General features: G+C 51.0%; 65 protein-coding genes (2 of these 65 running past the window's edge). 37 read left to right on the top strand and 28 right to left on the bottom strand.

Annotated features, from left to right (window positions below):
- Together FD25_RS03115 and FD25_RS03120 are read left to right on the top strand one after the other, a co-directional pair.
- On the top strand, positions 1–162 hold the final stretch of the coding sequence (locus FD25_RS03115) for an aldo/keto reductase (RefSeq protein ID WP_057801199.1). 699 nt of this gene lie to the left of the window's left edge; only the last 162 of its 861 coding nucleotides appear in the window; its start codon lies beyond the left edge, outside the window; its stop codon occupies positions 160–162.
- A gap of 59 nt (positions 163–221) precedes the next feature.
- Complete coding sequence (locus tag FD25_RS03120) at positions 222–869, top strand: NAD(P)H-binding protein (protein WP_057801201.1); 648 nt, start codon at positions 222–224, stop codon at positions 867–869.
- A 177-nt stretch (positions 870–1046) separates the two neighbouring features.
- On the opposite strand, the gene FD25_RS03125 is transcribed toward FD25_RS03120, so the two are convergent.
- Positions 1047–1418 carry a MerR family transcriptional regulator gene (locus FD25_RS03125; RefSeq protein WP_057801203.1) on the bottom strand — a complete coding sequence of 124 codons (372 nt, stop codon included), beginning with the start codon at positions 1416–1418 and terminating at the stop codon, positions 1047–1049.
- A gap of 84 nt (positions 1419–1502) precedes the next feature.
- Here FD25_RS03125 and FD25_RS03130 point away from each other — a divergent pair, with 84 nt between their 5' ends.
- Positions 1503–2510: an aldo/keto reductase gene (locus FD25_RS03130; protein ID WP_057801205.1), complete on the top strand. Its 1008-nt coding sequence runs from the start codon at positions 1503–1505 to the stop codon at positions 2508–2510.
- A 29-nt stretch (positions 2511–2539) separates the two neighbouring features.
- Positions 2540–2713, top strand: coding sequence for a hypothetical protein (locus tag FD25_RS14035; RefSeq protein WP_157050048.1), 174 nt, complete (start codon positions 2540–2542; stop codon positions 2711–2713).
- Between the two features lie 190 nt (positions 2714–2903).
- Here the strand turns inward: FD25_RS14035 and FD25_RS03135 are convergent, their stop codons facing one another.
- Together FD25_RS03135 and FD25_RS03140 are read right to left on the bottom strand one after the other, a co-directional pair.
- Positions 2904–3467 (bottom strand): GNAT family N-acetyltransferase, encoded by a 564-nt coding sequence (locus tag FD25_RS03135; protein WP_057801207.1) that lies wholly within the window; start codon positions 3465–3467, stop codon positions 2904–2906.
- Between the two features lie 232 nt (positions 3468–3699).
- Complete coding sequence (locus FD25_RS03140) at positions 3700–4575, bottom strand: oxidoreductase (RefSeq protein WP_057801209.1); 876 nt, start codon at positions 4573–4575, stop codon at positions 3700–3702.
- A gap of 172 nt (positions 4576–4747) precedes the next feature.
- Here FD25_RS03140 and FD25_RS03145 point away from each other — a divergent pair, with 172 nt between their 5' ends.
- Positions 4748–5341, top strand: a complete 594-nt coding sequence (locus FD25_RS03145) for a TetR/AcrR family transcriptional regulator (RefSeq protein ID WP_057801211.1) — start codon at positions 4748–4750, stop codon at positions 5339–5341.
- Positions 5342–5524: 183 nt separating this feature from the next.
- Entirely contained in the window at positions 5525–6895 is a 1371-nt protein-coding gene (locus FD25_RS03150) for a hypothetical protein (RefSeq protein ID WP_057801213.1), read from the top strand.
- 108 nt (positions 6896–7003) lie between these two features.
- Here the strand turns inward: FD25_RS03150 and FD25_RS03155 are convergent, their stop codons facing one another.
- From FD25_RS03155 to FD25_RS03170, 4 genes are all read right to left on the bottom strand, one after another.
- A complete protein-coding gene (locus FD25_RS03155) occupies positions 7004–7477 on the bottom strand; it encodes a hypothetical protein (protein WP_057801215.1) in 474 nt (157 codons plus the stop codon).
- A gap of 335 nt (positions 7478–7812) precedes the next feature.
- Positions 7813–8253, bottom strand: coding sequence for a hypothetical protein (locus FD25_RS03160; RefSeq protein ID WP_057801217.1), 441 nt, complete (start codon positions 8251–8253; stop codon positions 7813–7815).
- Positions 8250–8453 (bottom strand): helix-turn-helix transcriptional regulator, encoded by a 204-nt coding sequence (locus tag FD25_RS03165; protein WP_057801218.1) that lies wholly within the window; start codon positions 8451–8453, stop codon positions 8250–8252. Before FD25_RS03165 ends, FD25_RS03160 begins: the two co-directional genes overlap by 4 nt.
- A 217-nt stretch (positions 8454–8670) precedes the next feature.
- Entirely contained in the window at positions 8671–9687 is a 1017-nt protein-coding gene (locus FD25_RS03170; protein WP_057801220.1) for a LacI family DNA-binding transcriptional regulator, read from the bottom strand.
- 130 nt (positions 9688–9817) lie between these two features.
- On the opposite strand from FD25_RS03170, the gene FD25_RS03175 reads away from it, so the two are divergent.
- The 3 genes from FD25_RS03175 to FD25_RS03185 all read left to right on the top strand — a co-directional run bounded on the left by FD25_RS03175 (position 9818) and on the right by FD25_RS03185 (position 13247).
- Entirely contained in the window at positions 9818–10753 is a 936-nt protein-coding gene (locus tag FD25_RS03175; protein ID WP_057801222.1) for a nucleoside hydrolase, read from the top strand.
- A 65-nt stretch (positions 10754–10818) separates the two neighbouring features.
- Positions 10819–12024, top strand: coding sequence for an MFS transporter (locus tag FD25_RS03180; RefSeq protein WP_057801224.1), 1206 nt, complete (start codon positions 10819–10821; stop codon positions 12022–12024).
- A 35-nt stretch (positions 12025–12059) separates the two neighbouring features.
- Complete coding sequence (locus tag FD25_RS03185; protein WP_057801226.1) at positions 12060–13247, top strand: NupC/NupG family nucleoside CNT transporter; 1188 nt, start codon at positions 12060–12062, stop codon at positions 13245–13247.
- Positions 13248–13356: 109 nt separating this feature from the next.
- Here the strand turns inward: FD25_RS03185 and FD25_RS03190 are convergent, their stop codons facing one another.
- Positions 13357–14523, bottom strand: a complete 1167-nt coding sequence (locus FD25_RS03190) for a DUF2075 domain-containing protein (RefSeq protein WP_057801228.1) — start codon at positions 14521–14523, stop codon at positions 13357–13359.
- A gap of 370 nt (positions 14524–14893) precedes the next feature.
- Between FD25_RS03190 and FD25_RS03195 the strand changes: the two genes are divergently transcribed.
- Positions 14894–16708, top strand: a complete 1815-nt coding sequence (locus tag FD25_RS03195) for a hypothetical protein (protein WP_057801229.1) — start codon at positions 14894–14896, stop codon at positions 16706–16708.
- 72 nt (positions 16709–16780) lie between these two features.
- On the opposite strand, the gene FD25_RS03200 is transcribed toward FD25_RS03195, so the two are convergent.
- Positions 16781–17653 (bottom strand): hypothetical protein, encoded by an 873-nt coding sequence (locus tag FD25_RS03200; RefSeq protein WP_057801231.1) that lies wholly within the window; start codon positions 17651–17653, stop codon positions 16781–16783.
- Positions 17654–17793: 140 nt separating this feature from the next.
- Here FD25_RS03200 and FD25_RS03205 point away from each other — a divergent pair, with 140 nt between their 5' ends.
- Entirely contained in the window at positions 17794–18960 is a 1167-nt protein-coding gene (locus FD25_RS03205; RefSeq protein WP_057801234.1) for an RNA-guided endonuclease TnpB family protein, read from the top strand.
- A 90-nt stretch (positions 18961–19050) separates the two neighbouring features.
- Here the strand turns inward: FD25_RS03205 and FD25_RS03210 are convergent, their stop codons facing one another.
- Together FD25_RS03210 and FD25_RS03215 are read right to left on the bottom strand one after the other, a co-directional pair.
- Positions 19051–19383 (bottom strand): hypothetical protein, encoded by a 333-nt coding sequence (locus FD25_RS03210; protein ID WP_057801241.1) that lies wholly within the window; start codon positions 19381–19383, stop codon positions 19051–19053.
- 194 nt (positions 19384–19577) lie between these two features.
- A complete protein-coding gene (locus FD25_RS03215) occupies positions 19578–20324 on the bottom strand; it encodes an NADPH-dependent oxidoreductase (RefSeq protein ID WP_057801246.1) in 747 nt (248 codons plus the stop codon).
- 113 nt (positions 20325–20437) lie between these two features.
- Here FD25_RS03215 and FD25_RS03220 point away from each other — a divergent pair, with 113 nt between their 5' ends.
- Positions 20438–20986: a GNAT family N-acetyltransferase gene (locus FD25_RS03220; RefSeq protein ID WP_057801248.1), complete on the top strand. Its 549-nt coding sequence runs from the start codon at positions 20438–20440 to the stop codon at positions 20984–20986.
- Between the two features lie 220 nt (positions 20987–21206).
- Positions 21207–21641, top strand: a complete 435-nt coding sequence (locus FD25_RS03225) for a hypothetical protein (RefSeq protein WP_057801254.1) — start codon at positions 21207–21209, stop codon at positions 21639–21641.
- 49 nt (positions 21642–21690) lie between these two features.
- On the opposite strand, the gene FD25_RS03230 is transcribed toward FD25_RS03225, so the two are convergent.
- Positions 21691–22605 carry a DNA/RNA non-specific endonuclease gene (locus tag FD25_RS03230; protein ID WP_146999914.1) on the bottom strand — a complete coding sequence of 305 codons (915 nt, stop codon included), beginning with the start codon at positions 22603–22605 and terminating at the stop codon, positions 21691–21693.
- 209 nt (positions 22606–22814) lie between these two features.
- On the opposite strand from FD25_RS03230, the gene FD25_RS03235 reads away from it, so the two are divergent.
- Entirely contained in the window at positions 22815–23135 is a 321-nt protein-coding gene (locus FD25_RS03235; protein ID WP_057801260.1) for a type II toxin-antitoxin system HicB family antitoxin, read from the top strand.
- A gap of 63 nt (positions 23136–23198) precedes the next feature.
- Here FD25_RS03235 and FD25_RS03240 read toward each other — a convergent pair whose 3' ends face one another.
- Together FD25_RS03240 and FD25_RS03245 are read right to left on the bottom strand one after the other, a co-directional pair.
- Complete coding sequence (locus tag FD25_RS03240; protein ID WP_057801263.1) at positions 23199–23543, bottom strand: DUF1048 domain-containing protein; 345 nt, start codon at positions 23541–23543, stop codon at positions 23199–23201.
- 2 nt (positions 23544–23545) lie between these two features.
- Entirely contained in the window at positions 23546–23866 is a 321-nt protein-coding gene (locus tag FD25_RS03245) for a PadR family transcriptional regulator (RefSeq protein ID WP_057801265.1), read from the bottom strand.
- A gap of 339 nt (positions 23867–24205) precedes the next feature.
- Between FD25_RS03245 and FD25_RS03250 the strand changes: the two genes are divergently transcribed.
- On the top strand, positions 24206–25933 hold the full coding sequence (locus FD25_RS03250) for an ABC transporter ATP-binding protein (RefSeq protein ID WP_057801267.1): 1728 nt from the start codon (positions 24206–24208) through the stop codon (positions 25931–25933).
- Positions 25926–27707: an ABC transporter ATP-binding protein gene (locus FD25_RS03255; protein ID WP_057801269.1), complete on the top strand. Its 1782-nt coding sequence runs from the start codon at positions 25926–25928 to the stop codon at positions 27705–27707. Before FD25_RS03250 ends, FD25_RS03255 begins: the two co-directional genes overlap by 8 nt.
- Before the next feature lie 72 nt (positions 27708–27779).
- Here FD25_RS03255 and FD25_RS14290 read toward each other — a convergent pair whose 3' ends face one another.
- Both FD25_RS14290 and tnpA read right to left on the bottom strand, forming a co-directional pair.
- Positions 27780–27938, bottom strand: coding sequence for a hypothetical protein (locus FD25_RS14290; protein WP_235807910.1), 159 nt, complete (start codon positions 27936–27938; stop codon positions 27780–27782).
- Between the two features lie 3 nt (positions 27939–27941).
- Positions 27942–28382, bottom strand: coding sequence for an IS200/IS605 family transposase (gene tnpA / locus FD25_RS03260; RefSeq protein WP_057801271.1), 441 nt, complete (start codon positions 28380–28382; stop codon positions 27942–27944).
- A 93-nt stretch (positions 28383–28475) separates the two neighbouring features.
- Between tnpA and FD25_RS03265 the strand changes: the two genes are divergently transcribed.
- The gene (locus FD25_RS03265; RefSeq protein WP_057801273.1) at positions 28476–29738 is read left to right on the top strand and encodes an RNA-guided endonuclease InsQ/TnpB family protein; all 1263 of its coding nucleotides are present in this window, start codon (positions 28476–28478) and stop codon (positions 29736–29738) included.
- Positions 29739–29964: 226 nt separating this feature from the next.
- Here FD25_RS03265 and FD25_RS03270 read toward each other — a convergent pair whose 3' ends face one another.
- Positions 29965–30183 carry an iron-sulfur cluster biosynthesis family protein gene (locus FD25_RS03270; RefSeq protein ID WP_057801274.1) on the bottom strand — a complete coding sequence of 73 codons (219 nt, stop codon included), beginning with the start codon at positions 30181–30183 and terminating at the stop codon, positions 29965–29967.
- A 132-nt stretch (positions 30184–30315) separates the two neighbouring features.
- Between FD25_RS03270 and FD25_RS03275 the strand changes: the two genes are divergently transcribed.
- Positions 30316–30798: a MerR family transcriptional regulator gene (locus FD25_RS03275; RefSeq protein ID WP_225428537.1), complete on the top strand. Its 483-nt coding sequence runs from the start codon at positions 30316–30318 to the stop codon at positions 30796–30798.
- 79 nt (positions 30799–30877) lie between these two features.
- Entirely contained in the window at positions 30878–31804 is a 927-nt protein-coding gene (locus FD25_RS03280; protein ID WP_057801278.1) for a DMT family transporter, read from the top strand.
- Between the two features lie 94 nt (positions 31805–31898).
- Here FD25_RS03280 and FD25_RS03285 read toward each other — a convergent pair whose 3' ends face one another.
- On the bottom strand, positions 31899–32465 hold the full coding sequence (locus tag FD25_RS03285) for a TetR/AcrR family transcriptional regulator (protein WP_057801279.1): 567 nt from the start codon (positions 32463–32465) through the stop codon (positions 31899–31901).
- Positions 32466–32704: 239 nt separating this feature from the next.
- Between FD25_RS03285 and FD25_RS03290 the strand changes: the two genes are divergently transcribed.
- The 3 genes from FD25_RS03290 (at position 32705) to FD25_RS03300 (ending at position 34738) form a co-directional block, all read left to right on the top strand.
- Positions 32705–33250, top strand: coding sequence for a YbhB/YbcL family Raf kinase inhibitor-like protein (locus FD25_RS03290; RefSeq protein WP_057801281.1), 546 nt, complete (start codon positions 32705–32707; stop codon positions 33248–33250).
- Positions 33251–33988 carry a sulfite exporter TauE/SafE family protein gene (locus FD25_RS03295; RefSeq protein WP_057801283.1) on the top strand — a complete coding sequence of 246 codons (738 nt, stop codon included), beginning with the start codon at positions 33251–33253 and terminating at the stop codon, positions 33986–33988. It begins immediately after the preceding gene.
- A gap of 129 nt (positions 33989–34117) precedes the next feature.
- On the top strand, positions 34118–34738 hold the full coding sequence (locus FD25_RS03300; protein ID WP_057801286.1) for a MarR family winged helix-turn-helix transcriptional regulator: 621 nt from the start codon (positions 34118–34120) through the stop codon (positions 34736–34738).
- 102 nt (positions 34739–34840) lie between these two features.
- Here FD25_RS03300 and FD25_RS03305 read toward each other — a convergent pair whose 3' ends face one another.
- Complete coding sequence (locus FD25_RS03305; protein ID WP_057801293.1) at positions 34841–35800, bottom strand: zinc-binding dehydrogenase; 960 nt, start codon at positions 35798–35800, stop codon at positions 34841–34843.
- A gap of 131 nt (positions 35801–35931) precedes the next feature.
- Between FD25_RS03305 and arsC the strand changes: the two genes are divergently transcribed.
- Together arsC and FD25_RS03315 are read left to right on the top strand one after the other, a co-directional pair.
- Entirely contained in the window at positions 35932–36345 is a 414-nt protein-coding gene (gene arsC / locus FD25_RS03310) for an arsenate reductase (thioredoxin) (protein ID WP_057801298.1), read from the top strand.
- A gap of 189 nt (positions 36346–36534) precedes the next feature.
- Positions 36535–38529 (top strand): cation:proton antiporter, encoded by a 1995-nt coding sequence (locus FD25_RS03315; RefSeq protein WP_057801305.1) that lies wholly within the window; start codon positions 36535–36537, stop codon positions 38527–38529.
- A gap of 49 nt (positions 38530–38578) precedes the next feature.
- Here FD25_RS03315 and FD25_RS03320 read toward each other — a convergent pair whose 3' ends face one another.
- A complete protein-coding gene (locus FD25_RS03320; RefSeq protein WP_057801306.1) occupies positions 38579–39004 on the bottom strand; it encodes an NADPH-dependent FMN reductase family protein in 426 nt (141 codons plus the stop codon).
- 127 nt (positions 39005–39131) lie between these two features.
- Positions 39132–39662, bottom strand: coding sequence for a PadR family transcriptional regulator (locus FD25_RS03325; protein WP_057801836.1), 531 nt, complete (start codon positions 39660–39662; stop codon positions 39132–39134).
- Positions 39663–39833: 171 nt separating this feature from the next.
- On the opposite strand from FD25_RS03325, the gene FD25_RS03330 reads away from it, so the two are divergent.
- Positions 39834–40373, top strand: coding sequence for a phenolic acid decarboxylase (locus FD25_RS03330; protein WP_057801308.1), 540 nt, complete (start codon positions 39834–39836; stop codon positions 40371–40373).
- Between the two features lie 55 nt (positions 40374–40428).
- On the opposite strand, the gene FD25_RS03335 is transcribed toward FD25_RS03330, so the two are convergent.
- Entirely contained in the window at positions 40429–41112 is a 684-nt protein-coding gene (locus FD25_RS03335; protein ID WP_057801311.1) for a YjjG family noncanonical pyrimidine nucleotidase, read from the bottom strand.
- 147 nt (positions 41113–41259) lie between these two features.
- Here FD25_RS03335 and FD25_RS03340 point away from each other — a divergent pair, with 147 nt between their 5' ends.
- Positions 41260–42303 carry an FUSC family protein gene (locus FD25_RS03340; RefSeq protein WP_057801312.1) on the top strand — a complete coding sequence of 348 codons (1044 nt, stop codon included), beginning with the start codon at positions 41260–41262 and terminating at the stop codon, positions 42301–42303.
- Positions 42304–42342: 39 nt separating this feature from the next.
- On the opposite strand, the gene FD25_RS03345 is transcribed toward FD25_RS03340, so the two are convergent.
- Complete coding sequence (locus FD25_RS03345) at positions 42343–42762, bottom strand: hypothetical protein (protein WP_057801313.1); 420 nt, start codon at positions 42760–42762, stop codon at positions 42343–42345.
- A gap of 132 nt (positions 42763–42894) precedes the next feature.
- On the opposite strand from FD25_RS03345, the gene FD25_RS03350 reads away from it, so the two are divergent.
- Entirely contained in the window at positions 42895–43476 is a 582-nt protein-coding gene (locus FD25_RS03350) for a uracil-DNA glycosylase family protein (protein WP_057801315.1), read from the top strand.
- Between the two features lie 53 nt (positions 43477–43529).
- Here FD25_RS03350 and FD25_RS03355 read toward each other — a convergent pair whose 3' ends face one another.
- Positions 43530–44246 carry a sulfite exporter TauE/SafE family protein gene (locus FD25_RS03355; RefSeq protein ID WP_057801317.1) on the bottom strand — a complete coding sequence of 239 codons (717 nt, stop codon included), beginning with the start codon at positions 44244–44246 and terminating at the stop codon, positions 43530–43532.
- A 271-nt stretch (positions 44247–44517) separates the two neighbouring features.
- On the opposite strand from FD25_RS03355, the gene FD25_RS03360 reads away from it, so the two are divergent.
- Entirely contained in the window at positions 44518–45003 is a 486-nt protein-coding gene (locus FD25_RS03360; RefSeq protein ID WP_057801319.1) for an RpiB/LacA/LacB family sugar-phosphate isomerase, read from the top strand.
- A 176-nt stretch (positions 45004–45179) separates the two neighbouring features.
- Here the strand turns inward: FD25_RS03360 and FD25_RS03365 are convergent, their stop codons facing one another.
- Entirely contained in the window at positions 45180–45662 is a 483-nt protein-coding gene (locus FD25_RS03365; protein ID WP_057801321.1) for a MerR family transcriptional regulator, read from the bottom strand.
- Between the two features lie 136 nt (positions 45663–45798).
- Between FD25_RS03365 and FD25_RS03370 the strand changes: the two genes are divergently transcribed.
- The 6 genes from FD25_RS03370 to FD25_RS03395 all read left to right on the top strand — a co-directional run bounded on the left by FD25_RS03370 (position 45799) and on the right by FD25_RS03395 (position 50479).
- Positions 45799–46386, top strand: a complete 588-nt coding sequence (locus FD25_RS03370) for a TetR/AcrR family transcriptional regulator (protein WP_057801323.1) — start codon at positions 45799–45801, stop codon at positions 46384–46386.
- A 191-nt stretch (positions 46387–46577) separates the two neighbouring features.
- Entirely contained in the window at positions 46578–46952 is a 375-nt protein-coding gene (locus tag FD25_RS03375) for a nuclear transport factor 2 family protein (protein ID WP_057801325.1), read from the top strand.
- A gap of 21 nt (positions 46953–46973) precedes the next feature.
- On the top strand, positions 46974–48431 hold the full coding sequence (locus FD25_RS03380) for an MFS transporter (protein ID WP_057801327.1): 1458 nt from the start codon (positions 46974–46976) through the stop codon (positions 48429–48431).
- Positions 48432–48560: 129 nt separating this feature from the next.
- Positions 48561–49415 carry an aldo/keto reductase gene (locus tag FD25_RS03385; RefSeq protein WP_057801329.1) on the top strand — a complete coding sequence of 285 codons (855 nt, stop codon included), beginning with the start codon at positions 48561–48563 and terminating at the stop codon, positions 49413–49415.
- Between the two features lie 19 nt (positions 49416–49434).
- Positions 49435–49872, top strand: a complete 438-nt coding sequence (locus FD25_RS03390; RefSeq protein ID WP_225428538.1) for a nuclear transport factor 2 family protein — start codon at positions 49435–49437, stop codon at positions 49870–49872.
- A 91-nt stretch (positions 49873–49963) separates the two neighbouring features.
- Entirely contained in the window at positions 49964–50479 is a 516-nt protein-coding gene (locus FD25_RS03395) for a GNAT family N-acetyltransferase (protein ID WP_057801331.1), read from the top strand.
- 52 nt (positions 50480–50531) lie between these two features.
- On the opposite strand, the gene FD25_RS03400 is transcribed toward FD25_RS03395, so the two are convergent.
- Positions 50532–50849 carry a DMT family transporter gene (locus FD25_RS03400; protein ID WP_057801333.1) on the bottom strand — a complete coding sequence of 106 codons (318 nt, stop codon included), beginning with the start codon at positions 50847–50849 and terminating at the stop codon, positions 50532–50534.
- A gap of 262 nt (positions 50850–51111) precedes the next feature.
- Between FD25_RS03400 and FD25_RS03405 the strand changes: the two genes are divergently transcribed.
- The gene (locus FD25_RS03405) at positions 51112–52719 is read left to right on the top strand and encodes a cation:proton antiporter (RefSeq protein WP_057801335.1); all 1608 of its coding nucleotides are present in this window, start codon (positions 51112–51114) and stop codon (positions 52717–52719) included.
- 78 nt (positions 52720–52797) lie between these two features.
- On the opposite strand, the gene FD25_RS03410 is transcribed toward FD25_RS03405, so the two are convergent.
- Positions 52798–53379: a TetR/AcrR family transcriptional regulator gene (locus FD25_RS03410; RefSeq protein WP_057801337.1), complete on the bottom strand. Its 582-nt coding sequence runs from the start codon at positions 53377–53379 to the stop codon at positions 52798–52800.
- A gap of 174 nt (positions 53380–53553) precedes the next feature.
- Between FD25_RS03410 and FD25_RS03415 the strand changes: the two genes are divergently transcribed.
- A complete protein-coding gene (locus FD25_RS03415) occupies positions 53554–54219 on the top strand; it encodes a type 1 glutamine amidotransferase (RefSeq protein ID WP_057801339.1) in 666 nt (221 codons plus the stop codon).
- Positions 54220–54273: 54 nt separating this feature from the next.
- Here the strand turns inward: FD25_RS03415 and FD25_RS03420 are convergent, their stop codons facing one another.
- A complete protein-coding gene (locus tag FD25_RS03420) occupies positions 54274–54504 on the bottom strand; it encodes a PLDc N-terminal domain-containing protein (RefSeq protein WP_057801341.1) in 231 nt (76 codons plus the stop codon).
- Positions 54505–54670: 166 nt separating this feature from the next.
- Here FD25_RS03420 and FD25_RS03425 point away from each other — a divergent pair, with 166 nt between their 5' ends.
- On the top strand, positions 54671–55138 hold the beginning of the coding sequence (locus FD25_RS03425; protein ID WP_057801343.1) for a threonine/serine exporter family protein. 888 nt of this gene lie beyond the right edge of the window; only the first 468 of its 1356 coding nucleotides appear in the window; it begins with the start codon at positions 54671–54673; its stop codon lies beyond the right edge, outside the window.

A 55138-nucleotide genomic window follows, 5' to 3' on the forward strand; every position in this document is an offset into this window, starting at 1 on the left:
CGGATGGCCGAAAACCTGGACGTTTTTGATTTTGAACTGAGTGACGCGGATATGACTACTATGAACGGTCTCGACAAGAACGAAAGCCAGTTCTTCGATCACCGTGACCCAGCCGCCATTGAAAGTATCTTTGGCCAAAGCCTGAAGGCACTGCGGGATTAAGCGGCAGTGACCTTATTAGCAGAATAGAAGATTGAAATTAAACGAAAGGGACTATTAATATGTCAAAATACGTGATTTTAGCCGCCACTGGCCGTATCGGTCAGTTAACGGTTCAAAAGTTGTTAGATCATAGTGACGCCGATTTGGTCTTGTACGGCCGGAATGCCACTAACCGGTTAAGCCAATTCGCCGGTAAGCGGGTCAGCTTCGTGGACGGCGATTTGACCGATACTACGGCTACGGCCTTGAAACAGGCTTTAACGGGTGCCACGGCGGTTTTTCTAGCCTACGTTGCCACCCCAGGCATCGTTAAGCCGTTGATTAAAACCCTTGACGACAGCGGCGTGAAGCGTTTTGTGGCGATGTCCGTTCCGGACGTTTACCAAGAAGTTGCCGGGCCGTTCCAAGCTTGGTACCGCGAACACACGGGTCTGGTTTGGCAGACCAACTACGTTGACACTGTTGAGGCCATTGAAAACTCGGACTTAGACTACGTCATCTTACGGACCACGTGGTTGTACGACGACGCGACGAAGACGACCGTTGACGTGACCAAGAAGGGCGAACCCTTTAAGGACGCTCAGATTACCAGGGAAGCCGTTGCCACCTTTGCCGGTGACCTGTTGACGGGGAAGCAAGATTACCACCGCGAAAGCCTGGGAATTGGGGAACCGGATACGGCGTGGACGAAGCCGAGTTTCTACTAAGAATTTCGTGAACTAAAGTGTCAGGATTGGCATTAGTTAACCAATACGATGTTTCATGTGAAACACGTCTGGGATAGTTTCTCGTGAGATAAAAATGGCGTGTCCGATGAATTAGCTCATCGGACACGCCATTTTTTTAATAGCTAATAAATGACGAAGCATAGCCGTTGATTTAGATTAGGACAGCACCGAATTTTCGGTCGTCTGCAACGCTTTCACGTCGGTAATCTTATCTTGTAAGTGGTCGATGGAATCGGCTAGTTGGGCCTGCTTTTCGCGGGAAACCTGTAGCTGATTTTGCAGAATTTCGAGGCGTTCGGGCAGGGTGGCGGGATCCTGTTGGTAAATATCCACGAAGTGCTTAATCTGATGCAACGTCATGCCACAGCGTTTGACGCAGACAATGAAATCCAAGCGTTCCAAGTCGGCCGGTTGGTAATCGCGGATACCGTTGATCCGACGAACTGGCCCCAATAAGCCTTCCTGTTCGTAGTAACGTAGCGTGGGGGTCGTGAGGTGATACTGGTGGGCAACGGTTTCGATTTTCATAGAGGTCCCTCCTTGACTTCAAGTATACTTGAAGTGCTAAAGTTGGCAACAATGAATTTAGCTCGTCAGAAAGGATGGATCATTATGGAATTTTCAACGTTAGGACACACGGATATTCGGGTTTCCCCGGTCTGCGTCGGGGCCATGAGTTTTGGTCAACCGGGCAGCATGCACGCGTGGTCGCTGGATTATCCCGCTAGTGAACGGGTGATTGGGCACGCACTGGATTTAGGCATCAACTTCTTTGACACGGCCAACGTCTATTCGGCGGGGACCAGTGAGGGCTACTTGGGCCGGGCTCTAAAGGCGCTCCAAGTGCCGCGCGACCAGTTTGTCCTGGCCTCGAAGGTCTACTTTAATGCCGGGCGCCTGTCCAAAGAAGCCATCCATCGCGAAATTGATGGGACGCTCAAGCGCCTGGGCACCGACTATCTGGACCTTTACATCATCCACCGCTTTGACTACGATACGCCGGTTGAAGAAACCATGGGGGCGTTAAACGACCTGGTGGTGGCCGGAAAAGTGCGGGCCATCGGCGCCTCGGCGATGTACGGCTATCAGTTCATGACCATGCAACAGGTCGCTAAGGATCACGGCTGGGCCACCTTTCAAACCATGGAGAACCACTACAATTTACTCTACCGCGAGGATGAGCGGGAACTGATCCCGATTTGTCGCCAGCAGGGGGTCTCCCTGATGCCGTACAGTCCCTTAGCCGCGGGCCATCTCAGCCATCGCGACTGGCAGGTCGCCACGTCTCGCAGTCAAACGGACAGAGTGGCGATGGGCAAGTACGACCGCACGGAAAGTGAAGACCAGCCCATCGTGGAACGGGTCGCGCAGTTAGCGGCAGATAAGGGTGTGTCAATGTCACAGATTGCCTTAGCTTGGCAGTGGGCCAAGGGCGTTACGGCACCGATTGTGGGGTCGACTAAGGCCAGCCATTTAGATGATGCCGTGGCCGCATCAGCCGTGCGCCTGAATGCCGAAGACGTGGCTTTCTTAGAAGCCCCCTACCAACCGCATCCCATCGTGGGGGCCCTCGACCACAATCCGGCGGCCGGAACGGTCTTGATTGACGAGAAGAAGTAAGCCTCTTAGAAAAGTGAGTGAGCATTAGTATGACTTTAGAGTCGCGACCACTGGACGTTTTCGCCCACGTCTTAGCACCCCATTTTTATCAGCAAATGGCGCAACTGGTGCCGACGGTGCTTGACCGCCTACCATACGCCAAGAACCGTGCGTTGACCGATTTCGATTATCGCCGTGGTAGTCAAGGACGTGCCGGACAATAGCGTCGTGGGTGGCGTGCCCGCGCGGGTGTTGAAGACGTTACCGGCTTTGGATTAGGGAGCCACTAAAGTGAGCGCACTAGGTTAGCTACAATAACATTAAGTGACTAAAGAAGACGGGACTTCGCAAGTAAAGCGAAGTCCCGTCTTTTGGTCTATAGCGGAATGATTGGTTGTTTCACGTGAAACAGGTTCACCTTTGAGCGTTGGTCGAAAGCGCGGGCTTGAATAACGGGTAGAGAATGGGGCCGGCAAACTGTCGATAAATCGCGCGGTAATCTGCCAGGGTGACCTGACCGTTGGCGACCAGAACCTCGTAGGGGATGTCACTATCGATGACCGTGAGACCGTTGGGGACGTAGTGGTTGTTCAGGTAAAATTGACGGCGCCGCTCGCGCTGACGGTTATCGGGTGCCTGGGGGTCTAACGTTTCGATGTTTAACGTGAAGCGGTTACCAGGATACCGGTCCTGAAGCATTGCCAGCATTTGGCGGCCGTAGCCGTGGGACTGGTTAGCGGCGGTCACGGCGAGATAGAGCACCAACGTGACTCCGTGATGGGTGATGAGGTAGGCCGTGCCCACGACCTGTGAGCCGACGGAAAAGGTTAAGAAGTCGATTCCCGGTCGCCGGGCGCGCCAGCGCAGAAACCAGAAAGGAAATTGTTCGGCGGGGGGAAACTGAGTTTTTAAGAGGGCTTTGATCGTGGCTAGTTCGGGTGAATGGCGGGTTAGCAGGTGGCAGGTTAAAGTGGGCATCAGCACGGCTCCTTCGTTAGAATTTCCCTTAATTATAGCAAGTCTTAAAAAGAATATGATGAAAATATTAAGTGTATGGTTTAATTAACGAAAATGACGAGGAACGTTGCCAAGGAATACCGGACGCAGTTGGTTATCACAAAAGGACCTAATCTCTGCCGTCGGTTAGCCAGCTGACACCTTCCGAGTGCATTGAAATTAGGTCGCTAATCGTCATTTGGATCTTAGTGGATTAATTTTGACGGGAAGTGGCGGTCATGGTGGAATCCGTGTGCCGCGGTGCCTTGGTCAGTAGTCGTTGCGAAGCCCCCACGATCCAATCCAGGGTCCGGTAAGATAGCTTTCGGGCAGCCACGACCATCACCTTATCGATAAACTTGGCTTGGTAACGAATCTTAGGGTGACGGCTCGTCGCGGCCTTGAGCATCAAGCGACCCAGGTCCTCGGCGGTGGAGAGGCCGTTAATGGTGGTTTGCGTCACTTGTTCGGCCATGGCTCGGTACGGGGAGTCCTGTGGCGTGGAGGCTAGCAAGTGTTCGTTCGTAATCTGTTGCCAGTTCGTGTCGGTGCCACCGGGTTCCACGATAATCACGTCGATCCCAAACGGCTTCAATTCTAAGCGTAACGAATCACTCAGGGCTTCCAAGGCGTGCTTGGAAGCGTAGTACCACCCACCTAGTGGGGAGTAGAGTTGCCCCCCGGTCGAGGAATTGTTGATAATCCGCCCAGTGTGTTGGGCCCGCATGGTGGGGATGACTAGTTGGGTCAAGTTCATGGCACCGAAGACGTTAACGTCAAATTGACGTTTGGCTTCTTCGGGGGAAACGTCTTCGAGGGCACCGAACGAGCCGTATCCCGCGTTGTTTAAGAGGACGTCGATGCGGCCGACTTCGGCTAGAATTTGGTCGACGGCCCGTTGGTTCGAAGCCGGGTCGGTCACGTCGAGACTGATGAGGTGAGCGCCAAGGTCCGCTAGTGGGGCCATCTTGTCGACCCGGCGGGCACCGGCGTAAACGGTGTACCCAGCCTTGAGAAATTCGCGGGTGGCGGCAGCGCCCATCCCAGAAGAGGCACCAGTAATTAAAGCAACGGGGGTCGTGTTAGTCATAAAATAGTCTCCTTTTAAAGAATATTTATTCTTTTTAGTTTTAAAAAAATAGCAACCCGCAACGGGTTGACTCAATGTGACGAGTATAAAAGAATATCTATTCTTTGTCAATAACTTTAATCGATTAATTTAACGAATTGACGCAGAACAAAAATTCTTTTATAGTAGGAATATGCGAGAAAAAGATGAAAATCGACGGCAACACATCTTAGATGCGACCGCCCAGCTGATTAACGGGGAGGGTCTCGGCGGCATCACCATGACCAAGGTGGCGAAACGCGCCGGCATCTCCCAATCCAATATTTACATTTACTTCGAGAACAAGGACGACTTGGTGAAACAAACGTTTTTAGGTTGCAAGCAACGGATGTCCGACTACTTGTTTGCCCATTTTACGCCGCAGGCCACGGCCTTGGCCGACCTGGCACTGTTTGCCCGGGCGCTCTACCAATTTGCGGTCGAAAACCCGACGGACGCTGATTTAATTCAGCAGTTTATCGCCTCACCCGTGCTGATGACGCTGGATTTGACCCGTGAAGAAGCCACTATGCGCTTCGATGACATCGCGGCGGCCCTGCAAACGGGCATCACCAACGGCGAGATTCGGCCGTTGGACCCCAACGTGTTACTGGTCATGGGGACCAGCACGTTATTAAACTACGAAAGGATGGTTCGGTTCCATCAGGTGGATCCGGTCACCACGCCGTTAAGCGGTGTGATCGACATGATTCTGGCGGGCTGTGCCCCGACGCCCAAGCGGGCCTGAGGGCGGGTCATGATAACGTTAATCGGCGGTGCCCATTAGGTGGGGACCGCCGATTGGTGTTGAGCGAGCTAGGAAAGGATAATCCCCCATTGCCGTTTACCCCCATAACGACTACTATGAAGAAAGTAATCACGCCCGGAGTAGGTGGGGTTGCGATGTGTTCGACATGAGGAGGGGGTTTACATGAAAAAACAATTAGTATTGGGACTTACCGCGGGGCTGGCCTTATGGGGCCTGGGCGCGGCGGCGACCACGGCTCACGCAGCCACTAAGACGCTAGGCCCGTATCAGGCGCTGAAGTCTTGGGGCAAGAACCGCCACGTGATTGCGACCGGGACCAACGCCCTGTACACGCAACCCGGCTATCTTAAATCGGCGCGGGTGGTGGCGCCCAAACGGACCATGGCCCGGCTGGGCGGGTCGTCGTCATCGGCCGATATTTTCTTTGCCTACGGCGCGCGGGTCGTTAGCAACGGGTCCGTGTACTACCGGGTGGTCACGATGAATAAACGGTATCGCGGGTACGTGTACGGGGGGAAGACGTTGAACACGTTTGCGCAGGGAGTTGCGCCGTTTAAGACGGTCAAAAAATTACCGCTCCCGACAAACGCTAAGGAATCGTTCCGGCTGAAAAACGTCCACCAAAATCCGGTGTGGCGTAATCCTCAGTACACCTGGTACGGCATGACGCAAAAGGAAACCGTGCCGGCCAGTGCCGTGAATGATTCGTTGACCATCATCGGGGCCGAAGCCAAGACGCGCGAGGGCAGCACCTACTACCTGGTCACGGGGCCACACTTTAGTGGTTGGGTCTATGCGGGGGGCTTAGTTAACCAGACGGCGCAAGCGGTGCCGCAAAACGCCGATACCGTGCACGTGGTCTACCAAACCGCCGATCATCAGACCGTGGGCAATAAAAACTATACGTTACAAACGACGCGCAGTAATCCGGCTAAGCAGTACCAGACGTCCTTTCTAGCGAACCAGGCGGAACGGGTGGTGGGAGTTGCAGCGCCGGTTTCGCTGACGCAGTTCGTTCAGGATAACGTCCCGACCGGCTATCAATTAAACGAACTGGTGTCGAAATTTGCGATTCTTTCCGGCCAGTTTATCAACTTGAACGTGATTAAACGGGACGCGCCCCAACCGGCAACGTCACCGCTGAAATTACGGTTCACTTCAATTGCGGCGGATTCGTCCTTGATTCAACCCCTCAGACCAGAGTCGCTAACGGCGGGCTTTCCTAAGTTAACGGCCCAAGAACAAAAGGGCTTCACGGGTCCCACCGGAAAAATGGTGAGCTTGGGGGATTTGCCGGCCTTTCAAGCGGGGGGCAAACTTAACCAACTTTACAGTTACACCCTTGACGCGGAGACGGCCCACCCGTTCCATTACGTGTACACGTTTGCCGGGGACAGTACGGATGGCTCCACCGGTCAGGCGGACCAGCACGCGCGCTACGGTCAGGTCATCACGGCCTACTATCACCTGCAGCGAGTCGCCGGGGTGGCGCCGACGCAGAACTTTAGTGGGAATACGGATTATCTGTTTTAGGTAACCTTTAATGGAAAAGATAATAACCCCCTAAGCTTGGGAAATGATTTCAGGCTTAGGGGGTTATTGGTATTGAAAATATTTAATTATAACGGAAGCATAGTGCTCTTAATTATAGGGATAGAAAGTTTTGCTGGAAGCTTTACCGCTAAATTTGTACCATGTATAAATGGTTCCATCTATAATGCCTTTAGAATTGATGCTGGCAGTTTCTAGTTTCTTTTTGCTGAGCGGATGAAAGGCTTCAAAATAATCGGTATTGCCCAAAGTGTAGGTGCCATCTACGATAAATAGGTTGTTTTTCTTGGATGCGGTGTAAGAATAAAGCTTTTTAATTTCATAGTGGTCGGATTGGGTTCCGAAAGCGCCACTGATCCTATTCTTGGTGACGTGCATGGTTGTATAAGTCCACAAATATTTACCGTGACCGTAGTGAACTTTTTTCATTTTAGTCCGCCACCAACCGCGAACAGCGGTTGGCGTTCCCTTATGATAGGTTGCGGCATTAGCCGTTGTATCTATCGCTAGGTTTAAAGAGACAGCGGCAGTAACTAATAGGCCCCATTTGATAGCTTTTTTCATGACATTTAACCCCTTACCAGTAATTTTTGGTGCTAGAGAAGACCAATGTAATTGGGAATGACAATTAAATGATTAATGATACTAGATTGATATTAACAGTTTACTACGAAAATAACTAATCAAGTTTTCTAATAGCGACCTCCAAAAATGATTATTCAAGGTAGGGATTTTTCTTTAAATGAACGCACAAAAAAACCGCAATGTGGCAACATTGCGGCTAGATACGTTGGGAACCCCTCGGTGAATCCTTGGAATGAAGAAGTTCCGCATCTAAGAGTATACCATACCTGGCGCTAATTCTAACCAAGAATCGTCATTTTTTTAGTCGAGCGGGGTTAGTCCTGATCATAGTGATTCCACAACCAGAAGTACTGAACGTTAATGGCAATCAGGTAGAGCCACACGATGACCAGTAGAATCTGACCGAAACGCTGGGTGGACAGGCCGAAGTGCATTAGGAGAAAGATGACCAGCAACAACCCGTAAAGAAAGTAGGTGTTGCCCGTCATGATCGCCGAATGGACCTTCAGGGCGATGTCGCGCTCCCGTTCGTCGCTGACCCAGTACATCCCCTTATAGGATTTAACGTCCAGGCGCCGTTGCAGCATCCAAAACATGATGAAGATACCGATAACTAACACCAAATCTAACCCTAGAATTAGGCTTAGCCGCTGAAATAGGCCCCCGAAAGTAATGGTCATTAGTGCGGCAATCATGATAAGAAAAAAGTTGTTGCTCCAGAATGTCACGTGTACGATCCGTTTTGCTCGACTCATTGGTGATCCTCCCCTTGATTAAACAGCTTATCCACCGTGGTTTCCAGCACCGTCGCTAACTTGAAAGCTAACGATAACGACGGATCATACTTGTCGTTTTCAATCGCGTTAATGGTTTGGCGCGTCACGGCCGTCAACGCCGCGAGGTCGGCCTGCGACAGTTTTCGTTGTTTGCGCCGGACCGCAATGGTATTTTGCATCCTACTCACGTCCTTATGTAAAACATCTTTGACAAATTAAGTAAAACATGTTTGACATTACTTAGCAAGTTAGACTACTTATAAGTTTGTTAATAGAACGGATGGTGTAGTGCAAGAGGAGTGGGCATATTAAAAATGGTTGAATAACTAGAAGAATTTGATTAATTAAAAAAGCTGAACCGATAGGTATCTTGACTTAACGGTTCAGCGCATTTGATTATAATTGACGATTTGGTGTGGATGTAGTTTCACGTTTAATTAGTATAGGTTCATATTTTTTAATGTGCCGTTTCCCAGAAAAAATTGGATTTTTAATAATAATACTGGCAGCATCACTTCCCATTTTAAGAATGGGTTGTTGCATTGTTGTTAGTTGGGGATGCATTATTTGTGTTAAAAAAATATCATCATAACCAATGACAGAGAAGTCGATGGGTACAGTGTAATTCTGTGCCTTTGCATAATTAATAAAGGCAAGAGCCATTAAATCGTTAAAAGCAAAAACACCGGTAAATTTATTAAGATTCATCTGTTTTACAATTTTCATTGTATTCTCGTACGTATAATCGGATTCAAATACTAATTGGCTATCAAAGTTTAGGTGATGGTCTAAAAGTGCCTGTTTATAACCAGCAAGTCTGGTTTGTGCGCCTTCTAGACGTAAGTCCCCTGTAATACAGGCAATTTTGCGATGCCCTAAGTCTATTAGATGACTTGTAGCTACATAGCCGCCACGAAAATGATTACCAGCAACAACATTACTGACGTCAGTTCCTGAAAAATCTAATAGCACGTGAGTTATGCCCAGCTTTTTCATTTTAATAAAGCTAGTTTCACCAATGTTTTCACCCTGGGTTGCCCTGGCCATAATGATTCCGGAAACGTTTTGTTGATAGAAAGAATTAATGTATTCTTCTTCACGCTGTTGATTATTGTCGGAATTGGCAATAAGCAATCCCCAATTATTTTCTCGACATTTTTGTTCAGCACCTTTGGCGAAGCTCGCATAAAAATCGTTTCGAATATCGGGGACAATTAAACCAATGTTCGTAGTAATTTGTTTTTGTAAATTCACAGCCATTTTATTACTAACGTAGCCTAATCTATCTGCCGTTTCCAGAACTCTTTTCCGAGTGGCATCTGATACTCGGAAACTTTTTTTGTTTAAAATCATAGAAACAGTTGAAGGTGCAAGTCCCGTTTCTTTTGCAATATCTTTAATGGTTACTCGCATAGATTTCACCTCATTGTTAAAAATTATACCGCATTAATTTAATAAAATCAGATTGACTAATTTTATTGAAAGCGTTATATTTACTTTGCTGAAACGTTTCACCAAATAATTACGAAAGAGGTTTCTTTTTATGAGCAAGACTAAAATTATTATGGATTGTGATCCGGGGCATGATGATGCGACGGCAATTATGATGGCAGGGATGAATCCACAGCTTGATTTATTAGGAATTACAGTTGTTAAGGGTAATCAAACAATTGAAAAAACGACTAAAAATACATTAGAAGTTTGTCAAACGTTAGGATTAAACGTACCAGTTTATGAAGGAATGTCTGTTCCAATGGTGATTCCTTCACCACAAACGGAAGAACGAGTTCACGGGAAAAGTGGACTCGATGGTCCTAAGTTTGCACCATTAACAAAAAAGAAGGAAAAAAAACATGCAATTCAATTTATCATTGAAACTTTAATGGCATCCGATGGTGATATCACATTGGTTCCAACGGGACCATTAACCAACATTGCGATGGCCATGCGATTAGAGCCAAGAATTATTTCTAAGATTAAGGAAATTGTGATGATGGGGGGATCTTATGAGCATGGTAATGTAACGCCATCAGCCGAATTTAATATTTATGCTGATGCCGAAGCGGCGTATGTCGTCTTTACCAGTGGGGTTCACATTACAATGATGGGGTTAGATATCACCCGTAAGGCACTTTGTTTTCCGGTAATTGTTAAGCGGATGCGTCAACATGATAATCCGGCAGCACGTTTATTTGGTGATATGATGGACTTCTTTATTAAAGCACAGCACGATACTTATGGCTGGGAAGGGGCACCATTACATGATCCGACAACGATTGCTTACCTAATTGATCCAAGCGTCATTACCACGAAAAAGATGCATACGGATATTGAAATTAGAAGTACCCAAAGTTATGGACGTACTAATTGTGATTACTTTAATCTGACCGATGCACCTAAGAATACTAGTGTTGCGATAGCAATTGATGTTGATAAGTTTTGGGATATTGTCGAAGATAGTATCAAACTTTATGATTAGTTAGAGCAATCGAAGATCAGAGTGCGTAAGCATTTCTGGTCTTCAGTTAGTTAAGGAGAAAATAAATGAAATCAACATTATCCGTAAAAAATAGTGAACGTGTTATTAACGTAAAGTACATTTCATTACAGTTTATTTATTGGATGATGAATTGTGCTGTGTACAGTTTTGCAGCGTTGTTTTTACTGTATAACAGGTTTGAGAATCGACAGCTAGGGTATGTTTTAGCAGCGGCTAATCTAATTTCAATTATTTTACAACCAGCATTATCACAGCAGGTTATTGCGCGATTACATATCTCGGTTCGAAAAACCATTATTATAATTTCGGGAGGATTGTTGCTGCCACTAATCGCACTACTTTTTGTAGGAAAAAATATTCTAGTAATGTTTTTGATGTATACCTTGAGTGCAGTTTTAATTCTGACATTGCAGCCATTTGTGAACTCGATTGGTTTTCAGTATATCAATAGTGGTTATTCGATTAATTTTGGAATTTCACGGGGAGCGGGTTCTTTTTCTTACGCCATCACATCGTATATTTTAGGTGTTCTATTGGCGAAGTGGACGCCGAATCTTTTACCGTGGATAATGATTATTCTTACGCTAACTTTTTTATTGTCAGTATGGTTGCTTCCAAAAATTAAAAGTGATAAATCATCAGAGCTAAGTACTGATGATCGGACGACAACGTCGATAGTTAAATTACTACAGAACTATAAATTTATTGGTGTTCTGTTTTTGGCTTTTTCATTTTTATTTGTTTTTCATACGATTATTTCTACATCAATTACGCAAATTGTTCAGTCGTTTCATGGTGGGAGTCAAATTATTGGAACGTCGTTGATGATTGCTGGATTGTGTGAGTTACCAGGAATGTTTGCATTCTCATATTTAGTTAAGAAAAAATCGAGTTCTTTTTGGCTAGAATTATCGGCCTTCTTTTTCTTTGTTCGATCTATTGTGGTGATGGTAGCCCCTAACTTATTGACAATCGAATTAAGTCAGTTTTTACAGGCCGTAAGTTTCGCTATCTTTATTCCAGCTTCGGCCTATCTGGTTAATGGTGTGTTACCTAAAGAAGATGCGGTACTTGGACAAACGATTATTACGGCGGCAATGACGTTGGGCGGTGTATTGTCCAGTATTATCGGTGGATATTTACTAGACCTGTTGAATGTAAAATCATTGTTAGTATTTGGAATGATTTGTGCCTTAGTGGGATTCTTATTAACAGTTGTAGGCATTCATATGATTAAAGAGGATGAATAAAACGTAATGGTGTAAAAAGGCAAGAGGTAAATTTTATGAACTTTTTATTTTTAATAACCGGATTATTGTTTATCTATATTCTAGGGTGGCTATTGAGTTACGATAGAAAACATATTCGATATCGATCAATAGTCGTCTTGTTTAGCTTACAAATGATTATCTCTTTTCTTTGTCTCCATACATCAGCAGGAATTCAAACCTTAAAAGGAATTTCTAGTTTTTTTAACTGGTTGATGGTTCAAGCCGATGGGGGAGTTCAATTTGTTTTTGGTGGTATCGTTATTGGAAAGAATACATCCGTTTTTTTCTTAAACGTATTAATGCCGATTGTGTTTATTTCAGCACTTGTAGGTATTCTGAATTATATTCGAATATTGCCAATTGTTATTAAGTGGACGGGATGGCTACTTAATAAGGTTACGGGTATGGGTGAACTTGAAAGCTATTTTGCAGTATCAACAGCAATTTTAGGAGAACCAGAAGTATTCTTGACGATAAAAAATAAGATACCGCAGTTGAGTGCACAAAGACTTTACACAATTTGTGCATCGGCAATGAGTGCTGTTTCAGCTGCATTATTGGCATCGTATATGAAAATGATTCCGGGAAAATTTGTTGTGGTGGCAGTATTCTTGAATATTTTGTCAGTCTTGTTAATTTCTTGTATTGTTAATCCCTATGTACCGACCAATGATGATGATTTAGCAAAAATTGGTATTGAGGATCAGAAACAACCTTTCTTCCAAGTTTTAGGTAATTATATTCAGGATGGATTTAAACTGGCAATCACAGTTGCAGCCATGTTAATCGGATTTGTTGCACTAGTTACATTTTTAAATAATAGTTTTTTAGCCATAATTCATGTCAGTTTTACTACAATTATTGGTAATGTCTTTTCACCAATAGCGTGGATAATGGGTGTTCCAATGAAAGATATTAGTGAAGTTGGATCCATTATGGCAACTAAATTAATAACGAACGAATTTGCAGCAATGGGAACTTTACATCAGGTATCAGCACATTTATCGATGAAGTCGATTGCAATTACTTCAACCTACTTGGTTTCCTTTGCGAATTTTGGGACGGTGGGAATTATTACGGGATCTATTCGTTCTATTAGCGAAAAGCAAGGAGCTCTAGTTGCGAGAACATCACTAAAACTTTTATTGGGAGCAACAATGGCATCTATACTGACTGGAACAATCGTGGGGTTTTGGTTTTAAACTTAATATACTTTAGGTGAATAATATAAAATTGGTACAGTTTCAGATATTTCCGTTGGGAAAATATCGAAACTGTACCAATTTTGTGTTGAAGTTTTTCACAATTACGTTATTTTTCAGTTCCCAGTTCCAACAACCGTTGGCGCAAGGCGTCGTCGTAGGCCGTCAGGTACAGACCGTACTTACCGCGCTTCATCAGGACGTTTAAGACGTTGGCGATAAAGGTCTTGTATTCGTCACGCGAGAAGTGGATGTCCTTACGTTTCTTGAAGATTTCCTTGTGGGAGTATTTTTCGGGAATCACGGTCATGGTGTCGGTCTGCGGATCGTAGCCAAACGACGGGCCGATGATCATGCCGACGTAGTTCAGGTCAAAGCCCTGCAAGGTGTAAATGGTGCCGACCTGGGTGATCGAGCCTTCGCGCTTGGCCCAGTGGGTACGTTGTGGGTCCCATTCGTCCCACGGCAGGCTGAAACTATCCATTTCGACGTTGTGGCGGCCATCGATCCGGGGGAACCCGGACGTGGCGACCATCCGACTCATGCCGACTTCCTTATTGCGCTGCTTGATGGCGTCGAACATCCCGCCGGCGGTATCGAACAGCTTAAATTCAAAGTCGCTGTCGTTAGGGAAGGGCCGCAGCGGTTTTTCGGCGGTCAGGTTATCCATCCAGGCGACCTGGTTGTCGCTGGCGACCATCCGGTACTGGAAGTTCATGCTGAAGAGTTGGTGCGGGTGGTCACCGATGGTTTTGTACAGGAGCTCCTTATCCCAGTACATTTTGGACTGGAAGACCTGCTCGAAGTCGTAGACCACCACGACCACCTTGGCTAACGCCATCAAATCGGTCAGTTGGTTTTGACCGCGATAGTGGGCGTAGGGTTCGGATTTCGAGTACAGCAGGTGGGCTTCGTCGACGAAGATGATGTCGTATTTTTGGTGGTTCTTTTGGGCGAAGTTAATCAGCGACGTGGGCCGTCGGATATCCTTGGCGTGCATGTTGGGAATCGATTCGGCTAAATCCCGGTAAGCCTTGTACAGCTCGGGGTGGTTGACCACCAGCGAGGTGCGGTAGTTTTTATCGGTCATGTATTGACGAACTAGTTCCATTAGCACCACGGATTTCCCGGTGCCCGCGGCGCCTTCGATGATGGCCACGGAAGACGGCTTGCCGGTCAACCCCTGTTTAATGTAGGCGTTGAGGTCGGTAATCACGTGCTTCTGGTCGGCGGAAAGGTCCTTCACGAAAAATTGTTCCTGTAAGATTTTATTCAACGTATTAGCTCCTAATCAAGTCAGTCTCTCGGTGGGGTGCCGGATTGGCGTTCCCCAGGTACTTGCTATTATAGCAGTTTGACCGGTCCCGTCGACCCCGTTACGAGAGTTGTTTGGCACACCAGTTCCACCGCTAATAGGAAGTTACCCCCAATCCCAACGTTTCACCGTGGTCAACGCATTGGGGTCACGGATTAAGCACCGAAATAGGTTAACTGAGGGGACTCCTTCTTCCAGTCAATGTTTCACATGAAACATTGACTGGAAGAAGGACGACAGGGCGGGGCACATCATGAATGTAGCGGCGATTACCGGCCAGTTCAGCTCTGTGTTACCATAACTAGTAGAAACTATTCTAGGAAGAGATTAAATGTTGAAACACTGGGGACAAGTCACGGCCGTTTTGGCGGCCATCGGTGGTGGCGTGTTGCTCGCGACCACCCCGGCGCAAGCCAAGGCCGGTTACACGATTACTAAGGTCCAATCCATCAGGCGGACGGCCTACCACGTCAAGAACGACAAAAAGACGTTGTTTACCTGGGATAAGACCCACACCAAACGCTTGCGGATTTTAAACCAGATGGATAGTGCTGACCAGACCATGAGCTGGATGGCCGATCAGAAGGTCACCATGACCCACAACGGTAAATCGGCGACCTACCTACATATCGGGGACGAATACAACAGCGACGACGGCTACGTGTACGCCAAGTTGATGGTCAAAGGTTATTCTAAGGGTTACCAGACGGACGCGGCTTACTTTGGGTACTACCGTTTGGACGCGGCCACCAAGGTCGGCGTGTCGCCCAGCGGGTCGGTGACGATTCCTAAGGGCACGGTGGTGCAGACCGCTTACAGCGCCTCTAACGGTCACGAAAGTCTGATCATCAACGGCGACGCGCTGAGCTATCAGCTCCGCCAAAAATTAGGCCTAACGGGGACGCAGCGCCTAAAAGCCGTGGACTTGAACGCCGTTAAGGTGACCCCGGTCGCCCAACCGGCCTACAATACGGTCAAGCACAACAGCTTTGCGGACACCCACGCTTCGAACCTGTTTGCGGGGACGCCGAACGCCGGCACCCAAAAGCAGTTGTTCCGGACTACCAGTGACGGGTACGTCGAATACTACGACAACGGCGCGACCCAAACTCAGAGTGAGGCAGTCCCACAGGGGAAGCCGGCCAGTCAAAAAATCTTGCAGTCCAGCACCAGCCACGGCGTTACCACGGTGGCGTACCGGACCCACATCAAAGGCTTGAAAGATACGCCGACCACGGTGGCCGGCAAGGCGGGCTATCAGTTGACGATTGCCCCACAGACCAAGACCACCACGGTCAAGGATAAGATCTACGATACTTATCTGATTGGCGGGCAACCGTTTTTCACCTACGAAACGGATACTAGTTTACCGGTAACGGCCAAGAAGGTCAGCGCCAAGACGTTGGCCAGCCTGAATAAGGCGACGAAGGCCCCGACTTACTACCGGACCACCAAGAAGGTCACGGTCAGTGCGCCGTTTGACGCTTACGTCTCCGGGACGTTAAATTCCAAGATCACCCTGCCCAAGGGCACCATCGTGGCGGGTACCCTGACCACGCAACGGACCAAGAAGCAGACTAGTCGGGTCCTACAACTGGATACGTCGCGGTTGAGTGCCAACCTGTTGAAACCGGGTTACCAACGCGGCCTGTGGGGCAGTCAGGAACCGGCGACCACTAAGAACACGGCGGCCTTTACCCGCGTCAAACGGCCGGCGTACCTACCACGTTACGGCAGTGCCGGCGACCTGTATCTGGGGAGCACCACCAAGGCACTGATGGCTGGCGGGATTGCCAAGCAGAGCGTCCAACTGACCACCAACGGTTACGTGGAGGTGCGGCAAAACGATGTTACGGGTCGGAGTACGGAATACCGGGCCCAACCCAAGACGTCCGTGAAGATTCAGCGGACCACTATCAAGGGGCACACGCGGTACCTGTATCTGGCCAAGAAGCTGAGCGGTTTCAAGACCACCCAGGTTAAGCTCCACGGGAAGACCCAGTACCGCTTGGCGCTGGTCAACCCGCAAAAGACCTACGCGGTGGATTTTGATCCCGAAGGCGACGAGGATTCCTCGTTGAGTTACTTTGGTTTCTTACAATTGGGCGGTAAGACGTTCTACACGGGGTATTCACTCGGCGATTAATCGAATAGTGAACCTAAAAAGGGAGCGTTCATCCAGCGATTAGGCGGATGAACGCTCCCTTTGGTGTCGAGCTTAACGGGTGGGTTTGGCCAGAACCAGACCGTACCAGTTGCCCTTATAGGCGTTGCCGGCTTCGTCAAAGCGGCCACCCTTGAGGTTGTTAATGATGTAGATGCCGAGCTTGTAGCCTTTGAGTTGTCGCCGCTTAGCCGGCGTGTAGCCCTGTTTGGCTAGGAGGCGCTCCACGGCGGCAAGTTTCTGGGCGTTGGACTGGTCCTTGTGTACCATCAGGTAGGTCACGATGGGCTTGAAGGCCACGAACTGGGTGTAGCCCTGAGTTGAAATGCGTTCCGGTTCGTCCTCAATCCAGGTGTCGTTGGTCGCGAAGTTGTATGCCGCGATTTGCGACAAGCCGTAGTCCACGGGGGTGTTCGGGAACAGCTTGACGATCGAACGGGCGAGCTTCTGGTATTTACTGTCCCGAATATACTGTTGGTAGTCCTTAGTGCTCACAAACTCGTCCGGGAAAAGGAGATTTTGGCCTTCGTGGTGCGGCGTGCGTCCCTTTAAGAGTTGTTTGGTCTGCACGTAACCGGAAACGGTCTTGCCTTTAATCGTCACGTCCACGTAGGAGTACCAACTTTCGTGACCGTGATAACGAACTAGGATGGAATGCCGTTGGCCGAAGGTTTGGTTGGTGTAATGTTTGAGGTTGGCGCGTTTCTTGGTGTGCGACCAGTCCCAGAGATAGACGTTCTTGGTCTTAGAGTCTAGGTGAAAGGCGTTACCCGCATAAGTTGGGGTACCGTAGCGTTTTTGGAGGACCTGGTAGCCCTGCGGATTAAAGCCCTTCGTCAGTTGGGACTTATGAATCCACCCGCGCTTGTTGTCGGGAAAGTTGGTGATCTGAGCCCAGTTTTTATTGATATTTGGGCGAGAAGACACGTTCTTTTAAGGACGTGATGAATCGCCTTAACCTTTTCGTGTACTTGTAAAACGTATTACTAGTAAAGCAGCTATACACTGATAGTGGAACAGTTACTTGAATAACCATTGTGATAGGTTCCGCGAAAGGGGGTGAGCCGATGCTAAAAGGCATCAAGCTTCGTCTGTACCCGACCCAAGCTCAAGAAGGCCAGCTATGGCAATTATTTGGTAATAATCGCTTTGTTTGGAATCAAATGTTAGCGATGGCTAAGGCCCGGTATAAAAATAATCCGAGTAGTCGTTTCATCAATGAATACGGCATGAATAACTTACTCAAAGCGCTCAAAACGGAATATCCCTTTCTCAAACTGAGTGATTCAACGAGCTTGCAAGTCGAGGACCATCATTTAGCGCAAGCCTTTTCGATGTTGTTCAAGCATTGCGGTGGTCAACCACGCTTTAAATCGCGCCGGTCAGCTAAGCAAGCGTACACCGGCCGTTTCCCTGCCAGTGCACAGTTAGTGGTGGCTAAGCGTCGCGTCAAATTACCAAAACTTGGTAGTATCAAGACTAGTAAAACGAGTCAGCTGATCAATGGCCTAGTTAAGCGCTATACGGTCAGTCACGACGCTACAGGACGTTACTATTTGAGTTTACAGGTGGAATTTTCGGAGCCTAGGTCACTTCCTAAAACGGGTGTTCAAGTGGGCATCGATTTGGGCGTAACTAACTTAGCGATTACCTCCGACGGTCAGAAGTATCCTAAATTTCAAGCACTTTGGGAGGAAAATCAAGGGACTGTGTGGCAACGAAAGTTCGATCGGCGCAAGCATCAAGCCAAGGTTAACGTGCTTCAGTGGAACCATGATCAAGCTCACTTGATTAAGTTGGAACTCAATGACTATCAAAACTGGCAGCGAGCTAGACAAATCAAGGTGCGCTACCAGCGTAAACTTGCTAATCGACGCAAAGACTACTTGAACAAGCTGACGACCCAGTTGGTTAAAGCCTACGATGTGATCGTGATTGAGGATTTAAAAGTCAAGAATCTGATGCACAATCATCACCTGGCCAAGTCGATTGCTAATGCCAGCTGGTACCAATTTCGAACCATGCTGGATTACAAGTGCCAGTGGTACGATAAACAGCTCATAGTGGTTGATCCCAGCTATACTAGTCAGCAGTGTGCCAGTTGTGGCTTTCAAAGTGGCCGGAAGCCACTTGAGATTCGCGAATGGATTTGTCCGCACTGTGGGACGCACCATGATCGAGATATCAATGCAGCCGTTAATATCTTACATAGAGGGCTAAAAGCGGTCCAATAAAAATTATGAGGCTAGGGACTAGCCTTGGTAAGAGAGTTGAGTTCTGTGAGTTAGGTCCTCGGCATACCGACATAACAGCCTAAACACTCCTCAATGTTCCCAGAAGCTCGGTCGTTCACGGCCGAGTAGTTCACTGCCTTTGTAGGTACCGGTGGCCAGCAGATACCAGGTGTAGGTCGGATGGTTCTTCAGGTTGGCCAGCTTCTTGGTGTGCGTGTCATTCCAAATATAGGCGTTTTGGGTCTTATGTTTGGCGTGGTAGGCGACCTGGGCATAGTGGCTGTAGAAATAACCGTCTTCTAGGTCGTGAACTTGGGTAAAGTGACCAATGGTTAGCGGCGCGGCTTGTACGGTTAGCTCCGCGCTGACGACACCGGTGATGAGGCCAAAGAAAACCAGCGTCAATTTAAAGAATTTTTTCATGGTAACGGAACGTCCTTTGTTAGTTTTGCTGCTAAGTTTAGCAAGAAAGGGCGGCGCGGAGGACCATAACGCAAATTTAATGCCGAACGGGCGAGAAAGTGGTAATAAGTTGGACTTCATTTATTATTAATGTCTAAAGGCAATTATTAATAATAAGAATTCACTCAATTTAAGCCAGCTAACGCAGAGTGGTCTTAGTGCTTAGCGAGGCCGTGGTCGTTAAGAAATTTTTGCATAAATGTCCGGGGGTGTTGCCGAAAACTGTCGATGGCGGTGTGGGACCAACGCCGCGTTGTGGGGCTCGTTTTGCCCGTGCGTTGCGCGTAATACTGGTTGGTCTGGTCGTCGTAATGGTGAAGGATCGCCGACTCACTCGACTGATACCGATTTTCGTGGTAAACGGCCGCAAAGGGTAATCGGGGCTTAAGTGCGTTACGTGATTGCGGGTAGCCGATGACCAGACCCAGGACCGGAAAGACGTTTTCCGGAATATCCAGTAACGGCGCGATGTCGACGATCCCGTCGCGAATCCCTCCGGAGTAGCAGGTGCCCAGCTCCATGGATTCGGCCGCAATCGCCATGTTTTGAGCGGCTAAGGTGGCGTCCACCGTCCCCGCGAGCGTGGCGTCGATGCCGGTTAACGTTTCGGTGAGGTCAACGCCCTGTTCTTGGGCCAAGTATTGGATGCGATGCAGGTCGGCACAGAAGATAAACAGGGTACCGCCGGTCGCCACGAAGCGTTGGCCGCCCGCATAACCGGCGATTTGCTGCCGTAGGTCGGGGTCGGTCACCCCGATGATGCTGTACGATTGTTGGAAACTAGCGGTGGGAGCGGCTTGCGCGGCCGTCACCAATTGGTGAATTTGCTCAGAGCTCAGGGCTTGCGGGGTTAGTGCGCGAACGGAAACGTGGTTTAATAGGGTATCGAGGGTCGTCGTCAAAATGGTAACCTCCTAGAAGTTAACTGCTAATCAGCTTCATCATAGTATAACGCAACGGCTGGTTGCGGGTGGTAAACTAATAGGAACAAGTTAACTGAAATGAGGTGCCGACCATGCAACCACAACAAATTGATGCTGAACTCACGTTACGCCTGCCGGATCCGCAGCGCGATGCCCCGGCGGTCCTGGCCGCCGTGTGCGCTAGTCAGTCTGAGTTTTACCCCTGGCTTCCCTGGGCGACCGAGCTGCAGACGATTACCGCGGTGACCACTTGGTTGCAAGCTGGTGTGACGCGAACACAGGCGGGGGAAACGTTGGAACTGGTAATTGAGGCTCGCGGCCAGGTGGTCGGTTGGATTGGCCTTCGCCACATCGACCGCTGGAATCGCTGGGCCGAAGTCGGGTACTGGCTGAGCACGCCGATGACCGGGCGCGGTATCATGACGCGTGCGTTACGGGCGATGCTGGACCTGAGCTTTACCCAGCAGCACTTAGAAAAGGTCATTTTGGTGGCGGCGACGGACAACCGGCCCAGTAACCGGGTCGCCCAAAGCCTAGGCTTTCAGTTAGACGGGACCTTGCGGCACAATTGTCGTTTAGCAGACGGGTACCACGATGAAAATGAATGGTCGATGTTGGCGACGGAATGGCCGCAGTCCTAAATGAAAAACGACTCCCTGATGGTAAATACCGTTCGGAAGTCGTTTTGGTTTGGTCTGGGGTTGCGAGAATGTTTCATGTGAAACAACGGAGCGTTGGGTGGTGGTAAAACGGTTTTAGTGACCAGATTTGCGTCCACCGGGACAAAAAGACGGTCAGCCGCCAGCCGATGCGCTACACTTTAGGGGCATCATAATGATGTAGCTTAAGGAGGAGAAAGTGATGTTAAAAGTTAAGTATCTGGCTCTGGTAGCCCTCACGACCCTGACACTGGGGGCGGTCTCGACTACCACGGCCAGCGCCGCGACTTGGCACAAGGGGACGCCGAAGGTTTTGCGGGGCAAGTATCAGGATCTACATAAGACGCCCGCACAGGGATTTGCGAGCGAGTACACCTTTACCGCTAAGAAATTTCTGTGGGGCATCTCGAACATGCCACTGCAATCGCACAGTCGGCTGCGTTATCAGAGGTTAGGCGCACACCGGTATCGGTTAAAGGGGCACGTGGCCAGACGGGGCATCGTGTTGCCCATGACCCGCGATTACGTGATTTACCGAAAGGGCCAGACGCTAAAGCTAACCTATTATGAGTCTTACCAGAAGCTAGGCTTTAAAGGGGCCTCGCTGGCGAAGAAGGTTGGCCATTTCCACTCATAACTGAACTAAAAACGACGGTTACCCGGTTTGTGGGTGACCGTCGTTTGCGTTAACCAGCGACCTTGCTTAGGCCGGTGGCGTAATTCAATTGCATCCCGCTTTGGGTGTTGGGCAGGTAAACGTTATAGCGAATCCGGTTCGACCCGACCGACTGCATCTGCATCTTCACGCCGCGAGCTAGTAACTCGTGGCCCTTGAAGACGGGCGTCACGCGGTAGCGCACGTAATGCTTGGGACTGGCCTTGAGGTAAGCGGCCACCCGATTTTCGTAGGTGGTCATCCCCGGGTCGTTGAGTTGGCGGGTCCCAGTGATCAGGTTCTTGGGGTTGTTATTCTGACCAGTCAGCTGATAGCCGATGAGGTGACAACGGTTGTACAACCAGCCCGTCTTGATCCGCTTATTGTGCCACGCGGTGGGATTAACGTACAGGGCTTGACGTTGGCCCTTGGGCATCAACTTCCGATTCAACAGAGCGTTAGCCGCCGTGGCCCGGTTCTGACCATCCAGGTTGCCGTAGGTTTGCCAGGCCCCGTGCTTGGTCGATAGGGTGGTCTGACTGAAGCCCGGGTTGTTGTGGTTGACCACCTTGGCCCGGTAGGTCGTAGCTCCAGTGGTGTAGGTGCTCTTGGGTTTGACCGTCGCACGCTTGGTCGTGCGCTTTTTAGTCACGGTCCGCTTGGGGACCCGCTTGACCGTCCGTCGCTTGGTGGGCGCCGTTTCGGTCGCCGAGAGGGTTAGCCCACGACTTTTAGCGGTGCTTAACGACACCGCGTAGACCTTCTTGGCCCGGTTCAGCCCGCGGTCGTGCCGTTTAAAAAAATAGTGTTTCCCCGTACGGGTGACGTAGACCGTGGTGGCGTGCGCCACGGTCGGGGTGGTCAGAGCCGTGGGTGTCACGAGGCCCCCGATAAATAGGGTCAGGACCACTAACCACTTCACCCAGATAGCCGGTTTAGCTTGCATCATGTTTCCTCCTCTAAACTTAAAAATCCAGACCAATGCTGGTTTCAACTCCTTATTTTATAGCAAGAGTTATGTGAACGCCATCATAATTCACAAGCACCTTTTGGTTGGATTAGCTGATGCTTAATTAAGTGAAAGAACCAGCGGTTGAGCTTTTTCACAAGACCGCCTATAATGACCATCATTGTGAATAACTAAGAGGTGTAAATATGAAGAAAACAAGCATTGTGACGTATCCCGCTGTCCTTATTGCCGACGACGCCGATGGCTACACGGTCATCTTCCCCGACATCGCCGACGCTGTCACTGGTGGTCAAGATTTAGGCGAAAGTCTGGTTAATGCCACCGCAACCCTTGGCCGTTTTCTTGTGAACTATCACGGGACCTTACCCGTGCCCAGCACCATGACGGAGCTGACGCACCGGTATCCCGCCGACTTTATTCAGTTTGTTGCTGTGGATCTCGCCAACGTCGCGACCCAACCGGTCGAAACGGGTGTCAGCATCCACTCGTTAGATTTAGCTAAGTAACCTCCCCCAAGTTCGTTTATAAAACGCCCCGCCAACCAATCCGGTCGGCGGGGCGTTTTAACGTTAGTGGTGGGGCGTTTCAATGGTTTTGATCCGTTGACGCAGGCGGTTCTGGTAGGTGATGAGCCAGAGGTCGTCGGGGTATTGGGCCATGATGTCGTCGCAAAATTTGACGGGATCGTCCCCGATGACCTGGGTGACGGGCACCTGGTCGGCGGCGCTTTCCTGAAAGAGGTGCAGGATCGCTTCTAGCGCGTCCATGAAGCCTTCCCCCTTGGCAAAGTTCCACATGTAGGTTTCTAAGGCCTGTAAGGTTGCCGCGTAGGGTTGCGGGAGCGCGGCAACGTCGCGTTGGAATTGGTGGTAACGTTGCTTGTCACCGATGAGTTTTTTTAAGAGATTCGCCATGATTAGTCCTCCTTTAATTGGGTCATTTTCTGCGCTAAGAAGTCCCATTTGATCCAGAAGTCCTGGAGATAGGCCTCGCCAGCGGCGTTGAGTTGGTAAAATTTACGTTGGGGACCCACGGTAGATTTACGCCGTTCGACCGTGAGCAGGCCCTTTTTCTCGAGCCGCAAAAGTACCGTGTAGACGGTCCCTTCGACGATGTCTTCGAAGCCCAGGTCGATCAAATAATGGGTGATTTCGTAGCCGTAGGTCTCGCCGTGGCTGATGTGCTGCAGCACGATGCCTTCCAACGAGCCCTTGAGTAATTCCGTTAAGCCTTGCACGGGGCGCGCCTCCTTAGCTGGTCGCTGATGAAGTGGTTCATCAGTAACGTCTGCTATATTGTTTAACTAGGTACCACTATATAGTAAAACAATGTAGTAGAACTGTCAACCGCTAAAGCAGAGTTGAACCGCAAACCATATAAATATTCCAATATCGTGTATAATCTGGTCAAGAGGGTCTTCAGAGCGGGAAAAAGGGTGCCCACCAGTTCGCGATTTAGATGACGAATCGCCAATGGTGATGGGGCATAACTTTTTAGGGGTGTCCGCGAGAAATCATCTTAATGTGGCTCGGTTCAACGCTGACCGAGCGGAGAGTCAAGGAGGAATTGCGTACTCATGAAAGTCTTAATGCCTTATTTCCGGCGCTACCACCGCGACGTGTGGTTAGCGCTCCTTTCAGTTATCGTCCTGGTCTTTGCGACTCTGTGGCAGCCGCGGTTGCTGCAAGTCGTGATGGAAGCCATCATCAAAAACGATCAGCAGACGGTCTTTCAACAGGGGCTGTTCCTGTTAGGCCTCGCCGTCCTGGGCATCATCGGGGGGATCGTTAACACCATTTATTCCGCCCGGGTAGCCCTGGGCGTGGCGACCGATTTACGGGCCGATTTATACGCCCACGTCCAATCGCTGGCCTTCGCCGATGTCGAGAAGTTCTCGGCGTCCAATTTAGTGGTCCGAATGACCAACGACATCAACCAGGTCCAACAAATCGTCATGGCCGGGTTTCAACAAATTACCCGAATCCCGTTGCTATTTATCGGGGCGTTGATCTTAGCGCTGGTGACCATGCCGCAGCAATGGTGGGTCATCCTGGCCATGATGGCCATCATCTTGCTGGTCTGCCTGGTCGCTGTGAAGCGGATGACCAAGTATTTCGGTCAGACCCAGCAAGACATCGAAAACGTCAACACGGTCGCCCGCGAAAACCTGATGGGGATTCGCGTGGTCAAGTCGTTCGTCCAGGAGGGCAACGAAATTAAGAAGTTCTCCGGGGCTTCGGATGAGTTAACCAACGTGACCGCCAAGATCGGGTACTGGTTTGCCATTCTGATGCCGGCCTTCTTTCTGACGGCAAACTTAGCGGTCGGCGTCGCGGTCTACATCGTGGGGCAAAATATCACGACCCATCCGGCCTATTTGGCGGCGATTACCAGTTTTATTTCCTACTTAATGCAAATTCTGTTTGCCGTGATCAACGGGGGCTTTCTGATGACCTTCGCCTCACGGGCCTTCATCTCCATGGGCCGGATCGGTGAAGTCTTGGAGACCGAGCCCAGCATGACCTACGTCAGTGGCGACGACCAACCGGTCCAGGGCGACGTGACGTTCGAGCACGTGACCTTCACCTATCCGGGCGACGACCACCCGACGTTGAGTGACGTGAGCTTCACGCTAAAGGCCGGGACCATGTTGGGAATCGTTGGGGCCACCGGTTCCGGGAAAACCACGCTGGCACAGTTGATTGCGCGCCTGTACGACCCGGATAGTGGGCAAGTCAAGGTGGGCGGCGTTGACGTCCGGCAGTTACCTGAAAAGGCGCTCCGGTCCACCGTGGCCTACGTCCTGCAACGCTCGACGCTGTTCTCCGGAACGATTTCGGGAAATTTAAAACAGGTCCAACCGGACGCTAGCGTCAGTCACATGCAGTGGGCGGCCAACGTGGCGCAGGCTTCCGAGTTTATCGAACGCCTGCCGCAGACCTACGACGCGCCCGTCGAGGAACGCTCGCAGAACTTCTCCGGGGGCCAGCAACAACGGCTCGCGATTACGCGGGGCGTGATTGCCAACCCGAAGATCTTGATTCTAGACGACGCGACCTCGGCGCTGGATGCGCGGTCCGAAAAGTTGGTTCAAGAAGCGTTAGACCGCGATTTGAAAGAGACCACCACCGTGGTGATTGCCGAGAAGATCTCGTCGATCATTAATGCCGATCAGATTTTAGTACTCGACCACGGCCGCGTTTCGGGCGTCGGCACGCACCACGAATTGGTCGCTAATAACGCGATTTACCAAGCCATTTACCAGACCCAAAAGGCCCGAGAGGAGGGGACGGTCAATGAGTGATTTACGCAATGCCGGTAAGTACTATTGGCACTATCTGAAACGCTACTGGCGCGGGTTTATCGTGAGCATGGTGTTGATTGCCTTTTCCACCTGGTGCATCGTGGTGGCCCCGACCTACCTGGGGCGGGCGGTCGAACAACTGACCACCTACCTTCAGCAGTGGAGCGCACCAGCTACCCGGGGACAGGCCAGTCTGACGCCGTTTAACCACACGCTGATTATCTATATCTTGTTGTACGTGGGGGATGCCAGCACCATCTTCATTTCCAGTCTGATTCTGGCCCGGGTCACCGCCCATTCGACGGGGACCATGCGGGTCGGCCTGTTCCGCAAGCTCCAACGGATGAAGGTCCAATACTTCGACACCCATAGCGACGGCGACGTACTGGCTCGGTTTACCTCCGACCTGGATAACATCTTTAACGCGATGAACCAAGCGTTACTGGAAATCCTGTTGGCGGTGGCCCAATTCGTTGGGTTGTTGATCGTGATGTTCAACCAAAACGCCACGATGGCCTGGGTCACCATGGCCTCGACGCCTCTAGCCTTACTCATCGCCGCGTTGGTGATGCGCAAAGCCGGGGTGGCCGTCAACCAGCAACAGGACGACATCGGGAAGCTGAACGGCTACATCAACGAGCAGATTACCGGCCAGAAGGTCCTGATTACTAACGGTCTTCAACAGGATTCCCTGAAGGGCTTTGCCGGGTATAACGCCAAGGTGCGGCAATCGGCCTTGACCGGTCAAATCTGGTCGGGAATCTTGAACCCGTTGATGCAGGGCATGTCGCTACTCAACACGGCCATCGTGATCTTCTTTGGGTCCTGGTTCGCGTTGAACGGTAGCCTGTCGACCGGGGCCGCGTTAGCCTTAGTCGTGGTGTTCGTCAACTACGCCCAGCAGTATTACCAACCGATCATGTCGCTGACCAGTCTTTACAGCATGATTCAGCTGGCGATTACCGGGGCACGCCGGGTCGACGAGGTCCGCAACCAACCGGAAGAAACCAATCCGGCCCAGGGCCACGAGATGCCCGCCATTCAAAATGGACTGAAGATCGATGACGTGCATTTCAGTTATTTACCGGGGAAGGAGATCCTCCACGGGGTCTCGATCGACGTACATCGCGGCGAGATGGTCGCGTTGGTGGGGCCGACCGGTTCGGGGAAGACCACGGTCATGAACCTGATGAACCGCTTCTACGACGTCGATCAGGGCGCGATTACCCTAGACGGCACCGATATTCGCCAGTTTGACCTCCAGTCACTGCGGGCCAACGTCGGCATCGTCTTGCAGGAACCGCAGTTGTTTACCGGGACGATTGCCGATAACATCCGCTACGGCGACCCGCAGGCGGGGATGGATCGCGTGATTGACGCGGCCAAGCAGGCCAACATTCACGACTTCATCACCAGCTTACCGGCGGGGTACGACACCCGGGTATCCGATGAACAAAGCGTCTTCTCGGCGGGCCAAAAACAACTGATGTCGATTGCCCGGACGATTCTGACCAACCCACGACTCTTGATCTTGGACGAAGCTACCTCCAACGTGGATACGGTCACTGAGGCGCGGATTCAAGCGGCCATGGATAACGTGATCCAAGGCCGGACCAGCTTCGTGATTGCCCACCGTTTGAAGACGATTCTGAACGCCGACAAGATTGTGGTCTTGAGAAACGGACAGGTCATCGAACAAGGGAACCACCAAGCGTTATTGGCCGAAGACGGCTTCTACGCGGAACTCTATCGTAACCAAATGGTCTTTGATTAAAGACAACCAAAGGGGGACGTTACCGGTTAAGGTAGCGTCCCTTTTTTGTGGTTTTGTTTCACGTGAAACAGGTCAACAACCGCCGCCACTGAGCTTAATTCCCTGTTGAAAGGCGTCCAGGACGGCTTGGCCGCGAGCGATTTTGACCGTGCTGTCGAGGAGTTCGGCGTCGTCCTTTAATAAAAAGCAAGGCAGAAACCTCTTGATTTTAATCAGGAGATGAATGCTCAATAATTATGGTTGTGCATCGTGACGTTTTTGATTGGCAATGTATTTTTCCACAGTTTCTTTACTCAGGTTGCCTAGCGTGCTCATGTAGTAACTATGCGACCATAAGTGACCACCCCAGAACTTTTGGGCCTTGATTTCGGGGTGCTTTTCAAAGAACATTCGCGCTGACCCACCTTTGAAAGCTTTGACCATATTGGTTGGTGCATATTTGGGTTTAAAGCTGATCAGTAAATGAATATGGTCCGGCATGATTTCTACTTGTTCGATAGTCACCTCATTGAGCATGGCAATTCGTTTCAGGATAATTTGCATATCAGCTGTTAACGCTGGTGTCGTGAAGACCGGCTGGCGAGACTTAGTCACCCAAATCAAGTGAAAATGAAAATTGTAGACATAATTTCGTTCATAAATAGCGCCATCTAAACGGACTTTTTCTTTACTCATACGTCTTCTCCTATAACTTTATTTATAAAGGTTTTTAGCAGACTACATGTTGCTCATGTGCTACCATTATAGCAGATTAGGAGGTGAGTCAGTATGAGGCAAACGATGGTACAACTACCGTATCACTACGGTGTTAAATTACGAATTTTTCCGTCGACTGAACAGAAACGGCTCATCAAACGCAATAGCGATGCGAGTCGCTTTATCTATAACGAAATGAACGGCATGAATCGAGAGCTTTACCAATTAAAACAAGTAAAAATCCCAATTGCGCTGGTCCAACAGCGCATTCAAACGCTGAAACAACGGCTAAAGCGCCCAGCTACAGGAATTTCTAATCTCCATGGCTGGCTGAATGATCAAGCACTCGATAGCTTAATGAAAGCCAACGCCATCAAGAACTACCACAATGCCTGGAAACTTTTCCATAAAGTGCACCAGGCCGGAACACCCGCTTTTCATAAAAGACGAACAGAGCAGACCTACCAAACCGCTTGTCTGTACGACAAGAAAGTCAAAACACCTAACATGTTGATGGGGAGTGTCCGGTTATTAGACCAGCGGCACATTCAAATTCCTAAACTTGGCCGTCTACGTTTCAAAGGGTTACCTGCTAAGCTATTGCAAAATTCTCAAGTAGTCAGAATTGGTACCGTAACACTTTCAATGGATGCCACGGGGCGTTATTATGTCTCATTACAATTAGCTTCAGAACAGCCTTTTGTGGCCCATCCTAGTCAGTCCATACTAGGACAAATTGGGATTGACCTAAATCTTGATAACTTTTTGACGGATTCAACCGGTAACGTAGTAGCTAATCCCCGGTACTACCGTTCAATGAAAAACCGGCTTGCGAAGGCCCAGCGCAAATTATCTCGACGAGCTACTCGTGCCAAGCAAAATCACCGCATCCTTAGAAAATCAGCCAATTATCAACGGCAGCGGTTAATCGTAGCCAATTTACAGCGCAAGGTCGCTAACCAACGGCATAACTTTCTCCAGCTGCTCTCAACGACACTCATCAAGAACCACGATTTGGTCGTTGCTGAAGAACTACGGAGCAAGAATATGTTACGCAACCACGCCTTAGCAATGAGCATCTCGGATGTTGGCTGGCGGACCTTTTTAGGCATGTTAGCGTATAAGGCTAATCTTTATAATCGAAAATTTATCACCGTCAACCCGCGTAACACCACCCAGACTTGTAGTCATTGTCAGTTCATCATGGGAACTGATGGAACGCACAAGCTTACCCTAAAAGACCGGGATTGGACTTGTCCACGGTGTCAGACCCACCATATTCGCGACTGGAACGCTGCTAAAAATATTCTAGCTAAAGGCTTAGCGGGGGCCTAACTCGTTCGTCCGTCTGGCAACCTGCGGACGCTAAAGGCTTTGGTAATTAGCACGTAAGTCCTGTTTACAGGCAATCGCTGTATCTAAGCAAATTGTGGTCGTTGCATCGTTAGGTGCGGTTCTCACAAGCTCCCGTCTTTAGTCGGGAGTGGTTGACTAGGATGTTGTGGTGCGTCACGTCGAGGGTCAGTCCGGCGTCTAAGAAGTAGAGGTCGTAGTACGACGATCAGAGATTCAAGCCCTGGTCGTTCGCAATGGTCACGGGGTAGTCCGGGTCCGGCGCGTCGAGGACGATGAGGGTGAAGTTGGTGCCGATGGTGCAGGCCCCACCCTGCAGGGAGTATTTACCGCCACCGTCGTCGGCGATCAAGACCAAGTCTTTAGCGGCCAGATGTTTGCGGTCCAGCACCGCCATGAATGCGGGGGTCAGTTTAATTTGAGCCATTTTGGTCAATCCTTTCTTGGTGGCCTTAGTTTAGCACGGGGTGACAGAAGTGATAAGTGACTTGCTTAATGGTTGGTGACCGACTCAAAGTGCGGTATGATAACGACAATTCGATTGGTTGAAAGGAAATAAATGATGAAAACGTACGGGATTGGGGCGGTTGCCCAACGGTTAAATTTGTCGGTGGCGGCGATTCGTTACTATGATCAGGAAGGACTGTTACCCTTCGTTCACCGGGACGGTGGTGGGCGGCGCCGGTTTACCGAGGATAATATCCAACTGCTCAAGATGATTCTGGACCTTAAACGGGCGGGGGTCCCCATTAAAGAGATTGCTAATTTTGTCTCCTGGCGGATGGATGGCGATGAGTCGTTAGGCGAGCGTTACGCCTTTTTGGCACAACAAGAAACGGTGCTCGAAGACAAAATCGCCCAATTGGAATCCTCATTGGCTTATCTGCGTTTTAAAAAATGGTATTACAAGACGGCGGAGGCGGCTGGTACCGAAAAGATTCACCTGTTACCGGACTCTAAACAGGTCGCCCCCGCGACGTATCAGGCCTATCATGCCCTGTTAGAGAGTGGTAAAACGGCTAAAGAACTAGGTGACGTTTAATGTTAAAAGTTTTTGCTTGACCTCAAGTAAACTTGAGCTAGTAAACTACGTTCATTATCTTTTTTAAGGAGTGATGAGCGTGTTAAGTTTAGCTTTAGTTCCCATTCTGATGGGTAGTGGGTTAGCCATGCAAACGGCCGTTAATTCAAAGTTACGGCAGGCAGTGGGGTCACCTTACTTGGCGTCGGCCGTTTCGTTTAGTGTCGGTGCCCTATTTCTGCTAGGAATTACTGGGATGACGGGTGGCTCCCTAGGTATCTCGTGGCAAGTTATTAGCCAAAATCCCTGGTGGATTTGGAGCGGTGGGGTGTTAGGTGTGATTGGCTTAACCGTTAATCTCCTCCTATTTCCCCGGTTAGGGAGTCTTCAAACGGCCGTGTTGCCCATTTTTGGCCAAATCGTCATGGGCTTGATCATTGATCAATTTGGGTTATTTTCCTCACCGCAAACAGCATTAACTTGGTTGCGCGGGGGCGGATTGGTCTTAGTGACCGGCGGCATGTTGGTCGCCACCGGTTTATTAGAAAAACGGTCGGTCACCACCGCAACCCGGGGAAAGTGGTTGTGGCAAGGATTAGGCATCGGTGCGGGCATGTTAATGGCCACGCAAACCGCCATTAACGGGCATTTAGGCGTGGTTTTAGGGTCATCGTTACACGCGGCGCTCATTTCCTTTAGCGTTGGAGCGGTATTGTTGATTTTAGTGGTCATTGGGGGTCGCCTATCACTGAGCGGTTTTCGGACCACGGACGCGACGAGTCGGCATAACTGGTGGCAGTGGCTAGGTGGGTTTCTGGGGGCGCTCTACGTTTATGGCAGCTCCTGGTTAGTGCCCCAAATTGGTACCGGACAGGTTGTAGTGTTAGCCCTCTTTGGCCAGTTACTGTTCAGTGCGTTGATCGATCAGTTTGGCTGGTTTGAAGCGGTAATCAACCGGGTCGCCCTGAGTCGGTTAGTCGGCTTAGTGGCCCTGTTTCTGGGCGTCTTAAGTGTGCACTTTCTTTAATTAAACGACATATATTGAAAAAGCGCTGTAAAACTAGACCAGTTTTACAGCGCTTTTGGTGTCTGGAAATGAGACCACTTAACCGAAAAAACGATCAGCTGGGAGTGGTGTCGGGGGCCGTAAACGCCTTTAGAATCACCAGAACCATTTGGTCAAACTGTTGGTCGGCCTGGGTGTCTGTTTGCTTAACTTCTTCCAGGCAGAAACCAGTGACGGCGGAACGAAGGGTCTTCGAGCAGAGAGTCAATGAGTCGGGTCGAACCAAATCACGCAAGAGGGTGTCTAAGATGGCGACCGTTTGTTGGCGGGAAGCTAATAGGTCGGGGTTAGTTGCGGTGGATGCACGATTAAATAGGAGTGGTGCGAGGTTCAGGTGAGTTAGCCAAAACGTTCTGGTGAGGTGAAAAAAGGTTAGGACCGCGTCAACACCGGTTTTACCGACCAATCCCGTTAAGATGGTTTGGCGTGAATCTGCCGTTAACTGTAAGCTGATGCCGGTTAAGACGTCATCCAAGTTACTAACATGGTTGTAAAGGGATTGCGATCGAACGCCCAAGACCTTAGCAATTTGGGGCATGGAGAGATCGTGGAGACCGGTGTTGGTCCCAATTTCCATGGCGGCCTGGATAATTTTGGTTTTTGTTACGTTGCGTTGGGTCATACGAGTCACCGGTATACAAAGTCCAAAAAATTGTATATTCCTTTCTTAAGTTACGGGATGCGAGCTTGCAAGGGAAGTTCCGGGTATTTTGGGTGGGTTCTCTGCAGGTCGTCCTTATTTTTTTATTATAAACTGCAGATTTAGTCTTTACAACTACACATTGTTGTCATAAACTACAGCTTGTAGTTTATGACAATTTAATTTAGCTTTTGGAAGATGGTTAAGGACGGGTGAACAAGATGAAAATTATCACGAATTTTACGGGGACAAACATTCCTGACCAGTACGGTTGCAATGCGCCCCGGGGCCAACAACCCCACGGGATCAATCAGAACTCATTTCCGTTTGAAGTGGCTGAAATTCCGGCTAAGGCGAGTTATCTGAGTTGGACGTTGATCGATTATGATACGGTGCCAATGATTGGGTTTGCGTGGATTCATTGGTTAGTGGCAGACTATCCCGTCGTCGAAGGTCCGGCGGTAATTCCGGCAGGGGTTAGCCAAAAGACAACTGTTCCCCAAGGAAAAACGAGTATGCGATCGGTGGTGACGTTGATCCGTCATCCATTGTGGCGCATGACGGCACTGGGACGGGACCTAACGACGCATTATTCCGGTCCCCGGCCACGGGGCGGCCGACACCAGTTAAGACTGACGGTTTACGCGACGAGCGCCCCGTTAGATCTAGCACCGGGGTTTGGCCTGAACCAACTGATGGCGACCGTTGATGAAAAGTTAGTAGCTCAGGCCAGTCTGAACTTGGCCTATGAAAGGAAGTCTCACTAAATGTTAACGATGGTCTGGTTAGGACTCATTGGCGTTGTTGTTGGAACGTTTGTGATTGCGTTAGGTGGTGGCGGGGCGGCTATTTACTTGGGTATTCTTGCTTCGGGGTTTCACCTATCGCCAGCCGTTGCCGCCGCAACGTCGATTGTGACGGCACTGCCGTCGATTATAATTGGGACGGTTGGCTACTTTCGACAAGGGAAGATTAACTTTAAAATTGGCAACCAAATGATGGTAGCGGCGTTGCCTGCCGTGGTTGTCGGGTTATTGGTGTCCCCGAAGATTCCGACGGCGTGGTACCAATGGTTACTTGCTCTGATTTTAATCGGGTTGGGTGTTCAGATTTTAGTGAAAAGACATGCGTCTCGGCCCACACAACCGAACCGATTCGCGGCTTCGGTGTATGGTGTGATCAGCGGGTTAATGGTCGGGGTGGCCGGTCTCAGTGGTGGTGGGCCAGTTTTGGCGGGACTGCTCTTATTGGGGCTGGATACCTTTCAGGCGACCGCCACCTCAACGTATGTCCTAGTGGGGATGAGTCTATTGGGGGCAGCGTTCCACCTGACAACCGGTAATATTTATTGGACTGCCGGAATCCCGTTAATCATCGGTACCGTTATTGGCGCACTCTTGGCCCCAATCGTGGTGAAGTTCTTATCCCGCGAAGGGCACGGCAGTCATTTGAATTTCGTGATTGCGGGGTTATTGATTTTTATGGGCGTTAAGTCGTTATTTTAAAAAACGTAAGGCCTTCGGTTAAACTAATTAGTTAGTTTTGTTGACAGTAACTAACTATCGGAGTATACTGCGTTTAGTTAGTTAAGAAAGATAAAAGCTAACTAAATATAAAACGGGAGTGACCACAACATGACTTATGACTCACAAGCACTACTCACCCTATTTGGTCGGCTGTTTCAACAACGGGCCTTCGTTTCCGCGGCCGTGCGCAGCACCCGCATGAACGAGCATGATCCGCAACGTAACTCCAACCAACTTCGTCTCTTACATCTACTAACCGAACATGATCACCTGACCAACTCCGACATCGTCGAGGACCTCGACATTCGGCCCAGCTCCGTCAGTGCATTAGTCGCCAAACTCGAAGACGCCGAACTGATTGAACGGCAAGCGTCACCGGACGACAAGCGGGTGACGTTGATTTCTCTGACTGATGCCGGACGTAAATTTTTAGCAACGGCCCACAAGGCCAAGGATGACTTTTCGGAGGCCCTGTTCACCACGCTCAGTGAGGCGGAACAGGCGCAACTGCGCGACATCTTGCAGAAACTATTGAAGGACCTTGAGGCCAAGCAACCCAGTGACTGGGCAAAATCGGCGGATTTCAAGGCCTTCATGGAACAGGCGCAAGCCTTACACCGCGGCCACGGCATGCACATGCATGGCGGCATGGGGATGCGCGGGGGCATTGGACCGAACATGCGTGACATGTTTCGCGACGACCCTCGGCGGCCTCACGATGATTATTAATAATAAATGTTAATAATCAGAAACTAGGAACAGTAAAAAGGTCATTCTCAAACGAGGATGGCCTTTTTGTCAGAGCTAGTGTCTTAGCGTGGTGTTGTTTAGTTAGGGGAGTACCACGACTTTCCCTAAACTCTGCCCACTTTCCAAATAACGGTGGGCGTCGGCGGTGTGGGCCAAGTCGAAAACCTTCGCCGGGTGGACGTCGACGTGGTGGTCGGTGATGAAGTCCAGTAAGTTCTGCAGATCATCGGGCGCTACCTCGCTCGAGGCAAACCCGGTCAAATAACGATTGTTGGGGATGTCGGTGATCGGATCGAAGCCGTCAATCGTCCACTCGCCGCCCAATTCGCCGGTAGAGTTGACGATCCCAAATTCGTTGAGGCGGTTCAGGGAATCGCGGATCGCCCGGCCGCCAATCAGGTCGACGATTTTGTCAAAGTTGCCGTGCGTGTCTGGCAGGTTGATTGGATCCGGGGTGACCAAAACGTCCGTGAAACCCAACGCTTTCAAGGCCGTCACCTTTTTGGCCGAGCGGGTGGTGCCCACAATCTGCGCTTGGGGGGCCAACGCGTGAATCAGCTTAGCGGCCGCGACGCCGACCCCACTGGTAGCCGCGCGAATCAAGATCCGGTCGTGTGGCTGAATCTGAAGGCTGCGAACGATTCCGTCCGCCGTGTAGAAAGTTTCGGGCACCGCCGCTAAGTCGGCCCAATCTAGCGTGGTGTGCACCGGATAGACCTGGTCGTTGGGGAGTAACACCATTTCCGCGTACCCGCCGTCGAAGGCCCGGCCCATTTCGCCCATGATGGACACGACCGTTTGGCCGACGGTGAACCGGTCGGGAGCCGAGGTCGCCGCGACGGTGCCGACCGCTTCGATGCCTAAGATGCGCGGAAAGGTGACCGAAGGCGAGGCCCCTTCACGGGTGAAGATTTCCGAATGGTTGATGCCAAAGCCCCGCACTTTGATCAGCGTCCAACCGGGTTTGACGGTGGGCGTGGGGACGTCAGTATAGTCTAATACGTCGGGACCACCGGGATGACGAACCACAATTGCTTTCATAAGCACAACCTCCTTAATCGTTAAGCTCAATATACCATAATCCGGCCTGACCAGCGGGGTTAACGCCGTTGACAAAGTGGTCTGGGGTGGGTATCTTACGGGTAAGTGTTTGATGAAGGGAGTTGAAACACGTGCCACAAATTTACTTTCTGTGTACCGGCAATTCGTGTCGGAGTCAAATGGCGGAGGGGCTTGCCCGGCAGGTGTTAGGACCGGAATGGCGAGTGGCCAGTGCCGGCTTAGAAACTCACGGCCTGAATCCGCGGGCCGTTCAGGTGATGGCTGAGATTGGAATCGATATTTCACAACAGACGTCTAAGGTGATTGACCCGAATTACCTGGCCCATTGTGATTTAGTGGTGACGTTATGTGGCGATGCCCGCGACCGGTGTCCGGTAACCCCACCGACCGTGCATAAGCAACACTGGCCGTTACCGGATCCGGCACAGGCCACGGGCAGTGCGGCCCAGCAGTTGGCCGTCTTTCGAGCGGTGCGGGATCAGATTCGGCAACGGGTGAGCCAACTGGCCAAGATTGACCAGTAGACGATGAGTGGCTTTTTCCCAGTTTGGATGGGGCGCGGCGTATAATAAACTGAGTTTACATATTGGTCTGCTTGTTTGGTCGTGACGCGCTGACGACTATTAACCGTTGAATAAATGTAAAAGTGGTGGCGTCGCTTGCTCCGAAAGTTAGGGGGTAATAACGCCATTTTTTTGTGAGGAGGTTTGGGGATGGAACCCGTATTCTTGATATTACTATTATTGGTGGCGGTGATTGGGGGCAACGTCCTTGCTAAGCATTGCCCCCATATTCCGCAGCCGTTCTTCTTGATTGGGATGGGATGCTTGTTTGCGTTTCTTCCCTTGTATCAGGGCTTTCGGCTGAGTCCAGATATATTTACGTTAGCCATTATTGCGCCGTTAATGTACAACGAAGCCGAAAGTGTCTCCCGATACTGGGTGGGGCGCGGAATTGTAAACATTTTATCGCTCGCCATTGTTTTGGTGATCTTGACCGTTTTGGTCGTAGGGGTGACGGTGCACGGACTGCTACCCGCCTTACCATTGAGCCTAGCCTTTGCCCTGTGTGCGATTGTAACACCGACCGATGCCGCGGCCGTCAGTGCGATTACGCCAGCCAACGATGAGTATCGGATTCCCCAAACGATTCTGGAAAACGAATCGCTATTTAACGACGCCTCGGGAATCGTGGCGTTTGATTTAGCGTTGGCCGCCTACGTGTCGGGGAAATTTACGGTTGGTAGTGCGCTGGTTGATTTTGGCCGCGAATTTTTCGGCGGCCTAGTCGTTGGGGCAGTGATTGGATTGATCCTAGCCCAAGTCCGGCAATTGTTGATTCGTGGGGGCGATGACTCGCCGGTGGTACTTGTGACCCTGGAATTAATTACGCCGTTTCTGCTGTATTACGTGGCTGATCTGAGTGGGTTCTCCGGAATCCTGGCCGTGGTGGCCGCGGGATTGGTTCAGGGCATTGAACGCGAACAGTTGCGCTTAACGGCCAGTCGAATGCAGCAGGTTCGCCGTAATGTTTGGGCGCTGATCACCGAAGTCTTATCGGGACTGGTTTTCGTCTTGCTAGGGATTTCGTTGCCCCGTGTCATGCGATTGGTCTGGCATAACCAGCAACTCAAGTGGTGGCAGCTGTTAGGGGCGGGGGTCCTGATTTATGGCTTAAAATTAGGTCTGCGGTTGATTTGGTCGCGCTATTTTGTTTGGATGCATACGCCCAGTGCCCACCGGTGGTTGGATAGTTGGTTGATGGCGCTAAGTGGGGCGAACGGGACCATCACTTTGGCGTTAGCCTTCTCGTTACCGTTGGTGGTCAACGGTCAGACCTTTGCGCTGCGCGGGTCGTTGATTTTTATGGCGGCCGTCGTGATCTTACTGAGCCTATTGGTTCCCTCACTGGTCCTGCCCCGCATTTTGGCGGCGGGCCCTACGATGAACCAAGTTCAAGCGGCGTGGACGCACCGACTGCGGGAAACGGCCATTGCGGCGTTGATCGCGCAACAAGACCAGTATCCTAGTGAAACGTTAATTGTCAGTGACGCTCTGCGCCAACAGTTCCAGCGGCAAAACATGCCTAATCGACGTCAGCAACGTCAACTATTTCGGCAAGCCGATACGGCGGAAGAAGCCGTGGTCAGCACGTGGGCGGATCAAGGAAAGTTAACGGCGAGTGAAGCGCGTGATTATCGGCGTTTTCTGCAGTACAGTCGCTTTACAGTTGATCAACGGTGGTGGAAAAATTTGATTCTGCGGCTATGGTTTAGTGTGCACATGGGACGGTTAGACCGCAACCTTCAAACGGCCCAGGATACCTTTATGACCTCTCCCTTAGTCATGGAACAGATCTTTTGGCAGCGTGAATTTGAAAAGAAAAACGCCGATATTCGGCCCATGGAACGGGCGGGGTATCGGGCGGCTATTGCGGCCCTTGATCAGTGTCAAACACCGGATAACCGGACGGCCGTGGACGTTATTCAGCGTTACTACCACGAACGTCACCGGCGAATTAACCTAGCGAACCCGGATGAAAACGTGATCTATCAGTTATTTTTAGATGCGTTTCACGCGGAATACGAGTTGGTCCAAACGGCCTTTGCGCAACAGGAGATTACGGCTGAAGTGGCGCAGACGTTGCAGCATCAGATTATTCTAGATGAAGCCAGTTATCTAGAGAATCGAACCACATTTCTGGCGTAAAACCATCAAAGAGCGGCGATCACGATAGGGTGATCGCCGCTCTTTGGCGTTACGCGTTTAACATTTTTTTGGCAAATTCTTTAACAAGTTGGACCTGGTTGTCCTTCAAAACCCCACCAGAACTCCCCAGGATCTTCATGCCCTTACCCCCCATGACCTGGTGGAAGTGGCCAATGACCGGAATGCCTTTTTCGTCGGCAATCTTGGTCAGCGCCTTATCGGTGACGGCTTCGGGGCCGCCCGAGGTGGTAAAGAAGGCAATCTGTTTAACCTTGGCGGGGTCCAAGCTTTCCATAAAGGCCGAGGCGCTCTTGTCCGGGCGCATAAAGTAGGTGCCGCCGCCAAAGAAGAGAATGTCGGCCTCGGCGACCGGTGTCTTAACGTCCTCCGCCGGCACACCGGCGACCTGGGCAATCTCCTTAGCGAACGCTTCGGTGTTGCCGTTGCGTGTTTGATAACGAATAGCTACTGTCATTGAAAACCCCTCCGTTTCGATTAATCACGATAACTTCAGTATAGGTCATTATGAAACCGATTACAAAAGAGGTGAACGGTTAGGCTAATCAAAAAACGTCCCACGTTGTCGAGGGACGTTAGAGGGATCATTGGGCCCGGTTTAGCCACTCGACGTAGTGCTTTTCCCGTTCGATGGCGTGTTCCAGGATTAAATAGTGTCCGTAAGCCGCGTCAATGGCGGCCTGATTTGGAAAGACTTCGGCACGTCGACTTTGCAAGTGCGTCAGTTGCTCGGCGTGAAGTTGCGTCTGTTCTTGTAACATGGGACCGAGCCGTGGATCGTTGGCCGACTTAATGAAGTATAGTTTTAAAATAAACTCGTCCTTGGTGGCGGTGAGTTCCGGTGAGGGCTCGCCAACCCAAGCGGCGAGTTTTTTTTGCCCCTGGGCGGTCAATTGATACACCTTTTTGGCGAGCTTTTCGCCGGCGATTTGGTCTTGGTGGGTAATGTCGCCGGCCGTTTCCAACCGTTGGAGTTGGGGGTAGATCTGGCTGTGGCTAGCCTGCCAGAACTCGCCGATTTCGTGCTCGAAAGCTTTGGTGAGGTCGTAGCCGGTCTGGTCCTGCTGACTGAGCAGACCCAAAATAATGTATTGTAGGCGATTGCGTTGTCCGATGATGTCCACCTCCTTAAGCCTAATTAGACTGGTATTCTCTTCCCCATTGAACCAGTTTCTTCCGCAAAGTTCAAGATAATCCTTGACTAAGGGCGAATGAGGCTTTATAGTAATCATCGTAAATTAAAACATGTAATTAATTACATGTTGAAAAAGAAAGGACTTGAGCAAATGGCTGACAAGCAATTTAAGACTTTGGATGACTTTTTGGGGACACATTTCATTTATACCTACGATAACGGGTGGGAATACGAATGGTACGCCAAGAACGACCACACCGTGGATTACCGGATTCACGGTGGCATGGTTGCCGGCCGTTGGGTGACGAACCAGGAAGCCGACATCGTGATGTTGGCGCCGGGGCTCTACAAGATTTCCTGGACGGAACCGACCGGGACCGACGTGGCCCTGGACTTCCTCCCCAACGAAAAGAAGATGCACGGCACGATCTTCTTCCCCAAGTGGGTGCAAGACCATCCCGAAATCACGGTTACTTACCAAAATGACCACATTGATTTAATGGAGGAATCCCGGGAAAAGTACGAAACTTACCCGAAGTTAGTTGTGCCGGAAATGGCGAAAATCACTTACATGGGCGATGCCGGTCAGAACAACGACGACGTGATCAACAAAGCACCATACGCCGGCATGCCCGACGATATCCGCGCCGGGAAGTTCTACGATGCCAACTACAAGCGACTGAAGAAATAATTTAGCAGAATAGACGACTGGCGCCCACCTTCGTAAGGAAAGTGGGCGCCAGTTTTTAGTGTAACAGGGCGGGAATCTGGGTCAAACTGTTAACTTGATAGGTTGGCGTGGCCACGGCCGTCACCGGTTGGGCCTGCGGGTTGAACCACACGCTGTCGAGTCCGGCGTGGTTGGCACCCTGAATGTCGGCCGTTAGCGAGTCGCCAATCACCAGCAGTTGTGCGGGATCGGCATCCGGTAATTGGGCCTCCACGGTATCGAAGAAGCGCCGGTCCGGCTTACTGTAGCCCACGTCCTCGGCTAAGAACATCTGCTCGAAGAACGGGGCAATATGCGAATCCGCCAACTGTTGGGTTTGTTTAGCCCGCACTTCGTTGGAAATCACGACCAGGTGGTAGTCTGGTTGGAGCTGGGTCAAGACCTCGCGCACGTGGGGCATCAGGGCGTGTTCCGCGTAGAATAACCGGCGGAACTGTTGCTCGTAAGGCACGCCGTCAACGGGAATCCCGTAGTGGGCGAAGAACCGGGCGAAACGGGTATTGACCAGTTCGTCACGGGTCAATTTCTTTTGTTCCAGGTCGCCCCACATGGCGAATTGGAGATTGTGCCAGTAGGTGACTTCCGCGGTGCCAAAGTGAAAGTCGAAGGGTAACGTCATTTTGCGTAACGCGTTTTGGGCGTTGGTGTCTGTGTCGAATAGGGTTTGATCCAGGTCAAACAGTAACGTCTGATAACTCATTTAAGGGCCTCCATTATTTTTAGTCTTCGTTGTAGGATAGCACACTTGGTGGGCCAACAGAAACCGGAACAATGGCGCCAATTCCCCGTTGACAAGCGAAAGCGACCTTTGATATACTGCTCAACGCAAAAATTAAGGAGGGTTCGTATGGCCATCTACGACCTAATGCAACTTAGTCCGGGCGTCCTGCGGCAGAAAATCCGGGAGGCCCCGAACCGACCCACTAAATGGCGATTGCTGGGGGCCTTGGTCCTGCGCGACGGCCTGTTATTGGGCTTTGCCATTGCCTATATCGCGAGTTTTACGTTACTCTTTGGGGCGGCTAGCAGTTACATCGGCGTGGCGAGTTTCTGTATCTTACTGAGTGCGCGCTTCGTGAACTATACCTACAATGTCCGGGCCAGCCTGAGCGCCTTGGCGGTGGTCCTGGGTCTGATGTGGGGTAACAGCGTGCTCCTGCCCCGACTGGGCGTATGGGGAGCCGGCGTAGTGAACTTATTGAGTTTATTGGTGATCCTGCGCCTGACCACGGCGGCGCCCATCATGGGAAATGGTGGGGTGTACACCTTTGGCTACGTCCTGGTAACGGGCGTCCCACCGGTGGGTGCCGCAGCCGTGACGGGGACTGGGCTGGCGACGCTGGTCGCTTACCTCTGCTGTGCCGCAGTATTTTGGAAACACCACCGGCATGCCGACGCGCACCAAGCGCTGTGGCCGGTGGTCAAACCACCGCGCCTGACCGACGCAATCTGGCGCTGGCAACTGCGCTTAGCCCTGGGTGTCACCGTGGCATTGATGCTGGGTCAGGCCCTGCACCATCAGCGGGCCATGTGGCTGGGCTTTGCCTGCATGTCGGTTTTGTTGCCGCAAACCACGCAACTACGCGGGCGAGCCGTACTCCGTTTTAGCGGTGTCGTCATCGGTTCACTGGTGTTTGCGCTGGGGGCGGCTTGGTTGCCGGTTGCGGCGGTGGCTTTGTTGGCGCCGATGGCCGGCTTCTGGCTGGGGTTGACGCCCAGTTATTTCTGGGCCAGTATTCTCAACTGTTTCGGGGCGTTGAGCATCGTTCACACGTCTCTGGGTGGTCCCGCGGCCGCTGGGTTACGGATTATGAATAACGGTTTAGGCATTCTAATCGCCATCTTGGTGGCGGGGCTGGGTAATTGGTTCTGGCACCGTCGAACGACCTAAAAAACGGTTAACCACTTTATTATGGTGGTTAATCGTTTTTTAAGTTCGCGCGTCGAACTGGTGCCCACACTTGGGGCAGGTGACTCGTACGTGGCCGTGGTGGCGCGGTACCCGAATCCGTTGGTGACATTGCGCACAGTGGAAGAAGCGGTAGTGCCAATGTTGGCTGATTTGGTAGGTGAGGCGGCTGAACGGACGGATCAAGATGAACCAGAATCGTTGAAAACCGCGGTTCAGCGCGACCTGCCGGTAGATATTATGGGAGAATAGCCGCCAATAGCTCACGGCAATGAGGAGCGTGGCCACTAGGAAGAGCCAACCGGCGTATTTCCCCCAGAAACTCAGGATTAAGAGGACGATGGCTAAGCCGTTTAAGACCCGGTTCAGCGTATCATTTTGACCGTAGCGCCCAATCATGAGCCGTTGCAGGCGCTGGATGAATTTAGAATTAGGTTTCAACTAGAACACCTCCGTCAATGTAATAATTAATCCTACCATACTCCGGGTGGGGGCACCAAAGAATCTCCTGTTCCACGTGAAACAAGGTTTGCGGTAGAATGGACCTAATGAGTCATGCAGGAGGTTTTCACCATGTCAACCGTTGCCAGTATCAAACAAGCCATCAAGGACGATCCGGCCAACGCCGAGTTCACCGCCAAGGGCTGGGACCCGCTCTTTCACGTCCTGCCCAGCGCCACCATTTTAGTCATCAGTCAGGCCCCGGGCCGCATCGCCCAGGATACCGCGACCTATTTCAACGACGCCAGCGGTAAACGCCTGCGCGAATGGATGGGCGTCACCCGCGAGGAATTCTACGATAGCGATAAGGTGGCTGTGATGCCGCTGGACTTCTACTATCCGGGGAAGGGCAAGAGTGGCGACCTGCCACCGCGCAAGGGCTTTGCCGAGAAGTGGCACGAGCCACTCTTGGAGCAGATGCCTAACGTTCAGTTGAAGCTGTTGGTCGGCCAATACGCCATCAAATACTACTTGGGTCGGAAACGTTACAAAACCCTGACCGCCACGGTGCAGAACTACACCGACTATCTACCGGAATTCTTCCCGCTGGTCCACCCGTCACCGTTGAACTACGGGTGGCAGAAACGTAATCCGTGGTTCCAGACCGACGTGGTACCGGACTTACAGGCCCGCGTCCGCAAAGCGTTTGACTAGAAAACGACAAAAAACGAGTCACCCAGTAATTGACATAGGTGGCTCGTTTTGCGTTAGAAGAACAGGTAATACAGGCCGCTGAGCCCAATGAACCCGTAAATCCATTTTTTGATGGTTTCCCCGTCCAGTCGGGTCAGCAGGCGCGCGGCGATGAGCGTTCCCAAACTGGCGGCGACCATGCCGACCAGAATGTAGGGGATGTCGTGGACCGTTAAGATCCCGTTAGCCACTCGAACGCTGGCGATGTAGAAAGTGTCGATCAGGAAAAAGCCCTGAATGTTGCCGATGTATTCCGGCATGGATTTAGACAACGAAAGGTAGTAGAGCGCCATCAGTGGGCCGCCAATTCCAAATAAGCCGTTGAAAAACCCGGAGATGATCATGAAGCCCCCGGCGATGTACCAGGGATAGCGGCGCGCGCCGGCGTTCTTGGCAAACGTGAAGTACAGGCTCAACGCGACCAACAACCCGCCCAGCATCATTCGCAGTAAGTGGGTGTCTAACACGTGGCCCAGATGGACCGACCAAGTGGCCACCGTCGCGTACACCAGAAACGGAATGATCAGGCGTTTGAGTTGAACGTGATGGCGGTAGCGGATGGTTAAGCCCAAAACGCTGGTGAGCATGATGACGCCACCAATTCCGGCGGCCTGTGCGATGGGCAGAATTGCCGGGAAGAAGATCATCATGATGATGACCGCCCCAAAGCCGGTCAGACCTTGGACCAGACCGGCAAGTAAGGCGGGGAATGCAATTAACGCCCAGGTCATGATACCTGGCCTCCTTTTAAGAAAGTATGGTATCTAGTGTGGGGGACAAAGCCAGTCCTGTCAACGGGTGGCGGGGATGGCGGAATTGGTTTTTCAAATTTAGGAAAAAAAGTTGTTAAATTCCCTTGACTTAGAGTTAACTCTAAATTATACACTCAATCTTGTTGAATGAGCGGTTAGCTACTCCCCCGGGCGATACGCCCAGTTAGCCGCGGCATTCGAACTGATTTTGACGATAGATCACAACACAACCATTAAAGGAGATTTTTACATGACTAAAGTAATTATGGGTGCCGATCCGTTAGGCTACGATTTGAAGAACGCCGTTAAACAACATTTATTGGACCAAGGCTTCACCGTTGAGGACATCACGCCAACCAACGACGTTGACTACTTCAACGTTGGCCAAGAACTGGGCCAACGAGTAGCCAGCGGTGAATTTACCCGCGGCTTCATTTTCTGCGGCACCGGAATGGGTGTCAACATTGTGGCGAACAAGTACCAAGGTGTCTACAGCGCCTTGTGTGAAAGCTTGGAAACGGCCCGGTTATCTCGGGTCATCAACAACGCCAACGTCCTCGCCATGGGCGGTATCGTGGTCACCCCGTACCTGGCCAAACAAATGGCCGATACGTTCTTGAACACGCCGTTTAGTGAGGGCTTCTCGGAAGGTGATCCAGCCTTTCTCAAGAGCGCTTACCAGTCCGTGCAGCAAACGGAAGCGGTCATTACTGCTTACAACGAAAAGAATAAATAAGCGCTAAGTTCTTACTTGTAGAAGCTGTTATACGTTAAAAAGAAGGCCGTCACGAATTTTTCGTGGCGGCCTTCTTTGATGTTCTAGTTTAAATTGGTGATGTAGTAACTGTTGTTGAAAAAGCGTCCCATGAAGTGTATAGCCTAGAGGGCAACCAGCTTTGACTCGGGTTGGCACTAACGGTCGAGGTGCCCCAAATCCTGTGGGTCCGCCCCGTCAGCGACTAGTTGGTTAAATTTTTCGCGCAAGGCTGGATCGGTCTGCGTGGTGTCTGGCAGATAGTTGACGTTTTCCGTCCCCGCCTGAATGGCGCGCTTGTAGTACCACTTCTTCCAACGCAGGAAGTCCATGGTGTGCTGGAGCGCCGCCATCTTTTCTTCGAGGGCTTGTTCTTGTTCGGCCAGAAAGTCGTAACGTTCGTCGAGCGTCCGGTCACCGGCCAGGCACAAGTCGATGAACGTCCCGATTTGTTTGACCGGTAAGCCGGCTTCTTTTAAACAGCTGATGGTTTCCAGATAGTTAAAATCGGCGTCCTTGAAGACGCGCCGGCCCGCGGCGTTGCGGTCGACGAAGGGCAATAAACCTTCCTTGTCGTAGTAGCGCAGGGTGTACGTACTGATGTCGAGGCGTTTGGCCACCTGACCGATGGAATAGGGCATGGGATTACCTACTTTCTGTAAAATAAAGTTAGCTCTAACTTTAAATGATTATCGGTTATTTCGCAAGTAAAGTGGTTAAGCCCGACAGCCATTTCGCGCTATACTAAAAATAAACAGTTTGAAAGGACGGGGCACTATGGAGCTGACGGGTTACGAAGATTTGCGGGTCCAAAAAACGATTAACGGAATTTATACGGCGTTTGAAGCACTGATTTGCGAGAAGGCTTATGAGAAAATCACGGTTAAGGCGTTGGCCGAACGCGCGCAGATCAATAAAAAGACCTTTTACCGGTACTACCCCACGCTCGACGACCTACTGGCCGAGATGCAGGCCCGTTACGCCAAGGATTACCTGGATCAGATTAAAACCTTCCAGTATCCGCGGGACCTCGCCAAAAGCTTACGGGTCTTTTTCACCTATTCCGCCGCGCAAGGGGAAGCTTACGATCGGATTACCACCAGTGGTCGCGGGTCGTCTTACGTGGGGATTCGGCAACAGATGATCGACCAGGTGATGGGCACGACCTGGGGCGCCTCTCCCGAATTTAAGGTGCTGAGCGATTGGCAACGGGCGGTGCTGCTGACCTTTATTCAGCAAACGGGATTAACCGTCTATCAGCAATGGATCGCGGGGGGCAAAACCGTGCCTCTCGACGAGGTGATTGCCGCGGCAACCGCGTTGATGCAGGGTGGGGTCAACCAGTATTTACAATTAAATCGATAAAGCGTTATCTGGGTCGGGAATTTTTTCCCGGCCCTTTTTGTGATCAAAATGCTGCTTGCTGGTAGTTTTGTGCCACTGTTTCGCGGAAAGGGGGGCATAAGTCCCGCTTTTAAAAAGACTGCCCATTTTTTCGGTTGGCCGTTGTTGGCATAATGGACCCATTCAAAGCACGAGGAAGGGAGGCTGACCGCATGTTAACCGTCAGCGAAGATCAACAAATTACCCAAGTGATTCACCAACAAACGCAGGCCTTGATTACGGGGGACCGCGATCAACTAACCCGCTTAATTGCACCGGATGCGCAGTTTACCCACATTACGGGTGCCCGACAAAGCCGGGATGACTGGTTACAACAAATTAAGCGGGGGCGAATGGCTTACCTCGCCAGCCAAGAAGAGGAGTTAACGGTGACGCGCACCGGCACCACAGCGCAGGTCGTTAGTCGCCAGCAATTAACGGCTCGAATCTACGGTTTTCAACAAACCTGGCCGCTAGAATCGCACACCACGTTGGCCAAGCGTCACGGCCAATGGTTGATTACCGCCTCGTCCGCTAAGCTGTACTAATCAAGGGAGGAATACTAACTAATGTCACGTCGTCGAATTGCCATCGCCACGGTGGCGCTATTAATCGCTAACTTTATGGGGGGCCTCGATGCCACCATCGTCAACACCGCCTTACCGGCCATTACCAGTGACCTGAACGGGATTCGCCTGATTGGCTGGATCAGTTCCGTGTTCTTACTAGGTACGGCGGTTACCACCGTGTTATGGGGCCGGGTCGGAGAACTCATTGGTAATAAACGGACCTTTCAGATTTCCGTGTTGCTGTTTATCGTCAGTTCGTTAGCCGGCGGTCTGGCACCGAACATGCTACTTTTGATTGTTGCCCGGGCCTTCATGGGAATTGGGGCCGGGGGGATGGTTTCCATTCCGTTTATCATCTACGCGGATATCTATCCCAACCCAGCTCAACGGGCACGGGCGTTAGGGTGGGTGACCGCCTTTTACACCCTATCGACCGTCGTGGGTCCATTAATTGGGGGCTGGTTGGTCGATGCGTTGTCCTGGCACTGGGTCTTCTTCATTAACTTGCCGATTGGGTTGATTTCGTTACTCGTGCTGCAGTTCTCCTACCAAGAAACCCGATCAACCGGGGCCAACGGGCGGTTCGATACCCGGGGAGCGGTGACCTTGATTGCCATGCTGGTCGTCCTGTTGTTTGCCAGTGACGCCCTGGCGTCGAGCCTAACCCGCGCAACCATCTTGGCGGTGATCGGTGTGGCCCTCATGGTCGGTTTCTACCAATTGGAAAAACGGCAAGACCACGCCCTAGTGCCGGTCGAGTTATTGAAAAATTGGCCGGTTCAGGCGCAAAACGTCATCATGTTTCTGATCAACGGGTTCTTTATCGGATACAGCGTCTACGCACCGATGTGGGCGCAAGGACTGCTAGGGACTAACGCCACTTTTGGGGGCTTAACTCAGATTGCGGGGTCCGTGCTGTTACTCGTTGGGACGCGGTACACGGCACACCTGATGGAATCGTGGCCGTACAAACGCATCGTTTTATTGGGGATTATCAGTGTGCTGTTATCGGCCGGATCAATGGTTTTGGCGACCCAACAAGCGCCGTATTGGTGGCTACTGGTCAGCGGTGGTTTTAACGGGTTAGGAATGGGCTTGGCGTTTACACCAATGCAGGTCTCCTTACAAGATGGCGTGCGCCAGGACTTAATCAGCGTCTCGACCACCTTCGGGTTACTTTTCCGGACGTTGGGTCAGACCTTCATGGCCGCCATCTTTGGGGCCGTTCTGAGTCTCAAAACGGCCAGCCAACTGCACGCGCCGTTGACGGCGGGGATGGTCAACAAACTGACGGATGCCTCGACAGCTAAGCAATTGCCGGCCGCGTTATTGCCGCAGTTGCGGACGATTCTGTTTAACGGGTTTCACCTGATTATGGTGATTGGGTTTGGTCTGGTCTTAGTAGCGCTACTGATCAATCTGACGCGTCAGGCGCCACAAAAACAACCACGGGGTTAAACGTTTTGTCCCGCTTGGGGCCAAAGGGTGGCATAAGTCCCGGTTTCCGGAACATTGCCCATTTTTTCCCTTGCGAGTTGGGGCGATAATAAGCTTATTGAAACGATGAGATGAAAGGAAGTTTAAGTCATGGAAAAAACGATCACGTTAAATAATGGGGTCACGATGCCGACGTTAGGTTTTGGGGTCTTTCAGGTGCCCGATAGTGAACAGTGTGAAACCGTCGTTCGTGAGGCGTTAAGACAGGGCTACCGGTTGATCGATACGGCCGCCGCTTACCTCAACGAAGAGGCCGTGGGACGGGCCATCAAGGCCAGCGGCATTCCACGCGAAGAAATCTTTGTGACCACCAAGTTGTGGGTCCAAGACGCCAGTTATGCGGGTGCTCAACGCGCCATTGACCGCTCCCTTTCCCGGTTAGGGCTGGATTATCTGGATTTATATCTGATTCACCAACCGTTAGGTGACGTCTATGGCGCTTGGCGGGCCATGGAAGAAGCCTATCACGCGGGGAAGGTTCGGGCCATCGGGGTGTCGAACTTCGAACCGGATCGCGTACAGGACTTGATGATGCATAACAGCGTTAAACCAGCGGTTGACCAGATTCAGGTCAATCCATTGGCCCCCCAGACGGCTGCGGTTGACTGGCTATTAGCTAACGATATTCGGCCCGAAGCCTGGGGACCGTTTGCGGAAGGGAAGACTGGCCTCTTCACCAACCCCGTATTGGTACAATTAGCCGATAAATACCACAAGACGACGGCCCAAATCATGCTACGGTGGCTCAACCAACGTGGCGTGGTGGTGATTCCTAAATCGGTCACGCCGGCCCGAATCGCGGGGAATACGGATTTCTACGACATCACGTTAACGGCCGCCGAAGTGGCGCAGATTGCAGCGTTAGCCTTACCGGACAGTCAATTTGGTAATAGTCACGACCCCGAAAACGTGAAGCAACTCGGCAGTTGGACCCTCGATATTTAATTAAAGGAGCGATTTTATTATGACCATGAGCACGCAAGAAATTAGTGATCGTTTAGAGCTCAAACAATTAGTTGACCAATTCTCAAACTACGCCGATACCAAGGAAAACGACAAGCAGGTTAAGTTGTTCGCCCCGGATGGCCAAGTCAACATCATCAATAATGGCGAGGTGACCTTTAGCCTTAAGGGTCGCGACGCCATCGAACAGGCCTTTTCACAATCCATGGACGACTATCAATCGGTCTTTCACATGAGCGGTCAACACACGGTCGACTTCTTGGACGCCACGCACGCCACCGGAGTTGCCTACAACTACGTGGTGTTGGTGAAGTTGGTTGACGGGAAGCCTCAGACCACGCAAGAAGGTGTCCGCTACGAAGACCGGTACGAAAAAATCGCTGGTCACTGGTTGATCACCGAACGGAATTCGCACTTTAACTGGCATCTCGATCTCTAATTGCGTGTTGAAAACAAAACCTGTGGTCCGTAGTGACCGCCGGTTTTGGCGTATAATGGGAGCATTCCAACTCACGAAAGAGGGCTTTCCCATGATTGAAGAAACGGACCGGCTGCGGGTGCGTAACTTGGTTGAAAGTGACTTGGCGGACTACCAGCGCATCCTGGCCTATCCGGTGATGGCGACCGCGAACGGCGCCACCAGCAGCACAGCGCCGGACCTACTAGCCTACTGGTTTGAAAAGGATCGGCACAGTCCCTACGCCTTCGCGGTGGTCGACCGGGTCGAACACCACTTTATCGGCGCCATTCTGTACTACCCGCACCAGGATCAGTCGGCCACGTACGATCTGGGGTACTTCCTAGAACCCAACGCCTGGGGTCACGGCTACATGGCGGCCGCGGTCCGCGCCAGTTGGGCGTTGATTCGCCGGGAGGGTGGGTGCTTGACCGACCTTTATGCGGATTGCCTGCCGGATAATCAGCGCTCGCAGCGGGTGTTGACTAAGCTAGGCTTTGTTCCGGTGGCCGCGACCAGTACGGTAGCCAGCGACCACGACCCGGACAACGTCTTGTGGTTTCAACGAACGTTTACGACGACCAACTAAAAAATGAGCAGCGCCCGTCAGTGGTCGTTGCTCATTTTGTGTTTGTGGGACTTTAGCCCACGTTGATGTTGAGTAAAATGGTGCCCACCACGATGAAGCCAATCCCGAAAATAATCACCGGGTTGAGTTGCTCGTGCCAAACGAGCACGGATAACGCGGTCGTGGCCACGATACCGACGCCGGCCCACAAGGCATAGGCGATATTTAGGTTAATCGTTTTAATAGCTAAAGATAAGAAATAAAAGCAAAGTACATACGCTGCTAAACTTCCCATTGTGAAAAACAAACGCGTAAATCCGGCCGAAGCCTTTAACAAATTCGTGCCCACGAGTTCTCCCGTGATAGCAATGCCTAAGTATAAGTATCCCATGCTTGTGCGCCTCCGCATCGTAAAGTTATGTGGTGTGATAAATGACACATCACTAATGATTCAGCATATTGTGAATCAAGATATTCTACCACGATTTTGCCCGTTATGGGTTAAAAAAAGTACTGACGAGTGAAAATTTTTTCGACCGGGCCACCATGATGGTCAAGGAAAGCGGTTAACGGTATGATGAAGTGAAGATATCGTGATGGCTAACAACGGTTTTTAGGATGACGGATTAGCTATCGCTAAGGAGTGATTGGGTATGGAACTCTTAGCCTCGACGAGCACCCTCATTTTGGTGGCGACGTTGAGCATCATTGTTAACCGGCAACTGGTGCCGAAAATTTCAGTAAACTACGTCAGTATGTTCTTTGGCGGACTATTGGCGGTAATTCCCGTCCTAAATGGGCTAGTGGCGCATTTTGAGTCAGATATTTTTATCGGACTAATTGTGGCGCCACTCCTGTTCTTCGAAGGTCAGAGCACCCGGATGAATAGCGTGGGGCGGAATTTCCGCCAGATCATTAGCTTAACGGTGGGAATGGTGATCTTATGTGCCGTGATTGCTGGATTCGGGACGGCCTGGATCACTTCGCTAGGCTTACCGTTGGCCTTTATCTTGGCGGCCATCAGCACACCGACCGACGCCACGGCCACCGAATCCGTGGTGATGGGCCTAGAATTGCCGCACCGGGAGGCCACGTCTTTAAAATTGGAATCGTTATTTAACGATGCGTCCGGAATTATCTTGCTGAACATGGCGATCCTCTGGTACGTCAACGGCTACATCAACTACGGCCAAACGTTGGGCGACTTTCTGTATTCCGCGATTGGCGGGGTGATTTTCGGGTCCCTGGTCAGCGGGGTCTTAATTTATTTACGCCAAAGTATGTTGCGTTCGCGGTTGAATTTTATTAACAATACTTATAATAGCGGTACGCCGCTCAAGGTCATCTACATGATGACGCCCTTTTTCCTGTACTTTGGGGCGGAAGCCATCCACGTGTCGGGAATCATCGCCGTGGTCTTCGCCGGCCTGGTCCACAACGCCGAAGGGGAACGGAGTGCGTTGGCCAATCCGAAATTGGCGTATGACAGTTTTCAATTATTAGACTTGGTCAGCGACGTGCTTAACAGTGTCGTTTTCGTGGTGCTGGGGATTATGTTGGTGCGGACATCGCTGGACAAATCGGTGACCTATAACGGCAGTCTCATCTGGATCGGCGTTGGCGTGATCCTCTACGTGGCGAACCTGCTTGGCCGGTACGTCTATTGTCGGGTAGTTCAACGCCGGGATAACTATTCGGCCTGGGTCTTTGCGTTGGGTGGCATTCACGGGGCGGTCACCTTTGCGCTGGCCTTCACCGTGGCCGCGACACAGGTCAAGACGCAGGACTTCAACCTGGTTCTGATGTCGGAAAGTGTCTTGATTATCTTAAGTATGGTGGTGCCGACCATTCTGTTCCGGTTCATGTTGCCAAAGACGGAGACCGACGAGAAACTGGCCCAAGGCATTCGTGAGGTCCGTGAGCAAATGATTGAACGGGCGGTCGCCAAACTCGACGAGATGCCGAAACTATCCGCTGAGTTCAAACTGGCCGTGACGTTTGATCTTAAATCGCAAGACGGCCACACGACGGTCAAACAGTTCGTCAGCGAATGGCGGCGGATGGTGCGCCATCCCGAATATACGCAGGCCGAGATGAACCAGTTGATTTCGACCTACCAGTGGGTCTTCAAGACGGAACGGCAGTACCTCATCGATCTGTACTACACCAATCATCAAGTGTCCGAAGAGCTGTTCAACAGCCTGTACCGCGAGGTCGCCATGGCCGAGCTGATGGTGTTGGACTACGGGAGTCGGAATTAAAAACGTTGGGGTTGTAACTGACTGAAGGCGTTAAAAAGACGGTTACCAAGGCTGTTCAGGCTTGGTAACCGTCTTTAGTTAATAAGCTTTACGTGGATCAAAAAACGAGCTTAACCCCGTCAAGTTGAGTCGGGCCACGTAGCTTTTGAACTGGTCGAAGTCCAAGTGGTGGTCGCGAGAGAAGCGACTGAACAACGATAACGTGTTGTGGACCATGAAATAGGCCGCAATCTCGGCATCCTGTTGGTCGATGGGGTAGGATTGACGAATTGATTTGGTGAGAATGACCACCAAGTTATCCTCAATGCGCTGGGCAAACCGGGTGTAGTTCTTGGGAAACAACAGGTGTTGAATGACGGCATCGTTGGCGCGCACGTAGGTGACCGCATCGTCCAACATCAGGCCGGGGTGAGTGTAGACGGTTTTAAACGAGTAACTCTGGATGATTTTCCCTAGGCCCCCGGAAACCTGGTCGGCGAAGGTGTCAATCAGGTCGTCAATGGAATCGTAATGGAGGTAGAACGTTTTGCGGTTGATCCCGGCGGTTTGAGTTAATTTAGTCACGGTAATTTCGTGGTACTCGTGTGTTTGCGCGAGCTTTTCGAGGGCGTCGCGCAGGGCGAGTTGGGTCCGGGCGACCCGCTTATCAGTGGTGACCATGGACAAAACCTCCTTTGGAACGTTAGACCCCACTTGGTCATTAGCTAAATTGACCATACCACAGCTGAAGCGGATAGTTCAACTTCCCCGTTTATTAAACGTGTTATAATAAGCCCATCTTGGGGAATTGCAGGCGATCCCCAGCCCAACATTGCCGTTGATGGAAGGAATTCTATGCGAATTAACGTTTTACAGCACACCCCCAACGAGGGGCCCGGAATGATTGAAGATTGGGCCAACACCCACGGGTTTGACCTGTACGTGTACCACCCGTACCAGTTCGGCCACTTACCCAGCGCGGCGCAGACCGATATGTTGGTGATCTTAGGTGGCCCGATGAGTCCTAACGACGATCTGCCCTGGATTAGTCAGGAACGCCAGTTGATTAAAGAGCTGTTGACCCAAAACAAACCACTCTTTGGCGTGTGTTTTGGCGCCCAACAGATCACCAAAACGTTGGGCTATCCGGTGACCAAAGCGCCGGCTAAGGAGGTTGGCTGGGCGCCGGTCTACCGACAAACGACCACGGTTCGGGGCATTCCGTTGAAGGCCAACGTTTTACACTGGCACGAGGAGATGTTTGAAATCCCGGCGCACGCCGAATTGCTCTTCTCCAGTGATTGGGTCCGTAACCAGGGCTTCGTCTTGAATCACCGGGTGATTGGGCTGCAGTTCCACCTGGAGCCGCGGCGTAATAACGTTCGCGAGATGATGGTCAACGATTACCCGTACCTGATTGGGTCGGTGATTCACCAGACGGCGCAAGAAATCGTGGATTACCCGATTCCCCGGCAGAATCGCCAGATGCTCTTCCAGTTGCTTGATTATATTAATTCGTGAATAAAAAGGGAGTCGGCCGGGTGGTCGACTCCCTTTTTGGTCGGTCGGGTGACCTTAATCGTCCCGTTCCTGGCCAAAGGCGAAATACAGCCAAGGGCCGATGGGCTGGACGAAGGCTAAACAGAACCATAAAAACTTATTGCCGTGACGGAAAGATTTTGCCCGGAGCAGGTCGCTTAAAGCGAGGGTGCTCGCCGTAAATTCGAAAGCCGCCACCGGTAGTAACCGTTGACGGGCGCGCTTAGTAAGTGGACGGTGGTGCGTAGACCATAGGTGATTTAACATCGACAACGCCTCCTAGACTAGTTAGGTTGAGTATACGCCCTTTCAACTGTAAGCGCTAACGGGACAATCCTGTATTGAAGCGGGTGGGGAAATGATTCTATAATGAAAAAGGATGATTAGGTGAATAACGTTTCCTAAAATTAGTTAAGGGTTAACGGAGGAGATTATGGACAAGAAGCAAGCGGCGACTGTCCCAGACGGACAGCTTTCTCGCCGGCATCACATGAAGATTCGTTGGAAAAATTTTATTCAAGATAAGGACGTCCCGGCGCGCGAAGCCAGCGTGCAGGCCCGGGCCTCCATTGTGGGGCGCATCGGCATCACGCTGTTATCGTGTGGCACCGGGGCCTGGCGGGTCCGCGACGCCATGGACCGGGTGGCCCGTAGCCTGAACCTGACCTGTTCGGCCGATATCGGGTTGATTTCGCTCCAGTTCACCTGCTTTAGCAGTAGCGAGCAAAGTTACACGCAGGTTTTGGCGTTACCGAATACGGGGGTCAATACCGATAAGCTCAATATCATGGAAGAAATGGTCAAGAACTTTGAGAATGACTTTGCTTTTCTCACCGTTCAAGAGATTCACACCATGATCGACAAGGTTCAGAATCGACCGAAGCAGTACACGCCCCTGATT

Origin of the sequence: Levilactobacillus acidifarinae DSM 19394 = JCM 15949 (genome assembly GCF_001434835.1) — a bacterium.
Classification (GTDB): domain Bacteria; phylum Bacillota; class Bacilli; order Lactobacillales; family Lactobacillaceae; genus Levilactobacillus; species Levilactobacillus acidifarinae.

Coding starts and splice junctions, on each gene's coding strand:
- FD25_RS03205 (WP_057801234.1), top strand. CDS start 17,794: ATGCTAAAAGGCATCAAGCTTCGTCTGTACCCGACCCAAGCTCAAGAA.
- FD25_RS03175 (WP_057801222.1), top strand. CDS start 9,818: ATGAGCAAGACTAAAATTATTATGGATTGTGATCCGGGGCATGATGAT.
- FD25_RS03355 (WP_057801317.1), bottom strand. CDS start 44,246: ATGACCTGGGCGTTAATTGCATTCCCCGCCTTACTTGCCGGTCTGGTC.
- FD25_RS03135 (WP_057801207.1), bottom strand. CDS start 3,467: ATGCCCACTTTAACCTGCCACCTGCTAACCCGCCATTCACCCGAACTA.
- FD25_RS03120 (WP_057801201.1), top strand. CDS start 222: ATGTCAAAATACGTGATTTTAGCCGCCACTGGCCGTATCGGTCAGTTA.
- FD25_RS03220 (WP_057801248.1), top strand. CDS start 20,438: ATGCAACCACAACAAATTGATGCTGAACTCACGTTACGCCTGCCGGAT.
- FD25_RS03390 (WP_225428538.1), top strand. CDS start 49,435: ATGACCATGAGCACGCAAGAAATTAGTGATCGTTTAGAGCTCAAACAA.
- FD25_RS03335 (WP_057801311.1), bottom strand. CDS start 41,112: ATGAGTTATCAGACGTTACTGTTTGACCTGGATCAAACCCTATTCGAC.
- FD25_RS03195 (WP_057801229.1), top strand. CDS start 14,894: ATGTTGAAACACTGGGGACAAGTCACGGCCGTTTTGGCGGCCATCGGT.
- FD25_RS03145 (WP_057801211.1), top strand. CDS start 4,748: ATGCGAGAAAAAGATGAAAATCGACGGCAACACATCTTAGATGCGACC.
- FD25_RS03160 (WP_057801217.1), bottom strand. CDS start 8,253: ATGAGTCGAGCAAAACGGATCGTACACGTGACATTCTGGAGCAACAAC.
- FD25_RS03385 (WP_057801329.1), top strand. CDS start 48,561: ATGGAAAAAACGATCACGTTAAATAATGGGGTCACGATGCCGACGTTA.
- FD25_RS03295 (WP_057801283.1), top strand. CDS start 33,251: ATGTTAACGATGGTCTGGTTAGGACTCATTGGCGTTGTTGTTGGAACG.
- FD25_RS03240 (WP_057801263.1), bottom strand. CDS start 23,543: ATGGCGAATCTCTTAAAAAAACTCATCGGTGACAAGCAACGTTACCAC.
- FD25_RS03405 (WP_057801335.1), top strand. CDS start 51,112: ATGGAACTCTTAGCCTCGACGAGCACCCTCATTTTGGTGGCGACGTTG.
- FD25_RS03370 (WP_057801323.1), top strand. CDS start 45,799: ATGGAGCTGACGGGTTACGAAGATTTGCGGGTCCAAAAAACGATTAAC.
- FD25_RS03315 (WP_057801305.1), top strand. CDS start 36,535: ATGGAACCCGTATTCTTGATATTACTATTATTGGTGGCGGTGATTGGG.
- FD25_RS03225 (WP_057801254.1), top strand. CDS start 21,207: ATGTTAAAAGTTAAGTATCTGGCTCTGGTAGCCCTCACGACCCTGACA.
- tnpA (WP_057801271.1), bottom strand. CDS start 28,382: ATGAGTAAAGAAAAAGTCCGTTTAGATGGCGCTATTTATGAACGAAAT.
- FD25_RS03410 (WP_057801337.1), bottom strand. CDS start 53,379: ATGGTCACCACTGATAAGCGGGTCGCCCGGACCCAACTCGCCCTGCGC.
- FD25_RS03155 (WP_057801215.1), bottom strand. CDS start 7,477: ATGAAAAAAGCTATCAAATGGGGCCTATTAGTTACTGCCGCTGTCTCT.
- FD25_RS03180 (WP_057801224.1), top strand. CDS start 10,819: ATGAAATCAACATTATCCGTAAAAAATAGTGAACGTGTTATTAACGTA.
- FD25_RS03235 (WP_057801260.1), top strand. CDS start 22,815: ATGAAGAAAACAAGCATTGTGACGTATCCCGCTGTCCTTATTGCCGAC.
- FD25_RS03400 (WP_057801333.1), bottom strand. CDS start 50,849: ATGGGATACTTATACTTAGGCATTGCTATCACGGGAGAACTCGTGGGC.
- FD25_RS03125 (WP_057801203.1), bottom strand. CDS start 1,418: ATGAAAATCGAAACCGTTGCCCACCAGTATCACCTCACGACCCCCACG.
- FD25_RS03250 (WP_057801267.1), top strand. CDS start 24,206: ATGAAAGTCTTAATGCCTTATTTCCGGCGCTACCACCGCGACGTGTGG.
- FD25_RS03360 (WP_057801319.1), top strand. CDS start 44,518: ATGACTAAAGTAATTATGGGTGCCGATCCGTTAGGCTACGATTTGAAG.
- FD25_RS03350 (WP_057801315.1), top strand. CDS start 42,895: ATGTCAACCGTTGCCAGTATCAAACAAGCCATCAAGGACGATCCGGCC.
- FD25_RS03185 (WP_057801226.1), top strand. CDS start 12,060: ATGAACTTTTTATTTTTAATAACCGGATTATTGTTTATCTATATTCTA.
- FD25_RS03275 (WP_225428537.1), top strand. CDS start 30,316: ATGATGAAAACGTACGGGATTGGGGCGGTTGCCCAACGGTTAAATTTG.
- FD25_RS03270 (WP_057801274.1), bottom strand. CDS start 30,183: ATGGCTCAAATTAAACTGACCCCCGCATTCATGGCGGTGCTGGACCGC.
- FD25_RS03290 (WP_057801281.1), top strand. CDS start 32,705: ATGAAAATTATCACGAATTTTACGGGGACAAACATTCCTGACCAGTAC.
- FD25_RS03130 (WP_057801205.1), top strand. CDS start 1,503: ATGGAATTTTCAACGTTAGGACACACGGATATTCGGGTTTCCCCGGTC.
- FD25_RS03285 (WP_057801279.1), bottom strand. CDS start 32,465: ATGACCCAACGCAACGTAACAAAAACCAAAATTATCCAGGCCGCCATG.
- FD25_RS03365 (WP_057801321.1), bottom strand. CDS start 45,662: ATGCCCTATTCCATCGGTCAGGTGGCCAAACGCCTCGACATCAGTACG.
- FD25_RS03255 (WP_057801269.1), top strand. CDS start 25,926: ATGAGTGATTTACGCAATGCCGGTAAGTACTATTGGCACTATCTGAAA.
- FD25_RS03230 (WP_146999914.1), bottom strand. CDS start 22,605: ATGCAAGCTAAACCGGCTATCTGGGTGAAGTGGTTAGTGGTCCTGACC.
- FD25_RS03420 (WP_057801341.1), bottom strand. CDS start 54,504: ATGTTAAATCACCTATGGTCTACGCACCACCGTCCACTTACTAAGCGC.
- FD25_RS14035 (WP_157050048.1), top strand. CDS start 2,540: ATGACTTTAGAGTCGCGACCACTGGACGTTTTCGCCCACGTCTTAGCA.
- FD25_RS03165 (WP_057801218.1), bottom strand. CDS start 8,453: ATGCAAAATACCATTGCGGTCCGGCGCAAACAACGAAAACTGTCGCAG.
- FD25_RS03150 (WP_057801213.1), top strand. CDS start 5,525: ATGAAAAAACAATTAGTATTGGGACTTACCGCGGGGCTGGCCTTATGG.
- FD25_RS03210 (WP_057801241.1), bottom strand. CDS start 19,383: ATGAAAAAATTCTTTAAATTGACGCTGGTTTTCTTTGGCCTCATCACC.
- FD25_RS03415 (WP_057801339.1), top strand. CDS start 53,554: ATGCGAATTAACGTTTTACAGCACACCCCCAACGAGGGGCCCGGAATG.
- FD25_RS03170 (WP_057801220.1), bottom strand. CDS start 9,687: ATGCGAGTAACCATTAAAGATATTGCAAAAGAAACGGGACTTGCACCT.
- FD25_RS03300 (WP_057801286.1), top strand. CDS start 34,118: ATGACTTATGACTCACAAGCACTACTCACCCTATTTGGTCGGCTGTTT.
- FD25_RS03395 (WP_057801331.1), top strand. CDS start 49,964: ATGATTGAAGAAACGGACCGGCTGCGGGTGCGTAACTTGGTTGAAAGT.
- FD25_RS03265 (WP_057801273.1), top strand. CDS start 28,476: ATGAGGCAAACGATGGTACAACTACCGTATCACTACGGTGTTAAATTA.
- FD25_RS03140 (WP_057801209.1), bottom strand. CDS start 4,575: ATGACTAACACGACCCCCGTTGCTTTAATTACTGGTGCCTCTTCTGGG.
- FD25_RS03320 (WP_057801306.1), bottom strand. CDS start 39,004: ATGACAGTAGCTATTCGTTATCAAACACGCAACGGCAACACCGAAGCG.
- FD25_RS03340 (WP_057801312.1), top strand. CDS start 41,260: ATGGCCATCTACGACCTAATGCAACTTAGTCCGGGCGTCCTGCGGCAG.
- FD25_RS03380 (WP_057801327.1), top strand. CDS start 46,974: ATGTCACGTCGTCGAATTGCCATCGCCACGGTGGCGCTATTAATCGCT.
- FD25_RS03330 (WP_057801308.1), top strand. CDS start 39,834: ATGGCTGACAAGCAATTTAAGACTTTGGATGACTTTTTGGGGACACAT.
- FD25_RS03375 (WP_057801325.1), top strand. CDS start 46,578: ATGTTAACCGTCAGCGAAGATCAACAAATTACCCAAGTGATTCACCAA.
- FD25_RS03305 (WP_057801293.1), bottom strand. CDS start 35,800: ATGAAAGCAATTGTGGTTCGTCATCCCGGTGGTCCCGACGTATTAGAC.